The organism is Pseudarthrobacter sp. P1 (assembly GCF_050156935.1).
In the GTDB taxonomy this organism is placed as follows: domain Bacteria; phylum Actinomycetota; class Actinomycetes; order Actinomycetales; family Micrococcaceae; genus Specibacter.
On the sequence record NZ_CP189584.1, the window covers coordinates 3,004,465 to 3,060,581 of the forward strand.

52 protein-coding genes (1 of these 52 running past the window's edge) are annotated in these 56,117 nt (G+C 64.8%); 26 read left to right on the forward strand and 26 right to left on the reverse strand.

The genetic code is table 11. The annotated features are described in order from the left end of the window. Positions 1 to 140: the 3' end of a carbohydrate ABC transporter permease gene (locus ACQCSX_RS14180; RefSeq protein WP_427015930.1), read on the forward strand. 769 nt of this gene lie to the left of the window's left edge; only the last 140 of its 909 coding nucleotides appear in the window; its start codon lies off the left edge, out of view; it ends in the stop codon at positions 138 to 140. Beyond that, on the forward strand, positions 137 to 1,183 hold the full coding sequence (locus ACQCSX_RS14185; RefSeq protein WP_427015931.1) for a hydroxyacid dehydrogenase: 1,047 nt from the start codon (positions 137 to 139) through the stop codon (positions 1,181 to 1,183). The genes ACQCSX_RS14180 and ACQCSX_RS14185 overlap by 4 nt, the downstream gene beginning before the upstream one ends. Before the next feature lie 103 nt (positions 1,184 to 1,286). Here the strand turns inward: ACQCSX_RS14185 and ACQCSX_RS14190 are convergent, their stop codons facing one another. Together ACQCSX_RS14190 and ACQCSX_RS14195 are read right to left on the reverse strand one after the other, a co-directional pair. Next, the gene (locus tag ACQCSX_RS14190; RefSeq protein ID WP_427015932.1) at positions 1,287 to 2,669 is read right to left on the reverse strand and encodes an MFS transporter; all 1,383 of its coding nucleotides are present in this window, start codon (positions 2,667 to 2,669) and stop codon (positions 1,287 to 1,289) included. Next, positions 2,670 to 3,395 carry a carboxymuconolactone decarboxylase family protein gene (locus ACQCSX_RS14195; protein ID WP_427015933.1) on the reverse strand — a complete coding sequence of 242 codons (726 nt, stop codon included), beginning with the start codon at positions 3,393 to 3,395 and terminating at the stop codon, positions 2,670 to 2,672. 194 nt (positions 3,396 to 3,589) lie between these two features. On the opposite strand from ACQCSX_RS14195, the gene ACQCSX_RS14200 reads away from it, so the two are divergent. The 3 genes from ACQCSX_RS14200 to ACQCSX_RS14210 all read left to right on the forward strand — a co-directional run bounded on the left by ACQCSX_RS14200 (position 3,590) and on the right by ACQCSX_RS14210 (position 7,316). After that, the gene (locus ACQCSX_RS14200) at positions 3,590 to 4,417 is read left to right on the forward strand and encodes a helix-turn-helix transcriptional regulator (RefSeq protein WP_427015934.1); all 828 of its coding nucleotides are present in this window, start codon (positions 3,590 to 3,592) and stop codon (positions 4,415 to 4,417) included. Positions 4,418 to 4,471: 54 nt separating this feature from the next. Then, positions 4,472 to 5,665 carry a MalY/PatB family protein gene (locus ACQCSX_RS14205; RefSeq protein WP_427015935.1) on the forward strand — a complete coding sequence of 398 codons (1,194 nt, stop codon included), beginning with the start codon at positions 4,472 to 4,474 and terminating at the stop codon, positions 5,663 to 5,665. Between the two features lie 178 nt (positions 5,666 to 5,843). Then, positions 5,844 to 7,316 carry a TIGR01777 family oxidoreductase gene (locus ACQCSX_RS14210; protein WP_427015936.1) on the forward strand — a complete coding sequence of 491 codons (1,473 nt, stop codon included), beginning with the start codon at positions 5,844 to 5,846 and terminating at the stop codon, positions 7,314 to 7,316. A gap of 68 nt (positions 7,317 to 7,384) precedes the next feature. On the opposite strand, the gene ACQCSX_RS14215 is transcribed toward ACQCSX_RS14210, so the two are convergent. Continuing rightward, positions 7,385 to 8,539: a hypothetical protein gene (locus tag ACQCSX_RS14215; protein WP_427015937.1), complete on the reverse strand. Its 1,155-nt coding sequence runs from the start codon at positions 8,537 to 8,539 to the stop codon at positions 7,385 to 7,387. An 82-nt stretch (positions 8,540 to 8,621) separates the two neighbouring features. Next, a complete protein-coding gene (locus ACQCSX_RS14220; protein ID WP_427015938.1) occupies positions 8,622 to 9,590 on the reverse strand; it encodes an MIP/aquaporin family protein in 969 nt (322 codons plus the stop codon). Positions 9,591 to 9,779: 189 nt separating this feature from the next. On the opposite strand from ACQCSX_RS14220, the gene ACQCSX_RS14225 reads away from it, so the two are divergent. Beyond that, the gene (locus tag ACQCSX_RS14225) at positions 9,780 to 10,043 is read left to right on the forward strand and encodes a hypothetical protein (RefSeq protein WP_427015939.1); all 264 of its coding nucleotides are present in this window, start codon (positions 9,780 to 9,782) and stop codon (positions 10,041 to 10,043) included. Positions 10,044 to 10,170: 127 nt separating this feature from the next. Here the strand turns inward: ACQCSX_RS14225 and ACQCSX_RS14230 are convergent, their stop codons facing one another. The 13 genes from ACQCSX_RS14230 to ACQCSX_RS14290 form a co-directional block, all read right to left on the reverse strand. After that, positions 10,171 to 10,476: a helix-turn-helix domain-containing protein gene (locus ACQCSX_RS14230; RefSeq protein WP_427015940.1), complete on the reverse strand. Its 306-nt coding sequence runs from the start codon at positions 10,474 to 10,476 to the stop codon at positions 10,171 to 10,173. Beyond that, positions 10,476 to 10,835, reverse strand: coding sequence for a type II toxin-antitoxin system RelE/ParE family toxin (locus tag ACQCSX_RS14235; RefSeq protein ID WP_427015941.1), 360 nt, complete (start codon positions 10,833 to 10,835; stop codon positions 10,476 to 10,478). Before ACQCSX_RS14235 ends, ACQCSX_RS14230 begins: the two co-directional genes overlap by 1 nt. Positions 10,836 to 11,057: 222 nt before the next feature. Next, the gene (locus ACQCSX_RS14240; protein WP_427015942.1) at positions 11,058 to 11,888 is read right to left on the reverse strand and encodes an HAD family hydrolase; all 831 of its coding nucleotides are present in this window, start codon (positions 11,886 to 11,888) and stop codon (positions 11,058 to 11,060) included. Next, on the reverse strand, positions 11,885 to 13,099 hold the full coding sequence (locus ACQCSX_RS14245) for a cysteine protease StiP family protein (protein ID WP_427015943.1): 1,215 nt from the start codon (positions 13,097 to 13,099) through the stop codon (positions 11,885 to 11,887). Before ACQCSX_RS14245 ends, ACQCSX_RS14240 begins: the two co-directional genes overlap by 4 nt. Continuing rightward, positions 13,096 to 14,562: a phosphoribosyltransferase domain-containing protein gene (locus ACQCSX_RS14250; protein WP_427015944.1), complete on the reverse strand. Its 1,467-nt coding sequence runs from the start codon at positions 14,560 to 14,562 to the stop codon at positions 13,096 to 13,098. Before ACQCSX_RS14250 ends, ACQCSX_RS14245 begins: the two co-directional genes overlap by 4 nt. A gap of 2 nt (positions 14,563 to 14,564) precedes the next feature. Beyond that, positions 14,565 to 15,767: an HpcH/HpaI aldolase/citrate lyase family protein gene (locus ACQCSX_RS14255; protein ID WP_427015945.1), complete on the reverse strand. Its 1,203-nt coding sequence runs from the start codon at positions 15,765 to 15,767 to the stop codon at positions 14,565 to 14,567. Between the two features lie 8 nt (positions 15,768 to 15,775). Beyond that, complete coding sequence (locus tag ACQCSX_RS14260; protein ID WP_427015946.1) at positions 15,776 to 16,624, reverse strand: hypothetical protein; 849 nt, start codon at positions 16,622 to 16,624, stop codon at positions 15,776 to 15,778. A gap of 2 nt (positions 16,625 to 16,626) precedes the next feature. After that, positions 16,627 to 17,178 (reverse strand): TerD family protein, encoded by a 552-nt coding sequence (locus tag ACQCSX_RS14265; protein ID WP_427015947.1) that lies wholly within the window; start codon positions 17,176 to 17,178, stop codon positions 16,627 to 16,629. Further along, a complete protein-coding gene (locus ACQCSX_RS14270; RefSeq protein ID WP_427015948.1) occupies positions 17,178 to 17,705 on the reverse strand; it encodes a hypothetical protein in 528 nt (175 codons plus the stop codon). The genes ACQCSX_RS14265 and ACQCSX_RS14270 overlap by 1 nt, the downstream gene beginning before the upstream one ends. Before the next feature lie 42 nt (positions 17,706 to 17,747). Continuing rightward, positions 17,748 to 18,941, reverse strand: coding sequence for a toxic anion resistance protein (locus tag ACQCSX_RS14275; RefSeq protein WP_427015949.1), 1,194 nt, complete (start codon positions 18,939 to 18,941; stop codon positions 17,748 to 17,750). 48 nt (positions 18,942 to 18,989) lie between these two features. Beyond that, complete coding sequence (locus ACQCSX_RS14280) at positions 18,990 to 19,571, reverse strand: TerD family protein (protein ID WP_427015950.1); 582 nt, start codon at positions 19,569 to 19,571, stop codon at positions 18,990 to 18,992. Positions 19,572 to 19,681: 110 nt separating this feature from the next. Then, positions 19,682 to 20,263, reverse strand: a complete 582-nt coding sequence (locus ACQCSX_RS14285; RefSeq protein WP_427015951.1) for a TerD family protein — start codon at positions 20,261 to 20,263, stop codon at positions 19,682 to 19,684. Positions 20,264 to 20,319: 56 nt separating this feature from the next. Next, positions 20,320 to 20,913, reverse strand: a complete 594-nt coding sequence (locus ACQCSX_RS14290; RefSeq protein ID WP_427015952.1) for a TerD family protein — start codon at positions 20,911 to 20,913, stop codon at positions 20,320 to 20,322. Between the two features lie 307 nt (positions 20,914 to 21,220). Here ACQCSX_RS14290 and ACQCSX_RS14295 point away from each other — a divergent pair, with 307 nt between their 5' ends. From ACQCSX_RS14295 to ACQCSX_RS14320, 6 genes are all read left to right on the forward strand, one after another. Next, a complete protein-coding gene (locus ACQCSX_RS14295; protein WP_427015953.1) occupies positions 21,221 to 21,493 on the forward strand; it encodes a hypothetical protein in 273 nt (90 codons plus the stop codon). Then, entirely contained in the window at positions 21,438 to 22,286 is an 849-nt protein-coding gene (locus ACQCSX_RS14300) for a type I restriction enzyme HsdR N-terminal domain-containing protein (RefSeq protein WP_427015954.1), read from the forward strand. The genes ACQCSX_RS14295 and ACQCSX_RS14300 overlap by 56 nt, the downstream gene beginning before the upstream one ends. 37 nt (positions 22,287 to 22,323) lie before the next feature. Further along, a complete protein-coding gene (locus ACQCSX_RS14305; RefSeq protein WP_427015955.1) occupies positions 22,324 to 22,887 on the forward strand; it encodes an HAD family hydrolase in 564 nt (187 codons plus the stop codon). 105 nt (positions 22,888 to 22,992) lie between these two features. Then, the gene (locus ACQCSX_RS14310; RefSeq protein ID WP_427015956.1) at positions 22,993 to 24,087 is read left to right on the forward strand and encodes a GmrSD restriction endonuclease domain-containing protein; all 1,095 of its coding nucleotides are present in this window, start codon (positions 22,993 to 22,995) and stop codon (positions 24,085 to 24,087) included. A gap of 204 nt (positions 24,088 to 24,291) precedes the next feature. Further along, entirely contained in the window at positions 24,292 to 25,182 is an 891-nt protein-coding gene (locus ACQCSX_RS14315; protein ID WP_427015957.1) for a hypothetical protein, read from the forward strand. Between the two features lie 131 nt (positions 25,183 to 25,313). After that, positions 25,314 to 25,688 (forward strand): PH domain-containing protein, encoded by a 375-nt coding sequence (locus ACQCSX_RS14320; RefSeq protein ID WP_427015958.1) that lies wholly within the window; start codon positions 25,314 to 25,316, stop codon positions 25,686 to 25,688. Positions 25,689 to 25,703: 15 nt separating this feature from the next. Here ACQCSX_RS14320 and ACQCSX_RS14325 read toward each other — a convergent pair whose 3' ends face one another. After that, positions 25,704 to 27,398 (reverse strand): NERD domain-containing protein, encoded by a 1,695-nt coding sequence (locus tag ACQCSX_RS14325; RefSeq protein WP_427015959.1) that lies wholly within the window; start codon positions 27,396 to 27,398, stop codon positions 25,704 to 25,706. Positions 27,399 to 27,581: 183 nt separating this feature from the next. Here ACQCSX_RS14325 and ACQCSX_RS14330 point away from each other — a divergent pair, with 183 nt between their 5' ends. The 5 genes from ACQCSX_RS14330 to ACQCSX_RS14350 all read left to right on the forward strand — a co-directional run bounded on the left by ACQCSX_RS14330 (position 27,582) and on the right by ACQCSX_RS14350 (position 35,204). Further along, positions 27,582 to 29,120: a PD-(D/E)XK nuclease family protein gene (locus ACQCSX_RS14330; RefSeq protein ID WP_427015960.1), complete on the forward strand. Its 1,539-nt coding sequence runs from the start codon at positions 27,582 to 27,584 to the stop codon at positions 29,118 to 29,120. Positions 29,121 to 29,398: 278 nt separating this feature from the next. After that, positions 29,399 to 30,859, forward strand: coding sequence for an ATP-binding protein (locus ACQCSX_RS14335; RefSeq protein WP_427015961.1), 1,461 nt, complete (start codon positions 29,399 to 29,401; stop codon positions 30,857 to 30,859). Between the two features lie 47 nt (positions 30,860 to 30,906). Further along, on the forward strand, positions 30,907 to 32,166 hold the full coding sequence (locus ACQCSX_RS14340; RefSeq protein ID WP_427015962.1) for a hypothetical protein: 1,260 nt from the start codon (positions 30,907 to 30,909) through the stop codon (positions 32,164 to 32,166). 92 nt (positions 32,167 to 32,258) lie between these two features. Then, on the forward strand, positions 32,259 to 33,701 hold the full coding sequence (locus ACQCSX_RS14345) for an IS1380 family transposase (RefSeq protein WP_427015697.1): 1,443 nt from the start codon (positions 32,259 to 32,261) through the stop codon (positions 33,699 to 33,701). 171 nt (positions 33,702 to 33,872) lie between these two features. Continuing rightward, complete coding sequence (locus ACQCSX_RS14350; protein WP_427019057.1) at positions 33,873 to 35,204, forward strand: Z1 domain-containing protein; 1,332 nt, start codon at positions 33,873 to 33,875, stop codon at positions 35,202 to 35,204. Between the two features lie 113 nt (positions 35,205 to 35,317). Here ACQCSX_RS14350 and ACQCSX_RS14355 read toward each other — a convergent pair whose 3' ends face one another. Continuing rightward, entirely contained in the window at positions 35,318 to 36,760 is a 1,443-nt protein-coding gene (locus tag ACQCSX_RS14355; protein WP_427015697.1) for an IS1380 family transposase, read from the reverse strand. A gap of 222 nt (positions 36,761 to 36,982) precedes the next feature. Between ACQCSX_RS14355 and ACQCSX_RS14360 the strand changes: the two genes are divergently transcribed. Genes ACQCSX_RS14360 through ACQCSX_RS14370 form a run of 3 tightly spaced genes read left to right on the forward strand, consistent with a single transcriptional unit; the run spans position 36,983 to position 40,303 of the window. Continuing rightward, entirely contained in the window at positions 36,983 to 37,249 is a 267-nt protein-coding gene (locus ACQCSX_RS14360; protein ID WP_427015963.1) for a hypothetical protein, read from the forward strand. Next, positions 37,246 to 38,229, forward strand: coding sequence for a PD-(D/E)XK motif protein (locus ACQCSX_RS14365; protein WP_427015964.1), 984 nt, complete (start codon positions 37,246 to 37,248; stop codon positions 38,227 to 38,229). The genes ACQCSX_RS14360 and ACQCSX_RS14365 overlap by 4 nt, the downstream gene beginning before the upstream one ends. Further along, positions 38,222 to 40,303, forward strand: coding sequence for an AIPR family protein (locus ACQCSX_RS14370; protein ID WP_427015965.1), 2,082 nt, complete (start codon positions 38,222 to 38,224; stop codon positions 40,301 to 40,303). Before ACQCSX_RS14365 ends, ACQCSX_RS14370 begins: the two co-directional genes overlap by 8 nt. Here ACQCSX_RS14370 and ACQCSX_RS14375 read toward each other — a convergent pair. Continuing rightward, positions 40,293 to 41,747: a DNA cytosine methyltransferase gene (locus tag ACQCSX_RS14375; protein ID WP_427015966.1), complete on the reverse strand. Its 1,455-nt coding sequence runs from the start codon at positions 41,745 to 41,747 to the stop codon at positions 40,293 to 40,295. The genes ACQCSX_RS14370 and ACQCSX_RS14375 overlap by 11 nt on opposite strands. Positions 41,748 to 42,242: 495 nt before the next feature. On the opposite strand from ACQCSX_RS14375, the gene istA reads away from it, so the two are divergent. Together istA and istB are read left to right on the forward strand one after the other, a co-directional pair. After that, positions 42,243 to 43,664, forward strand: coding sequence for an IS21 family transposase (gene istA, locus ACQCSX_RS14380; protein ID WP_427015967.1), 1,422 nt, complete (start codon positions 42,243 to 42,245; stop codon positions 43,662 to 43,664). Positions 43,665 to 43,703: 39 nt separating this feature from the next. Continuing rightward, entirely contained in the window at positions 43,704 to 44,435 is a 732-nt protein-coding gene (istB, locus tag ACQCSX_RS14385; RefSeq protein ID WP_427015968.1) for an IS21-like element helper ATPase IstB, read from the forward strand. A gap of 61 nt (positions 44,436 to 44,496) precedes the next feature. Here the strand turns inward: istB and ACQCSX_RS14390 are convergent, their stop codons facing one another. The 3 genes from ACQCSX_RS14390 to ACQCSX_RS14400 all read right to left on the reverse strand — a co-directional run bounded on the left by ACQCSX_RS14390 (position 44,497) and on the right by ACQCSX_RS14400 (position 48,894). After that, entirely contained in the window at positions 44,497 to 46,128 is a 1,632-nt protein-coding gene (locus ACQCSX_RS14390; RefSeq protein ID WP_427015969.1) for a putative transposase, read from the reverse strand. 909 nt (positions 46,129 to 47,037) lie between these two features. Continuing rightward, positions 47,038 to 47,187, reverse strand: coding sequence for a hypothetical protein (locus tag ACQCSX_RS14395; protein ID WP_427015970.1), 150 nt, complete (start codon positions 47,185 to 47,187; stop codon positions 47,038 to 47,040). 816 nt (positions 47,188 to 48,003) lie between these two features. Further along, positions 48,004 to 48,894: a LysR family transcriptional regulator ArgP gene (locus ACQCSX_RS14400; RefSeq protein WP_427015971.1), complete on the reverse strand. Its 891-nt coding sequence runs from the start codon at positions 48,892 to 48,894 to the stop codon at positions 48,004 to 48,006. Between the two features lie 70 nt (positions 48,895 to 48,964). Here ACQCSX_RS14400 and ACQCSX_RS14405 point away from each other — a divergent pair, with 70 nt between their 5' ends. Beyond that, positions 48,965 to 49,606 carry a LysE/ArgO family amino acid transporter gene (locus tag ACQCSX_RS14405; protein ID WP_427015972.1) on the forward strand — a complete coding sequence of 214 codons (642 nt, stop codon included), beginning with the start codon at positions 48,965 to 48,967 and terminating at the stop codon, positions 49,604 to 49,606. Between the two features lie 89 nt (positions 49,607 to 49,695). Beyond that, the gene (locus ACQCSX_RS14410; RefSeq protein WP_427015973.1) at positions 49,696 to 49,830 is read left to right on the forward strand and encodes a hypothetical protein; all 135 of its coding nucleotides are present in this window, start codon (positions 49,696 to 49,698) and stop codon (positions 49,828 to 49,830) included. 513 nt (positions 49,831 to 50,343) lie between these two features. On the opposite strand, the gene ACQCSX_RS14415 is transcribed toward ACQCSX_RS14410, so the two are convergent. From ACQCSX_RS14415 to ACQCSX_RS14425, 3 genes are read right to left on the reverse strand one after another with little or no spacing between them, the layout of a single operon-like run. Then, on the reverse strand, positions 50,344 to 51,906 hold the full coding sequence (locus ACQCSX_RS14415; RefSeq protein ID WP_427015974.1) for an amino acid ABC transporter permease/ATP-binding protein: 1,563 nt from the start codon (positions 51,904 to 51,906) through the stop codon (positions 50,344 to 50,346). 2 nt (positions 51,907 to 51,908) lie between these two features. Further along, complete coding sequence (locus ACQCSX_RS14420; RefSeq protein ID WP_427015975.1) at positions 51,909 to 52,784, reverse strand: ABC transporter substrate-binding protein; 876 nt, start codon at positions 52,782 to 52,784, stop codon at positions 51,909 to 51,911. A 34-nt stretch (positions 52,785 to 52,818) separates the two neighbouring features. Continuing rightward, positions 52,819 to 53,964: a M20 family metallopeptidase gene (locus ACQCSX_RS14425; protein ID WP_427015976.1), complete on the reverse strand. Its 1,146-nt coding sequence runs from the start codon at positions 53,962 to 53,964 to the stop codon at positions 52,819 to 52,821. A gap of 107 nt (positions 53,965 to 54,071) precedes the next feature. Between ACQCSX_RS14425 and ACQCSX_RS14430 the strand changes: the two genes are divergently transcribed. Next, on the forward strand, positions 54,072 to 54,989 hold the full coding sequence (locus ACQCSX_RS14430; protein ID WP_427015977.1) for a LysR family transcriptional regulator: 918 nt from the start codon (positions 54,072 to 54,074) through the stop codon (positions 54,987 to 54,989). A 210-nt stretch (positions 54,990 to 55,199) separates the two neighbouring features. Beyond that, positions 55,200 to 56,043, forward strand: a protein-coding gene (locus ACQCSX_RS14435; protein ID WP_427018933.1) for an IS5 family transposase whose coding sequence is annotated in 2 segments (ribosomal slippage) — positions 55,200 to 55,505 and positions 55,507 to 56,043 — 843 coding nt in all. Because the reading frame shifts where the segments join, the coding sequence is not laid out codon by codon here. The last annotated feature ends 74 nt before the right edge of the window (positions 56,044 to 56,117 follow it).

Below are 56,117 nucleotides of genomic sequence, written 5' to 3' on the forward strand. Positions count from 1 at the left end.
GCAGCCAGGCCTACGCGTTCCCGCACTTCTACCCGATGGTCATCACGGGCTCCATGCTCTCCATCCTTCCGCTGCTGGCGGCGTTCATTCTGCTGCAGCGCTTCTGGAAGTCCGGACTGACCGCGGGGAGCGTGAAATGAGCCTGGCCGATGGCCCGCTGTCCGCCCCGGCGCCCGCCGCCCCATTGAAGGTGGCGCTGGCCATGGCCCCGGATGTGGCGGCGCGGATCTTCCCGCCGTCGCGCCTGGCTGCCCTGGGCGAGGGCCTGGAACTGCTCTCGCCCGAGCCGCTGTCCAGCTTTGACACACCCTTGGCCCAGGCCCTGCTGCCGCAGGTCGAGGTGCTGCTGACCGGCTGGGGCGCACCCCTGTTGACGGAGGAGGTGCTGGCGCGGGCACCGAAGCTGCGGTTTGCGCTCCATGCCGCCGGTTCCGTCAAGGAACACATCACCGACGCCGTCTGGGACCGTGGCATCCAGGTCAGCACCGCTGCCGAGGCCAACTCGATCCCGGTGGCGGAATACACCCTGGCCATGATCCTGCTGGCCAACAAGTGCGTGCTGCAATTGGCCAGCCAGCTGCAGGACGGGCGCGCGGCGATGGACCCGGAGGCGTTGTTCCCGGGCATGGGCAACTTCGGCAAGACGGTGGGGCTGGTGGGCGCATCCAGGATCGGCCGGCGGGTCATCGAGCTGCTGCGCCCGTTCGACGTCACGGTGCTGGTGGCGGATCCCTTCCTCTCCCCGGCGGGGGCCGCTGGGCTGGGCGTGGAGCTGGTGGAGCTGGACGAGCTGGTGGCCGCCGCCGACGTGGTCTCGGTCCACGCGCCGGACCTGCCCGAGACGCACCACCTGCTCAACGAGGCCCGGATCGAGGCCATGCGGCCCGGCGCCACGTTCATCAACACCGCCCGCGGTGCACTGGTGGACCAGGCGGCGCTGGCGCGGCGGATCGGGAGGGGGGACCTGTATGCCGTGCTGGACGTGACCACGCCCTGGGTGCTGGACGCCGGCGATCCGCTGTACGGCCACCCCAACGTGGTGCTGACGCCGCACATCGCCGGATCGCTGGGCGTGGAATTGGGCCGGCTGGCTTCCTACGCACTTCAGGAGGCGCGCCGCGCGGCCGCCGGCCTGCCGCTGCGCTATCCGGTCACGGCCCGGGAGCTCGCCCGCAGCGCCTGAGCAGCACTTAACCGCCGTCGGCGGTGCACTTGTGCCGCGCACCGTCGTGCGCACAGCTGGCGTGCACCCGTGGGCAGGAGCAGCACCTGCGCACGGGTGTGAGTCAGCGCTGCGCGGAACGGTCCGGCTCGAGGGCAACCGGGGTGGCCGTGAACCGCGCCGACCGTGCCCGCAGGCCCAGCAGCACCACGGGGAAGAGCACCAGCAGCGCCATCATGTTCACCCAGAAGAACCCGCCCGCGGCCAGGATGGGACCGGCCAGCGCCGCCATGCCCGCCGCGCCGAAGTTCATCATCATGTCGTTGGCGCCCTGCAGCGGCACGCGGATCTCCGCCGGGGCGGACTGGCTCAGCAGCGACGAGCCCCCGATCAGACAGGCGGACCAGCCCAGGCCCAGGATGACCAGTGCGAACGAGAGCTGCACCGGCCCGGCGGTGTCGGAGCCTAGCGCGCCCAACACGATGGCCACCAGCAGGATGCCGCAGCCCAGCAGCACCACGCGCGCGGCGCCGATCTTGTCCACCAGGAAGCCGAAGACGGGGCTGGCGGCGTACATGCCCAGGATGTGCAGGCTGATCACAATGCCAATGATCTGCAGCGAATGCCCGTGGTGGTTCATGTGCACGGGGGTCATCACCATGACGCCCACCATGATCATGTGCCCGCCCGTGACGCCGGCCAGTGCAAAGAGGGAGCGCGGATTGCGCGCGGCAATCCGCAGGGCCGCCCAGGTGCCGTGCCGCGCAGGAGGCGCGACGGCGGCACTCCCGGCCGCTGGGCCGGCCGAGGCGCCCGCCGAGGGGCCCGCGGCACCCCCGGCCGTGCCACCACCGGCCGTGCCACTCCCGGCCGTGCCACTCCCGGCCGTGCCACCCCCGGCCGCGCCACTCCCGCCCGGCTGCGGCCGCGGGGCGCCCAGGAAGAACACCGCCATCACCAGGGCCGCCGTGGCGAAGGCCGCCAGCGAAAACAGGAACGGCCCGGCGAGGGGCACCATGCCCAGCAGAGCCCCCAGCCGGCGCCCGGGTTCGGAGAGGTTGGGGCCGGCCACCGAGCCCACAGTGGTGGCCCAGATGACGATGGACATCGCCCGTCCGGCCTTGGCCGTGGGCACGCCGTCCACCGCCGCATAGCGGGCCTGGAGCCCCGCCGCCGTCGCCGATCCGAAGAACAGCATGCCGGCGGCCATCAGCCAAAACTGGCCCAGGGCGGCGGCCAGCAGCACCAGGGTGGCACCCACCGCGCCGAGGGCAAAGCCGGTGCTCAGCGCCGCACGCCGGCCCGAGCGCACGGCCAGCTTGGCCAGCGGCACGGCCACCAGCCCGGCCCCCAGCGTGGAGGCGGTCTGGACAAAGCCCGACGCCGCGGCGGTGCCGGTCAGCTCCTCGGCCAGCATGCCGCCCACGGCGACCCCGGAGGCCACCCCCACGCCGGAGAGCAGCTGGCCCGCCACCAGCACCAGCTGTTTCCGTTTGGCCGGCATCATTTAGGCGCTCGTCCTCTCCTTCTCGTTTTCGGCCTGCGCGGATGCCTCGTCCAGGTGGAACTTGAGGGCCATCATTCCGTGGGCCACGCCGGCCCCGGCGCGCAGGGCCGTTGCTACAAAGATAGTCTCTGCCAGCTCGGCCGTCGTGGCGCCCTCGGTCTGGGCGGCGGCCGTGTGCGCCGCGATGCAGTCCATGCACTGGGTGGTCAGGGCCACGGCGACGGCAATGAGCTCGGTGTATTTGCGGCTGATGGTGTTGTTTTCCCCGTGCAGGGCGGCCTTGTTGAACTGGACAAAGCCGTTGAAGGCCGACGGCGCACCGCGGCGCAGCGCAGCCATGCCGCGGGCCTTGTGGTCCTCGGCCTGGTCCCCGGCGCCCTCGGCCGGAGCGGTGGCCAGGGCCAGGGCGTGGCGGCCATGGACCAGTCCGCCGCCGGCGCGCAGGGCGGCGGTGATCATCACCGTCTCGGCGACTTCCGCGGTGCTGGCCCCCTCCTGGGTGGCGGCCCGGACGTGGCCCTCGATGCAATACACACACTGGGTGGTCAGGCCGACGGCGGTTGCCATCAGTTCGAGGTACTTGCGCGGAATGGTGTTGGATTCCGCGTGCAGGGCCGCGGCGTCGAAGGCGCCAAAGGCGCGGAAGGACTCCGGCGTATGGCGGCGCAGCGTGGCCAGGTTCTTCATGTCGGAGGGGTGGTGGTAGTGCGCTTCGATGCTGGACATGGCATTTCTCCTCAACTGGTTGTGCGTTGTCCACGCCACGGTAGCCACCCGCGCCCCCATTGGGTCAATGAAAATTTGAAAGTTGCAACAGTTCGTTGACAATGTCGACGTACTGGCTAACACTGTGGAGACGGCCGCGGTGATGGGAGGCACAATGGACTAAACAAGCCACCAGAATTCAAGGGAGTGACGGCATGGCCAGCAACAAGGTGAGGAATATTTCCGACGGCGGGAGCAAGGGGTCCGATATGGGCCTGGAGCGGCCGCCCCGGCAGACCGTCGACGGGGAACGCCTCCTGGCGGTTTTTTCACAGCTCGTTGAACCCATTGGGCGTTCGCTGCCCGCCTCCAGTGAGGTGGTGCTGCACGATCTGAGCCTGCTGCCCAACTCGATCGTGGCCGTCTACGGCGACGTGACGGGCCGGCGGGTGGGGGATCCGGCCACGGACCTGCTGCTGCGCGGACTTTCCTCGGGGCACTTCGAAACCACCGTGGGCTACGAGACCAAGCTGCCTGACGGCCGCCGGCTCAAGTCCTCCACCATGATCATCCGCGACGTCTCCGGCAATGCCGTGGCGGCCTTCTGCATCAATTCCGACATCTCGGTGTGGCAGTCGGTGGCCCACATTGCCTCGTTGATGGTGGGCGCCAACCCGCCGGTGGCAGGGGCCGTGGCCCCGCCGGCCGCCGTCGTCCTTGAAACGGAAACGCACGGCGGAGCCGACCTGGGCGAGGTGTTCGTCAAGGATGTGGACGAGCTCGCGGCGTTGCTGATGTGCCAGGCCATTGCAGAGACGGGCGTCCCCGTGGAACTGATGCACAAGACGCACAAGGTGGAGGTGGTCAGGAACCTCAAGGCGCGCGGGATGTTCCTGCTCCGCGACGCCGTGGAAATGATCGCATCCTCGCTGAACTGCACCCGCTTCACCATCTACAACTATTTGAACGAAATCAACGCCGCCGATGAGGCCGCCGAGCATGGCGGCGACGACGGCGAACCGGTGGCGGCAAGCGGCAAGTAGGCCGCGCCGCCGGGCCGCACACGCGGCCGCGACACGCTTCCTGGAGGGAACAACATGAGCGCTACCCACGATTTTGATGCCATCACCGTCGATGCCCTGCGTGGGATCGGGGGGCTGAAATGGTCCATGTTCCCGGAGCACGTCGGTGCCTTTGTGGCCGAGATGGATTTCGGCATCGCCGGCCCCATCACCGCCGCCATCAGCGCGGGCACCGCCAGCGGATTCTTTGGCTACCTCCCGCCCAGTGTTGGCGCGGCCATGGGCCAGGCCTGCAGCGAGTACTATCGCAGCAACTACGGCTGGGAGGTCCCCGCGGGGAACATCCGTCCGCTGGCCGATGTGCTGGCGGGGCTGCAGGCGGCCATGGAGCACTTCTCGCCCGCCGGGTCCAAGATCGTGCTGCCCACCCCTGCCTACATGCCCTTCTTCAAGCTGCCGGGCCTGGCCGGGCGCGAGATCATCGAGGTCCCGATGGTCCGCACCGGGGAATCGTGGGAGATGGACTACGCCGCCCTGGAGCAGGCGTTCGTCGACGGCGGCGGCCTGCTCATCATGTGCAACCCGCACAACCCGATCGGCAAGGTCTACACCGTGGAGGAGATGGTGCGCATTGCCGACATCGTCGCCCGCCACGGCGGCCGGGTGTTCTCGGACGAGATCCATGGACCGCTGGTGTTCCCCGGGGCGGTCCACGTGCCGTACGCCTCCGTCTCCGAGGCGGCGGCACGCCACACCATCACCGCGACCTCCGCGTCCAAGGCCTGGAACATCCCCGGCCTGAAGACGGCCCAGCTGATCCTCAGCAACGCCGCCGACGTCGAGGTCTGGGACAAGGTGGGCCTGATCCCGGAGCACGGCGCCAGCAACCCCGGCGTTGCCGCCAACATCGCCGCCTACACCGGCGGTGCGCCCTGGCTCGACGGCGTCGTGGAGTACCTGGATGGCAACCGGCGCCTGCTGGGCGAGCTGGTGGCCGAGCACCTGCCCGGCGTCGGGTACCTCATGCCGCAGGGCACATACCTGGCGCTGCTGGACTGCCGGGGGCTGGGGCTGGGCGACCACCCATCCGAGTTCTTCTTTGAGCATGCCGGCATCGCGTTCACCGACGGCGCCGACTGCGCGGCCAGCGGACAGGTGCGGATCAACTTCGCCACCCCGCGGCCCATCCTGGAGGACATCATCCTGCGCATGAAGGCTGCCCTGGCCGAGCACGGCTCCACCGCACGCGAGCTGGTGGAGAGCCGCTAGGCCCGCCCCGCTGGTCGAGCCTGTCACCCCACTGCACCGGCGACGCCCAACCCCCTCCAGGACGGCGCCACTTCGGCGTCCTGGAGGGGATGGACCGTCGGCCCCGCTGGTCGAGCTGGTCGAGCTGGTCGAGCCCGCCGAGACCCCCGCGCTGCGCCCGTCGGTGGGACGATGGAGCATGGGCACTTTTCGGTACACCACTGAGCTTCCCCACCCCCGCGCGGACGTCTTCGCCTGGTTCGCCCGGCCCGGCGCGCTGGTCCGGCTCAACCCGCCGTTTGCGGGCAGCACCCGCCGGGAACCCTCCAACGGACTGGCCGTCGGCTCGACGGCGGCGCTGGGCATCGGCGCCCCGGGCGCGCTGGGCATGTGGCTGGGGTCCACGGCGTCCCTCGCGGCCAAGGTGCTGGGCGTGCCGGCCACCCTCCGCCCCGAATTGGTCTGGCATGCGCGCCACACCAGGCTGGCGCCCGGGGAGGGCTTCACCGATGTGATGGAGTCCGGTCCGCTGGCCCGGTGGGAGCATACGCATACCTTCCGCGACAACGGATCCGGCGGCACCGTGATGGAGGACAGCGTCGAGTACCGGCTGCTGCCGTCCTCGCCGCTGCTCAATGTCCCGGAGGGCATCGCCGAGCGGGCGCTGGAGCGCGAACTGGAGCGGATCTTTGCCTACCGGGAGCGCCAGCTGCTCGACGATCTCCAGTTCCATGCCGCCCACACCGGCCCGGCCAAGACCATTGCCGTGTCCGGGGCCTCCGGGCTGATCGGCCGCCAGCTCTGCGCCCTGCTCGCCGGTGGCGGACACCGTGTCCTCCGCCTGGTCCGGCGCCAGGTGCGCGGCGTGGGCGAGATCTTCTGGGACCCGTCCGCGGGCGCCCTGGACCCGGAGGACCTGCGCGGCTGCGATGCCGTCGTGAACCTGGCGGGCCACACCATTGGCGGGCGGTTCACGGACAAGACAAAGGAGCTGATCCGCTCGAGCCGGCTCGCCGGCACCTCCCTGCTGGCCGGGGCGCTGGCCGGGCTGGCGTCCGACGGCGTCCCGCGGACCCTGGTGTCCGCCTCCGGCGTGGGCTACTACGGGGCCTCGCCGCACCCGGGCGACCCCAATCCGCGGCCGCTCACCGAGGATTCCCGGGCGGGCCATGATTTTCTGGCACAGGTGTGCCATGACTGGGAAAATGCCTGCATCCCGGCGCGCAGCGCGGGCGTCCGGGTGGCGAACGTGCGCACCGGCCTCGTACTCACACCCGCCGGAGGAATGCTCCAACAGCTGCTGCCGCTCTACCTGGCCGGCGTGGGCGGGCGCCTGGGCAAGAGCGAGTGGCAGAGCTGGATCAGTGCCGACGACATCGCGGGCATCTACGCCCACGCGGTGCTCGACGACGGCGTCGCCGGCCCGGTCAACGGCGTCGGGCCCGCGCCCGTGACGGCCGCGGACTTCGCCCGGACGCTGGGCACGGTGCTGCACCGGCCCGCCGCCGTGCCCGTCCCGGCGTTCGGCCCCCGGCTGCTCCTGGGCACCGAGGGCGCCCGCGAGCTCGCGCGCGCAAGCCAGCGGGCGTCCTCGGCGAAGATCGAGGCGGCCGGCTACAGCTTCCGCCACCGGGCCCTGGAACAGGCCCTCCGCCACGTCCTCGGGCGGTAACCAGCCGGGTGCACGTCCTCGGCGGCCTGGCGATGATGCCGCTAGCGGCCCATGCCGGAGTCCATCGGCTACTGCCCGCGCTGGAGGTATTCGTCCATCAGAAGGGCAGGCACTTGGGTGATGCCCGGAAGGTCTGTGTCCCGGAAACCGTCCGGCTTGTGCCGGCGGAGCAGGTCCTCGCCGTCGCGCTTCCAGGAGAATTCCGGCAGGGAGAGGGCCGTCCGGTACACGGCATCGACTGTGTCCGGATACCGGGCCGCGAGATCCCCCAGGACATACGGCGGGATGGTGGAGTCCTCCACAAACTCTCGGACCAGAACCGCGATTGGGTCGTCAGCGTCTGTCGGCGGGGTGCGATGGGCGTCCTCGACCTGTCCATAGGCGACGAGGAAGGATACGGATTTCACCGGGTGGTGGTAGAGCGCCACGTCCTCGGAGCGTGCGAGCTCCGGTGGGAACGATTCGTCCGGTGCCAGCTGCTCGCCGGAACGAACCAGCCCTGCTGCGGCGGGATCCCCTGGGGCGAGCTCTGCGCTGCAGGCATCCAAGAAGCCGCGGTAGGCCGCGATGGCCTCGGCGCCGGTCCCGCGGACCACGTGCGAACCGAAACGCTTCACGAAGATAGCATGGTGCTTCCGGACCAAGGTCCGTGCGCTTTCGGCCCTCGCCGGGTTCCGGTACACCAGCGACGGGAAGTGCTCCAGCAGGGAAACCGCGAGGGCCCGGACGGCGGGAAGGTCCTTCGGACCGAAGATCCTGATGTTTCCGCTGATGGTCCAAATGTCACCCATCGGCACCAGGCGCGTCACGATGTACCCACCGCGTGGGACCGCGCCCATCGCCTCCGCCCCCACGGTGGCGTAAGTGGGGTAGTCCATCTCGTCAATGAGGTTGTACAGGGCAAGTCCGGCGCCGCGGCGCTTGTCGACGCGGAATGCCCCGTACACGTTGCGGTCCCGCCAGCCCTCATAGACGAGCCGGTCTTCCGGGGCAATGTTCCTGTTGGTGCGCAGGTACCTGTCGAGCAGCGGTTCACGCCCTGTGCCGGGCTCATAAAGCAGCGCCTCGACGGCCTCGGCCCAGTGACCCTGTTGCCCCGATTCGAGCCGGGAAGTCGATGCCATGGCCTGTGACAGGAGCCGGGCGAACCCTGGCGAGGTCGCGTATTCGACCAAAGTTTCCTTGAGCTTTGTCGCCTGCTCCATGAGTGCTTCGATTTCCATGCGTCCATTCTTGCCCATCAGTGGCCGCACCGTCCTGCACGCTGCGGAGGGGCCAGGGAACCGGTGGTTCCGGAAATGGATCCTACTCCTCGGAGGCCGCCCCTTCGTCTGGAGCATGGGCGACCCGGCGCCCGGTCTCTGCCTGCTCGCCGATCGCCGCCCGCGCATGCAGGATGTCGCCGATGAACCAGTCGTACAGCACTACACCGATTATGCCGCCAATCAGGGGGCCGATGATCGGCACCCAGAAGTACCAGCTGAATCCACCGGCCACGGTGCCGGGCATGGCGATGTCGCCCCAGCCAGCGATCCACGCGAACAGCCTCGGCCCAAAGTCACGGGCCGGGTTGATGGCGTACCCCGCGTTGGCGCCGAACGACATGCCGATTGCGGCCACGGCCAAACCGATGATGAACGGGGCAAGGTTGGCCTTGGCCGCGGTATTGCGCAGGTCGATGATAGCGACAACAAACATGACCAGGAATGCCGTGCCGACAATTTGGTCAATGAGTGGCCCAGTGGGATTGCCATTGAAATACGGGGCCGGGAACGTGGCGAAAATGGAGTATGTGACGACGCCTTTGGGTCCGGTCCTGGTGGTGCCGAGCGCATTGTTCAGCGCATCGATGGCGTTGAAGTACACCAGGTACACCAATGCTGCACCGGCGAACGCACCTACAACCTGCGCCACCATGTACGGGACGACCTTGTTCCAGGCGAACTTCCGGCGGACCGCAAAGGCGAGGGTCACCGCGGGGTTGATGTGCGCCCCGCTGACGCCTCCGGCCACGTAGATGGCCAGTGTCACGGCCAGCGCCCATCCCCAGGTGATGAGCAGCCAGTCGCCGGCGGCATCGAAGATGGTTGTGGAGGAGGAGGTGCGTCCGCTGCCCGGCAGCGCCGCAACGGCCATCGCGACCACACCGTCACCAAATGCGATTAGTACAAATGTGCCGAGGAACTCGGCCAGCAGTTCGCCCCAAATGCCGCCGGCTCGCTTGAGCCCGCTGCCATTGCGCACTGCGTTTCTGAGGGGGGTTATTGAACTCATGATGATCCCTTTAAGTCGTCGACAACGGCGACGTCTCTTGATCTATGAGACCGCCTTAATTATAGGCAGTGTTTGACCTAGGCAATTAGTCTGATTAATCACAAGAACGCGCGCCGGTGGCTGCTCAAGGACCGGGGCGGGTCCTATGCCAGCTCCATCAGGGGGGTGCGTAGTGTTCCAGCTGGCCGGGTGGACAACAGTGTGCCGTCCAGGGAGCTGGCCTCCGCGCTGGACCACGACGGCGTCAGCGTGGCCCCGGCGTCGCCGTCGGCGCCCTTTCTGGCGGGCGCGCTGGCCGGACTGCCGCATGGGCATGCCGACATTGTGGCCAAGGCCGTGTCCCATGTCCGCGTGCTCTATGCCGAGGTGCCGGACGCGGGCCGGCTGCTGGTGGAACCGTTCACGCTCAGGGACCTTCGCGAACTGCACGGGGCCGTTGCGGGGAGCCTCTGATGCGGGATACCTACTGCCGGTCCATGGAGCCGGGGTTGGTGGACACCGGCGAGATTTCCGACGGCGCGCGCGGCGCCCGTCGCGGCGCGAATAGTTCAGTGAGGCTTTTGTCTTCAGGCTGGGAAATTTAGGCGATCTGAATGCGTTCGTCGCCGAGTTCAACCTCGATGCGCAAGCGGCCACCAATTGCTTCCACGTATTTCCGGAGCGTATCGACCTGGGCCCGGTCAATGTCACCGTGCTCGATCCGTGAGACCCGGTTCTGGGTGACATGCAGTCGCCCGGCCAGCTGAACTTGGGTCAAGTCGGATGCTTCACGGAGTTCACGCAGGCGGTAGGCGCGGAGCTCGTTGAGCATGCGCTTCTTGTGGCCATCCACGACGGCCCGGTCCACGGGACGCTTCGCCAGCATCTCCTCAATAGTCTTAGCCATTACTGCTCTCCCTTCAGAGTCTTCAAGTGATCGTTGAACAGGTCATCGGCAAGCGGAATGTTGGTCCTGTACCACTTGGCCCAGTTCCCTGCCTTGTCGCCGGCAACCAGCAAAATCGCGTGCCGCCGCGGATCAAAGGCAAACAACACCCTGAGTTCCGACCGCCCGCTGGATCCCGGCCGCAATAATTCCTTCATGTTCTTGTGCCTCGACCGCACTACCGTGTCCACCACCGGCCGACCAAGCTGCGGTCCGCGCTCAGCCAACAACTCGAGCGCGGCAATCACCTGCGCATAGGAGTCGTCAGCCAGATCAGATAACCACGCCTCAACCAGACCTACGTCGACTTTCCACATCATCTACAGAATACAACACAAGAGTTGTACAACTCAAGGGTTGTAACAAGTCCGCGGAGCCTTCCAGAATGCCGACTCCTGGATGGCGCCGGGCCCGCTTCGTTGGTCGAGCGGAGCCGAGACCTCCCGCGCGCGGTGGTGGAGGACGTTGTCGCCTCGACGGATTTCGGCTCCGCGGGCTCCGCTCAATCAGCGATGGCGGGATTTCGGCTCCGCGGGCTCCGCTCAATCAGTGGGGGCGGCGGCCAGCAGCTGGCTGATGCCCCGCAGGATTTCCTCGCCGGCCAGGGCACCGGCGTGCTTGGTGACGCGAAGATGCGGGGCGCCGTAGCCGGTCACGTGGAGCTCCCCGTGGCGCGGGCGGAAGGCTGCCGTGGCGTCCTGGAGCATGTCCTGGTCCAGCAGGGAGTCCCCCGCGGCGATGACATAGCCGGCGTTGGTGCGGCGGCGGACCTCGGCCAGGGCGGTGGCCTTGTTGATCGGCACGGGAATGCAGTACAGCTTCCGCCCCTGGAGGGACACCGTCCAACCGGCTGCGGCGCAGAACGCCACCAGCCCGGCGACGAATTCCTCCGGCATGGCCAGGCGGTCAATGATGGCGTAGACAAAGAGCTCCTCGGCCCGGCGCATCCTGGGCACCCAGGGTGAGAATTCGGGCCGGCCCAAATACGCTTCAATCTCGCGCAGCGGGGCGGATTCACGCTCCACCCGGGAGCGGACGTGGTCCTGCCACTGCGCGTCCGGCTCGCCGTGGTGCAGGAGGACGCCGCCATTGGTGGTGATGGCGTACTCGGACGCCGGCCCGGGCAGCTGGACCCGGGAGTACTGGGCCACCGTGCGAGTGGTGGCCGGGACGAACGTTGCCGATGCCTTGATCTGCGCAATCAGCGATTCCGACTCCCGTGTCATATAGGACAGGGGTGCGCCCTCGTAGATTTCGGCCACGACCAGGGCCGGCGTCTGGTGGTCGGGGCCGGCTAGGGCCAGCGCCTTGCCGGAGAAGATCAGCGTCCGGTCCAGGTCGCAGGCCACCAGTGGCGGCGGTGTCGGCGTCACGTGGCGACCCCTCCGGTTGCGGGCACGCCGCCGTCAGCTGCCTGTAGCGCGGGCGGCTCTGCGTCGTCGTCGGCGCCGCCCAGGGGGCGGATCAGCCCCACGCAGCTGTATGGCAGCCCCGGAACCTCTTCCACGGGCACCCCGCGCTGTTCGGCCAGCAGCAGGATATGCCCCAGCTCAGCCAGGGCGCCAGGATTGACCAGCACCTTCCAGGGGATACGGCGCAGCAGCACCCGGGTGGTCTCGCCCACGCCGGGCTTGACCAAGTTGACGTTGTTGATGCCGTAGTGGCGGCTCAGCCGTTCCACGGCCTCCAAGCCGGACCAGGTGGGGGCGTCCTCCGTGGTCCGTGGGCGCGCCAGAGCCTTGGCCACGTTGTCGCGGACCGCGCCGAAGTGGGTCTGGACGGCGGCCAGGAACTCTGCGGAGACATCGCTGCCGGCCAGCTCGGCGTAGAACTTGGCCCCGTGGAAATCGCCCGGTGCAATGTGGTGGGCATTGAAGACCGTACGGGAAACCAGCCCCGACACGGTCGAGTTCAGGCAAGCGGAGGGGATGAGGAAGTCGTCGCGGGTGCCGTAGATGTCCACGCAATGTCCCGGATCTGCCAGGACCGCCAGCTTGGCGCTGAAACTGATGCCGTCCGTCTGCTCAAAGCGGTCCAGGGCAGCCGCCAGCTCGCGGGTGATGGCGCCCTTGCCCGTCCAGCCGTCCACAAAGATGATCTGCTCAGGACCGTGGTGCACGGCCAGGTACCGCAGCGCCGTCTCATCCACCCCCACGCCGCGCACGATGCTCATGGTGTAGTGCGGAATGTCCAGGCCGTGGACCTCCTGCGCCCACCGCCGCATCAGGATGCCGACCGGCGTTCCGGCACGGGCCAGCGAGACGAACACCGGCCGGTTGCCGCGTGCGCGTAGGACCTGTCCGGTGACCACGCCGACCGCCGTGGCGATGCGCCGGGCGGAGCGTTCGAGCGCCGCACTGTAGAGCTGTTGGTATTCGGCGCTGGGGGTGTACTCCACCGGCAGGGACTCGGCGTAGTTGGCCGCGCCGGATTGGATGGCCCGTTCCCGCTCGGCGGCGGGGGCCTCCAGTACGAGGCCACTCAGGTCCTTCAGCAGCCAGCGGACGTCCGCTGCCGGGTAGGAGCCAAAGTGCGGCCCGGTCAGCGGGGTGGGGAATCCGGCGGGTGTGGTGGTGGTCGTCATGGGGTGGGGGTGTTCCGTTCAGCAGTGGCTGGGAGGGACGCCGGCAGATGGACGACGACGACGTGGCGGCAGTGCGCGGCCAGGGCCTCGGTGAGGCTGCCTTCGCCTTCCAGGGCGGCCGGGTCCGTGCCCGGCTCCGGCAGGACAACGATGGTGGAGAAGCGCCGGCCGGCGCCGGAGATGTTGTAGGCAAACCGGACGCCCGGACCGTCTTCCGTCACATCGTGGCTGGCGAAGGTGGCGGCCGCGGCAATGGCATAGTCCGCCCGGTCCAGCGCCACGATGGGGGAGCGGGTGGTGGTGGAGAAGCGGACGGATTCCGTCCCCGCCAACCCGTCCAGCACGTGGGCCACGGCCAGCGGCAGATGGATGAACTCCTCGGTACCCAGCACCAGCGTCCCGCCGGATTCCGGCAGGTGCTGTTCCAGTGCCGCCGCGATGCGGTCCGCGGCGCCGCTCTGGGGCGTCCCGCCGAGAGCCTGCGCGGGCTCGTTGCCGAACCTGTCGCTGCGCTGTGCGGGGACGGCATGTTCGTCCAGGACGACGGCGCTGATGCGCGCCGGCTCCCGGCTGGACTCCGGCGCGGAGGTTGGCCCCGTGAGGCCATCGATCAGCTCCTGCGCCCGTGCCAGGATGTCCGGGGCGAGGTCGATGGTGCCGCAGCCCAGGGCCACCACGGTGATGGCGGTGCCCAGCTCGGCGGCCAGTTCCTCGAATCGGCGCCGGTCCGCGGCGGTGCGCAGGTCAATGAGCGAGGCGACGATATAGGCCCCGTGCGGGGCCAGGGCGTGCAGGGCACGGATGGTGTTGATGATGGTGGAGCCGGTGCTCAGCTCGTCGTCGACCAGCACCACGGGGCCGGGTTTCGCCAGCCAGGCGGGGTCGGTGGGGAGCAGCCGGTGCGAGGTGGCATGCGAATGGCCCTCCTCGAACGCGGCCGAGGCGGTGGCGCCGGGCGGCGCATGCCGGGTGGAGTGGATGTAGTAGGAGCCGATGGCCTCCGCCACCAGGCGTCCCAGCCCCGTGGCGGTCTCCGCATAGCCAATGGTCACCGCGCCGGGGTGGCCGGTGGCGAGGGCGTCCAGAGCCGCCAGCAGCGCCCGGGCGCGGGAGCCGTCGTCGTCGTCGTTCTCCAGCAGAAGGCCAAGCTCGACGGCGGCGGCCCGGGTGGCGGGCCGCTCCTGGCCGGAGATGGCATCTGCCACGAGGACGCCGAGCAGCCGCCCCGCCGCGATGGCCAGCGCCGGCCGGGTGGGCACGTGCTTGGCCAGCACCCGGGAGACCAGCAGATGGGCGCGCTTGGGGTTGCGGCGCAGGGCAAGGCCGACCAGGTCCTGCACCGGCACTAGGCTCCGGGCGGCATCGGTGGAGATGGCCACGCCCAACGCCTGCTGGACAAAGGCACCCGTCCAGACCGGCCCGTTCCCGGGCACGGGGGCCTCGCTCAGGGCCTCGGCCGGCATCCTCACGCCATGCTCGCTTCCAGCAGATCCACGAATCCCACTCCCTGGGCCGCGACACCGAACGCCTGGGCGCGCAGCAATGTCTGCGCCGCCCACGCCTGGTGGGGCTTCATCTCGTTCATTTTGTTGCCGTAGGGCGACGCCGCCGCGCCGCCACCGGTCTTGCCATGGATTTCCGTGGCATCCAGGTACTCCTCATGGGTCACCACGGACATGGCGTGCACCAGCGGAATATGCGTCGGATGGATGATGGTCTTGCCCAGCAGGCCGTTGGCATGGTCCAGGCCAATCTCGCGCATCAGCCCATCCAGGTTGGCCAGCAGGATCCGGCCTCGCAGCTCCTCCTCGTCCGCCTCGGCAAACGGAGTGGCCCGCAGCTGCGGGCGGAGCAGGCGCTCGCCGTTGGAGAAGTGCTCCCAGACCGGGCCGGAGATGACGTAGCCATCCTCGGGGCGGCCCAGCACGTTGACGATGTCGGCGATGACCGCCGCAACCACCTTGACGTCGTAGATGGTCAGATCCCGCGAGCGGCGCAGTCCAAAGGCGCTGGACATGTCCGTGGCGCCGATCCGCACGGCCAGGATGTCCTCGCGGTTGGCGTGCAGCACGCGCGCGATGTTGGTCAGCGCCCGGGCCCGGGACTCGGTGTGGATGACGGCGGGGGATTCCAGGATGGGCATGATCCGCAGCCGGCGCCGCCCGTCCTCGCCGCCCTGGCCGCATTCGCGGTGGATCCGGTGCAGCGCATCCAGGAAGCGCTGGGCCGCGCCGGATTCGTCGTCGAACTTGGGAAGAACAAAACCGGCCAGCACGTCCAGGGAGGAGCCGGCGCGCCGGGCCAGGTCGACCATCTGCTCCGGCGTCCGCACACGGATGAACAGCAGCGGCCGCCCGCTGGCGGTGGCGGCGTCCGGACCGGTGTCGGCGCGGTGCAGCTCGGCCAGCGCGCCCACCACATTCTCCTCGGCGGCGGCCACCTCGTTGTCGGCAATGGAATCCTCCAGGCACAGCACCATGGAGGTGCAGCCCCTGGCACCCTGCTTCTCGATGTCGCGCACCAGAGACGGCCGGTTGCCCGGCATGTACAGGGTGGCGCCGAGGGCCACGGCCAGCAGTCCGGGGTCGGAGGTAAGGCCGAGTTCCTCGGGCTCGCGGTGGAAGAGCCGGCCGGACCGCTCCGGGCTGAGGTAGCTGAAGTGGCGCATGGCGGCCGTCAGCCTCGTTCCCTCTGTGCTGCGACATGGTGGGTCATGGTGAAGCCGAATTCGGCCCAGATGTCCTGGTCAGCCATCCGCTCCGGCAGGGGTTCGGCACGCAGTTCCAGCAGTCCGCCGATCTGCAACAGCGACAGGACAAACATCCGCCCATCGGCCGGCGCGGGCACGGTGAGCGTGCCGCCGTCGAAGATCCGCACACCCAGCGGGGCCGGGCCGCGGCCCATGAACAGGGCACGGCGCAGGGTGCGGACATGCCGCAGCGACACCAATGCATCGTGCTCCTGGTAGCCCACCAGCGGGCGGTTTCCCGAGGTCCGGACGGGCGTACCGGCAGCGTCGCCGCGCACCGTGGCAGCGCCGGTGGTCATGTCCGTGGTTTCCCACGCGATGGCGCCGGCGCCGGTGACCAGCAGGGTTCCGATGGCGGACTGGCGGGCATTGAGCCGGACCAGAGGGGTCTGCTCGTCCAGCTGGCGGACGTCCTCGATCCCGGGGGCGGGGAAGAGCCGGCGGCCGGCCGGCGGGGACGTCGGCGGTTTGGATGCGGGCGTGGGTGCGGAGGAGGGCGACGCCGGTGGGCGCCCGCCCAGCGTGAGTCCGGCTCCCAGCGTGAGTCCGGCTCCCGGCGTGAGTCCGGCTCCCGGCGTGAGTCCGCCCGGCGTGTGCACGGCTGACGGTGGCACGGCAGGCGCCGCCGTCGTCCTGCCGAGGCTGAGGGATGCGGGGGCAGGCGCGGCCAGCGGTGCCGGTTCTGAAGCAACAGGCGCAGCAGCGGCCGCCCCGGGCTTGATCCGCCGCCGCAGGTACGGCAGGTCCGTCCGCGGCCGGGATGCGTTGGGACCCACGGCTACGTGTCGATCCGGAAGTCTTTGGCCACGCCGGCCAGGCCCGTGGTGTACCCCTGGCCCAGGGCGCGGAACTTCCAACCGTCCCGGTGGCGGTAGAGCTCGCCGAACATCATGGCCGTGATGTTGTCCGCGGAGCTGATCGGCACCTCGAAGCGCACCAGCTCGCGGTTCTCCGCCGTCGCCACGCGGATGTGGGCGCGGCGTACGGAGGAGAACGTCGCGGTGCCGCGGACGTCGGGGTCCACATAGACGATGAAGGCAATCTTGGCGACGTTGGCCGGGACCAGGGCGAGGTCGACGTCGATCTGCTCGGCATCCTCGCTGCCGGCAAATGCCACCGACCCATCCGCGCTGGCAATCTGGTTGAAGAAGACCATGTGCTCGCTGGACAGCGCCGCCCCGGAGTCATCGCACAGCACCGCGAAGGGCACCAGCTCGGCCGCCGGGCCAAGGCTGGGGATGGTCTCCCAGCCGAGCCCGACCAGCACCTTGGCCAGGTCCGGGTTTTCGGCGGTGAGCGCCGCGTTGGCGCCGGGTACAAGGTTTCCCATTAGAGAGAGTCCAATCGAGGGGGAGAGCCCAGGGTCAGGCCCGGATCGGGCGCCGCAAACTTGTCGGCCAGGAAGCGGCCGTGGGTGGAGAGCTCGGCGATGGCGCCGATGCGGATCTGGTTCAGCAGGTCCGCGATGGTGGCCTCCAGCGTTTCCACCTGCTCCACCAAGAGGCCCGTGGCCCGGGAGTCCGGGGAGCGGTCGGCGGGCGGAATGGCCAGGAACGACCGCAGCGGAGACGGGATGTAGTCCGAAATGATGGCGCCCAGCAGCACGCGCTGCTCGGTGGAGGCGCCCTGCGCGGCGACGGCGGCCAGCACCGTCCGCAGCAGGTCGTCGATCTGCCGCAGCTGGGAGGACACCAGCGGCGGCAACTCGGCGCCCGCGCGCCGGATTGCCGCCCGCAGGTTGTCCAGGGACGCGGCGGTCTGCGCGTCCTCGGACTCAACACCCTCTTGGTAGCTCGGCTCGACAAGCCCCGCCGCCGGGGCGGCCTTGAACAGGGAGCCAACAAACTTGCGGATCACTATGCTGCCGCCACTACTTTCGCCTCGATGGTGCAAGAACCCCTAGTTCTGCTGCCCCTGGCGGGACCGCTCCAGGTATGGCTTGGCCTTCTCCAGCCCGGCCTCCAGCGCGTGGACGGTGCCTTCCATGTTCTTCGCCGCGGTGGCGCGGAAGGTATCGATGGCATCCATGGTCGCAAAGACGTTGTCGAAGGCCTTCTGCAGCGTTTCCACACTGACGCCGGAGTTGGACGCCTGCTCGTGGATGCGCACCGTCTGGTCCTTGAGCATTTCGGAGGTCTTGAGGATCATGTTGTTCGTCGTGGTGTTGATGGCATCGATCTGGTCCAGCACCATCTTTTGGTTCGCCAGCGCCTGGGCCACAATCACAGCGGTCCGCAGGGCGGCAATGGTGGTGGTCCGGGCCCGGTCCACACCCTTGATCAGTTCCAGGTTGTTCTTCCGGATCAGATCCATGGCCAGGTAGCCCTGCACCGACACGGCCAGCTGGGTCAGGATGTCCTGGTGGCGCTGGCGGATCGGGAAGAGGACGTCCGCCTCAAGCTTCTGCGCCTCCTCGATCTGGCCGGAGGCGCGCTTGGCGTCGATCTTCTCCACGCACGAGGCATCCAAGGCCTTGGCGAAGACGGCGTACTCGCTGAGGGTCTGCATTGTTTCCCACAGCTGGACCTTCTCGCCCGCCAAGGTTGCGTTGTCCTTGAGCAGCTCGTCCTGTCCGGCCATCAGGGACTTGATGATCTTGTCCAGCTGGACCTGGGCCGACTCGTACTTCTGGAAATACTTGGCCAGCTTGTTCCCGCCCGGGATGAAGCCCAGGATCTTCCGTCCCACGCCCAGATCGGCACTGTTCGGGGTCAGATCCTCCACCGTGGAGCGCAGATCGCCCAACGTGGTGGCCACGGCCGCCTGCGCACTGTTGCCACTGCGCTTGGCTCCGGCCACCGACGTTGACGAGCGCTCCAGCATGCGGGTGGAGAACCCGCTGGAGGAGGTGATCTCCGCGCCGGCCAGCGCGGAGATGCCCTCCACCTTGGTGGTGAACTCGGGACTGCGGGGGTCGATCGAGGCGATCTCCGAGACAAACTCCCGTGCCTGGCGGCTGATCTCCACCTGGCGCTCGGCCGGAACCGGCACCATGCCGGGGGCGTTGTCCGGCTCGACGATGGCGGGCGCGTCGGGCGCGCGCAGCACCAGGGCCGCTTCGGTGGTGTCAGGCGGGGTCAGGGGCATGTTCATCGGGGGCCAATCTCTCGGTGCGGGTCAGCTGATGGTGGGGTGCGGGGGTTAGCCGAAGACGACGCCGAAGTCGCCGGCAATGCCGCCCAGACCCGTGGCGTAGCCCTGGCCGACGGCCTTGAACTTCCAGTCGGCGCCGTTGCGGTAGACCTCGGCGAAGACCATGGAGGTCTCCGGGGCGGCGTCCTCGCTCAGGTCGAAGCGCACGATCTCCGAGTCCGTGGCCTGGTTGACCACGCGGCAGTAGGCCGAGCGGACCTGGCCAAAGTTCTGGCGGCGCTCGTCGGCCTTGTCGATCGAGACGGCGATGACCACGCGCTCGACGTCGGCGGCCACCTGGGTGAGGTCGATCAGGATCTGCTCGTCGTCGCCGGCACCCTCGCCGGAGCGGTTGTCGCCCAGGTGGGAGACGGAGCCGTCGGCCGCGGCGGGCTGGTTGTAGAAGATGAAGTCCGCGGAGGAGCGGACCTTGCCGTTGGCGCCGATCAGCAGGGCCGAGGCGTCAAGGTCGAAGGGCTCGCCGCTGGTGGTGCGCGGGTCCCAGCCCAGTCCGACCAGTGCCTTCTGAAGTCCGGGATCGGTCTTCGTCAGGGAGAGGTTGTTGCCTTTTTCAAGCGTCAGTCCAGCCATGGAGGAGTTCCTTTGTGCTTCTGGGCTGCCGGGCAGCCGGAGTGGGGTGGGGGTGGTGGCCGCCGCCGCGTTGCGCGGCGGCGGCCACCGGTGGTGCTTGGGGTTTTTACCTAGTCCAGGGTGATGCCATAGTCCGTGACCAGCCCGTACAGGCCGGCAGCGTAGCCCTGGCCAACGGCCCGGAACTTCCACTCGCCGTTGTGGCGGTAGATCTCGCAGAAGATCATCGTAGTCTCGGCCGCAGCGTCCTCACTGAGGTCGTAGCGGACCACTTCGGTCTCGGTGTCCTGGTTGATCACACGGCAATAGGCGTCGCGGACCTGGCCGAAATTCTGCCGGCGGGTGTCCCCCTGGTCGATGGAGACCACAATGACCATGCGCTCGACGTCGTCGGCCACCGCGTCCAGATCAACCAGGATCTGCTCGTCGTCGCCGTCGCCCAGACCGGTGCGGTTGTCGCCTTGGTGGACCACGGAGCCGTCCTTGGCCGCGAGCTGGTTGTAGAAAATGAAGTCGTCCTGCGAACGGACTTTGCCATTGGCGCCAATCAGCAAGGCGGAGGCATCCAGATCGAAGGCGTCCCCGCTGGTGGAACGGGGATCCCACCCGAGGCCCACCAGAGCGCGGCGCAGACCCGGGTCTGCCTTGGTCAACGAGAGGTTGCTGCCCTTGCTGAGGGTCAAAGAAGCCATTTGACTACCTTTCCTTTGCTGCTACTGCTGCTACTGCCGAAATGTTGGATCGAGGCTTAGAGTGCCGCGGCCGCGTGCGGCACGAGGTCCCCGGCGGTGCGGCCCGTGGCGCGGTCGCCGATGGCCTTAAAGGACCAGCCGGTGCCCGTGCGGGACACCTTGGCCATGATCATGGCCGTGTGGGTGCCGGCGTCGGTGAGCTGGTAGCGGGCCACCTCGGGGGTGCCGGCCGCCGATTCGTCCACCAAACGGCAGAAGGCGTTCTGCACCAGGTTGAACGACTGGCCCGTGTAGCTGCTGATGATGAAGACGACCTGTGCCACCGCCGGTGAGACCCGGCTGAGGTCCACCAGGATGGACTCGTCGTCGCCGTCGCCGGCCCCGGTGCGGTTGTCGCCGGTGTGCTGCGTGGAGCCATCCTTGCTGGCCAGCTGGTTGAAGAAGACAACGTCCACGGCCTGGCCCGAGGCATCAAAGAAGATCGCCGACGCGTCCAGATCGACCTCGGCAGCCTTCTTGAGGCCGCCAAAGAGGCCGCGCTTGGCGGGTGCGGCCGAGTCCCAGCCCAGTCCCAACCGGACCCGGGTGAGGGGCGTGCCGTCGGTCTTGGCCAGCGAAAGTGCCTGGCCCTTCTGCAGGGTCAATCCCATGGAATTACCGTCCTTGCTTTAAATAGGGGGTTTCAGTTGGAACGAGTGGAGGCTTCTGATGGTTCCTTGCCGGCGGCGCGGCGCTTGCTTCTGGAGCGACGGCGCTGGCAAGACACGGCGGAAATTGCACCTGTCCCAAGACGAATCCCCCCAAGAACTCACTAAGTTATCTGTGTGTAGCCGTAATGCCATCCTAATCATCACAGGGAGCCTGCGGGGCAGGGGCGTGCCGGATCGATACGCTGGCCGCAGGCCGTTTGGGGGCCGTTGACATGAGTGGGGGAACGCAGTGACTGAAAACGCTTCAATGGATGCCAAGACACAGCTTCGGGCGGAGGCGCTCCATGCCTGGGCGGCCGATGCGGCAGGCCGGGGGCACGCGGTGCCGGAGCCTGGCGATCTGCTGGCCATTGCCGTGGCACGCACGCTTGACGTCTCCGGGCTGGACCGGTCGATTGTTGATGCCTGGGCGGCGACCCTGAAGTGGATCTTGTCGCAGGCCGCATTCGGCGTGGTGGATCCGCATGTGCACCTCCCCGAGGAGCTGTCGGCCCCCCGCCGGCGCCGCTGTTCAGGTTGAGCCCGCCGCCGCGCCCGCTCCCGCCGTCGTCGTGGCCGCGCCGGCCGTCGTGGATCCTGTCGTTGTTCCCCAGGCGGAACAGGCCCCGGCGAAGCCGAAGGGAACCAAATGGGAGGCCGAGGCCCGGGAGCAGGTCGAGGCGGCCGTGCGGCGTTTTTCCAAACCGCTGGCGGAGCTGCTGGCCCGGGACGCCAATGAGGGCGACACCCGGTTGTTGATCACGGACATGCTCTGCGAGGGCCTGGGCTATGACAAATTCCGCGATCTGACCACCGAGTACATGGTCAGGCAGGACTTTGCGGACTACGGCGTGCGGATCGACAAACAGCTGGTGGCCTTCATCGAGGTCAAGCGGGTCAGTCAGAAACTCAACGAACGCCACCTGCGCCAGGTGCAGATGTACGCCGTCAACGAGCGCGTCGAGTGGATGATCCTGACCAATGGCGTGGTCTGGCAGGCGTACCACCTCACCGGCGGCCTGCCGGTGGTGATGAACCTTGCCTTCGAAATCAACCTGCTCGGCCCGGACTCCGTCAAGGCGAAGGCCGATGCGCTGTTCTACCTGCACCGCGAGGCACTCAAGCGCCGGCGGATCGACGAGCTGTGGAAGCACCGTGCGGCCACCGAACCCGCGGCGCTGTTGGACGTCATCCTCTCCGAGCCCCTTTTGGACGAAATGCGGCGTGAGATCAAACGCCGGACCGGGACCACCACCACCGTTGAGGCCATTGAGGAAGTGATCCGGACCGAAATTGTGGATCCCAAGCTAATGGCAAGGCTGTACAAGTCCTAGCGCCGCCGTTTGGACCGACACCCCAGGAAATGACTTTATGACTGCCAGCACCGACCGCGCCCGCCCGGTGAGCGGTCAAACCTTTGACGCCATCCTCTTCGACCTGGACGGTACGCTCATCGATTCCACCGGCCCCACCGAGCGCGTTGAAGCCGCCTTGCCCCGCGCCGCCGTCCTCGAACTTGCCGAAACTGACGGCATTGTCATCAAGGCCGGCGTGCGGGAGCTCCTGGGGCTGCTGCCCGCCGGTTCCTGGGCCATCGTCACCTCCTGCACACGGGAGCTGGCCGCGGTCAGGATGGCGGCAGCGGGCCTGTCCGCCCCGGGCGTCGTGGTCACTGTGGATGACGTAGCCGTGGGCAAGCCGGATCCGGAGGGCTTCCGACAGGCGGCCGTGCGGTTGGGCGTGGACCCGGCCAAATGCCTGGTGGTGGAGGATGCCCCCGCGGGCCTCGAGGCCGCACACCGGGCCGGTTGCGCCACGCTGGCCGTGGCGGGAACGCTCCCGGCGGCGCAGCTGGTGGCGGACACAGTGGTTGGCTCCCTGGCGGACGTTGGCATGGTGGTGACGCAGGCCGGGCTCACTGTCTCGATCGGCTGATCCGGTCCCGGTAGTTGAGCCTGCTTCGGTGGTTGAGCCTGTCGAAACCCCGAAACCCCACCCCGTAGGCTGGAGGCCTTTGCAACTGCTGCCATGGGGGCCTCCTTGCTCAATCTTTCTGTACCGCCGCGCCGTTCTCTGGGTGTGGCCGATTTCGTCTTCGGTGGCGTCCTCGCCTCGGTGTTGTTCCTGGCGACGGGGTGTGGCGGCACTGGCAACGCGGCGGTGCTGGCAGCTGTCTCCACGAGCCCAGCCTCGGCGTCGGCCACCGCCACCGCGTCGGCCACTCCCACCAACGGCGCCGACACCACCCCTCTGGACCCCGACGTCGTGCCCGTCGTGGCGGCGGGTGCGGCCGCGGCGGCCAATCCGCAGCCCGCCTACGCCACCAAGGCCCTGGACCTGCTGGCCACCCTGCCCGTCAAGGGCCGCGCGCCCAAGACCGGATACAGCCGCGACCAGTTCGGTGCGGCCTGGTCGGATGTGGACCACAACGGCTGCGACACGCGCAACGACATCCTGGCCAGGGACCTCACCGCCACCACCTTCAAGGCGGGCACCCACAATTGTGTGGTCCTCACCGGCGCTCTGGATGACCCCTACACGGCCAAGGCAATCGCCTTCACCCGCGGCGCCACCACCAGTTCCGCGGTGCAGATCGACCACGTGGTGGCCCTCAGCGACGCCTGGCAGAAGGGTGCCCAGCAGCTGACGGCGGCGCAGCGGATGTCGCTGGCCAACGATCCGCTGAACCTCCTCGCCGTCGACGGTCCGGCCAACCAGCAGAAGTCCGACGGCGACGCCGCCACCTGGCTGCCCGCGAACAAGGGATACCGCTGCCCGTATGTGGCCCGGCAGATCTCCGTGAAGGCCACCTACAACCTGTGGGTCACGCAGGCCGAGCACGATGCCATGGCCACAGTCCTGGCTACCTGTGCCGATGCGCTGGCGCCCACCTCGGCGGTTGCGCCTGTGGTCGAGCCTGTCGAGACCCCCGCCCCGGTGGTTGCGCCTGCGCCCGCGCCGGCGTACGTCGAACCCGCACCCGTGTATATCCCTCCGGCTCCCGCGGCTCCGGCAGCTGTCTCCTACGCCAACTGCACCGCCGCCCGCGCCGCGGGCGCAGCCCCGATCTATGCCGGCCAGCCCGGCTACAGCTCCAAACTGGACCGCGACGGCGACGGAGTCGCCTGCGAATAGGCGCCCGCCCCCACCAAGTCCACCGTTGCCGAACCGTGGAGTTCACATTTGCCGCCTGTATGACACCGCCGCGCATTGCTGGTAGACAGTGCTAATAGGCTGCATTTCGCGTGGGAAAATGACAGAGTACCGCCCGCGGAGAAAACGGGCGCGGCGGTAAGAATACGATGGGGGAATCCAATGCTCGGCGAGGGCCATTCCGGCATGCAGAAAAGCATTGAAGTGATTCTTCCGCCAGCGGTGGCTGGCTCGGCCACCACGTTCTGCGCCCGCGCCGGCGTCGATGAGACGGCACTGTTCCTGGCCGTATTGCGCCTCTACGCCGCCGACAGCCGGATCGGCGACGATTTTGCCCACGGCTCCGGCCCCTTCGCCGACGCCGTGGACGAGCTGGTCCTGTGCATGCCGCGCACGGTCGAGGAACCGCCCGTCTTCAGGTCCCTGCCGCAGACCGCGGCCGCCATCACGCAGGACGCCGTCTGGGCCTACACCGTGAGCCTGTACAACCGCGGCCTGGCCGAGTACCCCGCGCCGGGCCCGCTCGATGCCGTCGCCCTGTCCCTGCTGCTCGAGGCCGGCCTGGTGTTCCTGCGGCGCAGCGACGGCTACACCCGCACCGTGGTCCAGTCCCTGCGGGCGGGCGCCTCGCTCATCGAAGACAAAGAGGAAGCCTGGCGGCAGCTGCTGCCCTCTATGGCCGACTTCCCTCCGCCGGTGCTCAAGAAGTACGCGCGCTCGCAGTATGCGGAGAAGCTGGCCCTGGACCAATCGTTGTTGGACGGCTGGCTGGTGCGGTTGACCTTCGTGAACAACGAGCTGGCGGCCAAGCTCGCCGAATGCAGCGACGTCATGGCCCTGCTGGAACGCGACAGCGAATTCCTGCACCTGCAGCTGGCCGAGTCCAAGGTGGGCCGCGCCCGCCTGACCGGCCGCGAGCTGAAGGACTTCGCCGCGGATCTCGACGCCCGCACGGAGTCCATGAACCAGCTCCGCGCTTCGATCGACGCGTTGATCAAGGAACGGACCTTCCGCGGCGGCATCATCGACGAGGCCTACGGGATCACCGAGGGCGACTCGGAGGAAGCGCGGGCGTAGCCGCTGATCGGACCGGGCCGCGATGGTGCTTGCCGAGACCCAGACCGCCCGGAGGTCGAGGACGAGTCCTCATGCCAGCATTGCTTAGAGACCTCCGGATTCATGGCGGTGGCAGCCGTTAGCGTTGAGACATGATTGATTTCAACGATGCATCCTTAGCCAAGCTTGGACCCTGCGATCCTGCCGAAGTAGGCCCCGACGTCGGCCAGCTGCTGATTCAGGGCGAGGGACTTCTGGCCGCATTCAAGGGGATCCGTGACTACGTCGTGTTCACCGACAAGCGGCTGATCGCGGTCAATGTGCAGGGCATGACGGGCAAGAAGCGCGACTACACATCGATGCCCTATTCAAAGATCCAGTCATTCTCCGTGGAAACTGCCGGCACCTTTGATCTGGATGCGGAGCTTGACCTGTGGTTCAGCGGCCTTGGTAAAGTCCGTCTTGAGTTCAAGAGCGGTGTCGACATCCGTGGCCTGTCCCGGCTGATCGCCACTTACGTTCTGTAGCCAAGACCCTGGCCCTCAGCTGACCTGCGGAACCCAAGCTTCCGCCCGGTTGAGGGCCAGCTCGAATTGGTTGCCGCCGGCCTCCCTCAGCAGGTCCGTCGATCCCACCACCACCAGCAGGCTGCGGGCCCGCGAGAGCCCCACGTAGAGCTGTTCGGCCGCTCGTTCAAGATCCTTGAACCCGTTCACGCACAGGATGACCACGGAGCGTTCCAGTCCCTTGAAGCCGAGGACGTGGCCGTAGAACTCGGCCTCGTTCGCATGGAACTCGCGCCAGTATTCCTCTACGGTGTCGTTGTCGAAGTGCTCCTGGTGGATGGGGTGGCGGCTTTTGGTGGTCAGCAGCGCCATCTGGTTGTTGGCCCAGCCCTCCTCGATGAGTGCATCCACGCAGTCCGCCGCCACATCCAGCGCATCGTCCGTGGCACAGTCCACCAGGCGCACGGGCAGCCCCGTGCCACCCCGCGGAGTGAAGAACTCGCTGGCAAACGGCCGGAAGGACTCCGCGATCTTTCGCGTATTGCGCAGGTTCTCGTCAATGTGGATGGGCACAAGATCCGCCAGCTGGCTGGGTGCCGCGCCCGGGCCGCCCCACCGCCGGTACACGTCCTGCCGATCGTCCATGAAGGCGTACACCTCGCCGCGTGCAGGGTCCTTCATGCAGGCCAGCAGGGCGTCCCACCAGGAGGGCGCGAAGTCCTGCGCCTCGTCGATGACAACGGCGTCGAACTTTTCAATGTCGGGAAGTCCGGCAGCCAGCTTGGCCAGCAACCGCGGCATCTCGTTCTCAAAGTAGTCCTGGCCGGTGCCGTTGGGCACGCCGAGTTTGGTGACAAAGGCGTGGAACTCACCGGTGAACGCCGGCTTGGCATGCCGCCAGGTGTCGACCCGGTTCTGCAGGTACTGGCCCAGACCCTTGTTGTAGCAAAACAGTCCAACGCGCCTGCCGTACTTGCTCAACGTCGCGGCCTTGTCCACGGCCAACCACGTCTTGCCACTGCCCGCGCCGCCGGTGAATTTGATGCGGGGGAGGGAGCGCGTTGCGGCGAGGAGAATCTGTTGGCGCTGGGTCAGGTGGTCCTGGAGGTCCTCGGTGATCGCGCCGGTCGACGGCCCAAGGTCACCGGCCGCCGTCGGCGAACCAAGGTTGCCCGACAGCTGATGGACGATGCGTTCCAAATAGGCCGGCGCCAATGGCGAGGCTCCCCCGCCCTCCTGCTCTATCGCTGCACGGATATTCTCCGCGGGGGAGGCCACGTCCATCTGGTCCAGGACGAGGCTGCGCGGGCAGCCGGCCATCGCCCAGTCTGTCGGGACCGGCGTGTACGGCAGGGCGACCAGATAGGCGAAGCGGCTGCTCAGCGGAGTGCCGAGCTGGCCGCCGATCCACTCCTTGAACGCGTGCATTGAGTTTTGCGACTGCGCCACCGGGCTCTGGATCTTGCGCCAGCCACCTTTGTCGGATTGCTGCCACTGTCCGTCCTTGGTGGCGACCAGGCCGCCCTTGACCTCAATGGCGGCCAGACCAACCCCGGGCCAGAGGATGAGCAGGTCGATCTCGTGTTCCGCGCGTCCGTGCCGCACCTGCACCGAATGGGCGACGACGGCGTCCTCCGGCAGGCTGTCGCGGAGGCTTTCCCACACCGCCTTCTCGGCCAACTGGCCCTCGCCAAATTCCGGTTCTGCAGGAATGCACCGCACCATATTCATCGGTCCTTGCCGCGCCCCCAAGACGCACGTGATCCATAGTTACGGCAAAGATACCGCAAATGCCGGGGCGACGACGGCACGAGTTGTTGCTTGGACCTCGTAATGTAGCGGTGCTGACCAGCAATGTCGGCGCCGCCGACCATAATCATTCACAACGCATTGACTACAGCCATGGGGAGCCACATGAAATCGGAAGCGCCGTCCTTTGCCGATTCTGTTGAGCAGTTTGAAGGCCTTGACCGGCCGGTCGTGATGTTTGTTATCAGCAGGACCTATTCACTGGAGTCATCCGCCGAGGAACTGTACGATGCGACCCGGGGGAATTGGCGGATTAGCGCAGCAGCTCGAGATGCCGCAAAGTTTGCATTTGGTATTGCCGACGGCCTCATCCGCACGGCATATGTCATTGATTCCTGGGGCCAGAGCACGGAAGTTGATGCACCCCATGGCGTCGTCTATGAAAAGCCCCGCGCATTCTTCCAAGGCCACGAAACTGACGAAACCCGATCATGGCTGGGGAAGTCCGTGCGTCATCTGGCCCCGGCCCAAGGAGCGGCCAACCCCGTGCGGTTGTTCTTGGATGGAATTCCCTCCACCGAGCCAGAGGGTGTGGGGGCCTACGCAGCCGTGATGGCGAACGAGCCGCTTGCTCGCATCATGTACGGCGACAAGGAGCTCTTCCATAGCAATCTGATCGCGTGGATCTTCGAGACCTTTCCCCAGGAAGCTGACCAGGTCTTCGGCCGTTTCGTGGGTGCTGGTCTTGGCGCCGAGCGCATGGTTGAGCGCGAGCGGCAGAACATGGACCTTGTTATGCACTGGCCTGGCAAGGCACCCCTGGTCATCGAAAACAAAGTCTTTGCGGTGCCGGGGCGGGCTCAGCTGGAAGGCTATGCGGAAAAGGCCAGTGCTTGGGCTGAGAAGCCGGGTGCCATGCTCCTGCTCAGCCCCACTCGCTCGTCGTTTCTGCGGGATGGGTTTGTCACCACCTCTGCGGGCGCCGATGGAGAGCAGTTGGTATGGCAGCATCTGAGCTTTGAGACTTTGGCCGAGTCCTTGGAACTGGCCTTTGACGGCAAGGCGCCCAGCTATGAGGTTGAGACGGTGCTGCGCTACGCCACGGTTCTCAAAGCGCTGGCCGCGCTGGTTGACTCGACACGGGTATCTCGGACCGATGAAGCGGTCTTTGCTCTGGACGAGTCGCTTGGCGAGCTTCTGTCCAAGCAAACGCTCAACAACCTCAAGAAGGCCCGGGCTGAGCGCGTTGCCGAAGCTGTAGACCAGGCGCTGCAGGGTGCTGGATTCGTCACCGGAGATACCTGCAGCGTCTTCTCACGGACCTTTCCGGCTGTTAGTTCCTTCGTCGTCGTTGCGGTCAGCGGCGAGAAGTTCCGCGCCGGATGGCAGTACCAGGAGGGAGCCTTCCGCTTGGCGCTCATTCTGGACAATCTAACTGGCAAGGGTGCTGCGGCCAAGGCCCGCCGCGCAGAATTTGCTGCATCTCTACCAGGTCTTTTTGACTTCACGGTGCTTGATGAGGTCCTGGACTCAGCCGGCACCTCAAGCGCTCCGAAAGACAAGGGTCAACCCGGGGGAGCATTCAATCATTTTGACCCCGCATTTGTGTACCGATACAAGAAGCTCCCCGACCTGACGGTCCAGCAGCTGATCGATGCGGCCATACTGTCTTATCGCCAAATCGGGCGTTCGGCTTGGGGCTGACCTAGGGGTCTCGTGCTGTCGGCACGGGAGTCCGACGACTCGTGAAGTGTGGACACCTCTATGTTGATCGGTCGTTGCCTTCCTAAGTCTGCTGGGAGAGAACGGGCCGCTCACGTATCCGTTCGGCAGTTTGATTGACGGTCTTCCTGAATCGTTTTTGTTCCTTTCTCACGCAATGGTGAGGGCCGCGATCGCAGCGCCAAGATGTGTCCGTTCCAGCGGCTATGGTTGTCTCAAGATTGCGCGACTACAGCCGGTCTATTGAACTATGGGGAAGCTTGACTGAAACGATAACCATGGTGCCTGACCCGCACCTGATGGAATCGATGAGGGCCGTTGGTTACACCTTGGAGACGGCCATAGCCGACTTGATTGATAACTCGGTAACAGCCAATGCCACTCGAGTTGATCTTCTCTTCTCTGGCTCGGGAGAGAGCTACGTCGCCATTATCGACAATGGCGATGGCATGACTGCCACGGACGCACAGAACGCGATGCGGCTCGCAGGTAAGAGCTCGCGGTCTGGCAGAGCGGCTAATGACCTGGGTCGGTTCGGCCTCGGGCTGAAGACAGCGTCCATTTCGCAGTGCCGCGATTTGACGGTCGTCTCCAAGAAGGATGGGGAAATCCACGGCTACCGCTGGGATTTGGATTACCTAATTGAGGCGGGCACATGGAGTTTGCTCCAGCTGTCTGAAGACGAATGTCGTGCGCTGCCAGAGTTCGTCGAACTCGACAAGTGGCCTGCCGGGACCCTCGTCCTGTGGCGAAAGCTCGACCAGCTCGAAGCGGCAGCAGGAGATATGGCAAGTGGCCTCGACGAGAGCATGGTGCGCGTTCGCAAGCATCTCGGACTTGTGTTCCACCGATATTTAGCCAAAGAACATGGTCGCAGTTTCGACATTGCTATAAACAAGCGGCCAATCGAAGGGGCAGACCCTCTGCTTCAGTCTCACAGGGCTACTCAGCCGGGGCCCATTGAAAAGATTCACGTCGAAGGGGAAGTGATCGAACTTCGGCCCTTTACGCTGCCACACCTGAACAAACTCAGCACCGCAGACAGGCAGAGAGCTCAAGTGGATGGGTCCCTTCGGGATAGTCAAGGGTTCTACATTTATCGAGAGAAGCGTCTCGTAATCTGGGGAACATGGTTCCGGATCGCTCCGAAACAGGAGCTTGGGAAGCTGGCACGTGTCCGCGTGGATATTCCTAATACGCTGGATCATCTCTGGGCGCTAGATATCAAGAAAGCACAGGCCGTGCCGCCCCCAGCAATTAGGAACCGACTTCGCCAGGTGGCAGACAACATCGTCGGCCCCAGCCGGCGCGTGCACGAGTACAGAGGACGACGCGCGGCGGTTGGGCCCATCAGCCATCTTTGGGATGTGGTGGACGACCGTACTTCCTTCCGGTACGAAATCAACCGAAACCATCCAGCGGTCCTGGCTCTCGATGGGAGCATGGGAGCCGAGGGGTCATCCATTCTGGAGTCACTATTCAGCTTGCTGGAGCAGTCATTTCCGGTTGAAGACGTGTACAACCGGCTAGGGCAAGATGGTGTCCATCAACCGGCTCTCGTCGACGACGATGAGCTCGCGGTCCTAGCGGCTTCCTTGTGGGAATCAATAGGAGGAAGCCTTGGTGCGTTGGTCTTCGTCGAGTCGATGCTCAATTCCGAACCCTTCAACAATCACCCCCGCGCACGCGGAATACTAGAGAGTGCGGCCAACTGCTCATGAATAGTCTAAATGGGACTCTACCTCTATCAGTCCTAGAGGGCGCCGTAATGGGGCTGCTCCAGGATCCAGCCACAGGCGAAACTCGCATAGGGATCACAGAGGATGACGTTCGAAAGGCCTTTGATACGTTCACACCGGTCTTGCAAACTGGTGCCAGTGATGACGAATTGGAACAGCTCACTAGGCATGTTCTTGCGGCAGTGAGTGCGGACATCCCAGGGCCCGGCGCAGGCGCGGTAACAAAAGACGACCATGAGCCGTGGCTAAGAGAAATCAAGTCGGAGATTAACTGGCGACGGTGGCGTGCGTACCGCAAGATGCTATCTAAGCAGGGACGCTCAGGGCGGGTGCTGGAGAGGCTCGATAAGTTCACCGACGACGTTTTGGACCTCGCTGGAAACCCCGAAAGGCCGGGTCGTTGGAACCGCCGAGGACTGATTATTGGTGACGTTCAGTCCGGCAAAACGCAAAATTACTTGGCACTGATCAACAAGGCTGCCGACGCTGGCTATCGACTTGTCATCATTCTGTCCGGCAATACTGAGTACTTGCGACGCCAGACGCACGAACGTGTGGACGAGGGCTTCATCGGCAGGGACACTCGCCGTGTCGGTATGCCGAAAGGTGCCGTTCTTTCCAAGGACGTACACATTGGTGTCGGGAAGATTGACCAAGACGTTGCGAATGCGACGAGCCTAACTACCGTGCTCATGGACTATCTTCAGGCGACGAAGAACGGAATCAACGTTCCGCTTCCTTCTAGTTCCTCCGGGCCTCTCGTATTCGTGCTCAAGAAGAATAAGTTCGTCTTGGATGCTGTCAACGGTTGGGCGCGGGGCCAGTCCAATAGCCAGGGAAGCATCGACCTTCCAGTGCTTCTCCTTGATGATGAATCGGACTACGCATCAGTCAATACCAACGAGGCGGAAGAGCCGACCGCGATCAACGGAGCCATCCGCAAGATCTTGTCGACTTTCACCCGCTCGTCCTATGTGGCTATTACAGCCACACCGTTTGCCAATATTTTCATTGACTACGAGGCGTCCGGAATTGTTGAAACCGATGGTGAAGAAGTGGAAGATCTATTCCCAGAGGACTACATCTACCCTTTGGAGGCACCCAGCAACTATGTCGGCATACGAGCGACGTTTGGCACCGAGGAAGAAGACCAGCCTGTATCCGTGCAGTACCTCACCGATGCCCAGCAGTGGATCCCGGTTAAGCACAAGAAGACGCAGCCAGTTGGTTCCCTTCCGGAGAGCCTAAAGGAAGCCGTTAGCCCGGGGTTTTCATCAGGGTTGGGCTGAGGGGTGTGTTTAAGACACGAAAAGGTGCTCTGACAAGGGAAAATAGGGGTGTCTACGCCGTTATTTCCGTGTCTTGAAGGAGCACCTTTTCGATGCATCAGCCTACCAAGGTCTTCCCGTCCCTCCCGGTCACTTTCACCGGCCAGTCGCTGGTCTCCCATGCCGGGGGACGGATCCTGACCTCATTCATCGACGCCCTCGGGTTCCGGGACCTGTGCGAGGACCGGCTCGGGCAGTTCGTCCCCGCGATGGCCTCACACCGGCCCGGGAGGCTGCTCGGGTCGCTGGCGGTGATGCTCGCCGCCGGCGGCGAGCACGCCTCGGACCTGGACATCCTGCGCGCCCAGCCCGGCGTGTTCGGCAACGTGCCCTCGAACGCAACAGTCTCCCGGTTCTTCGAACGCACCGTGAAGAACCCGGACGTCTTCGATTACGGCTTTTCGACCCTGGCCAAGGAACTGCGGACCCGGGCATGGGAAGCCGCAGGAGACCGCAGCCCGGCGGTGAAGGCGACGGCCGCGGACCCGCTGCTCATCGACCTCGACGCCACCTTGGTGACCTCGCACTCGGACAAGGAACAGGCCACCGGAAACTACAAGGGCGGGTTCGGATTCGCCCCGTTCACCGCCAGCCTCGATTACGGTGCCGGCAGCGGCACCGGGGAGGAACTCGCGGTACTGTTGCGTCACGGCGGGGCCACGGCGAACAACGCCGAGGACCACATCCGCATCTTCGAGGCCGCCATCGCCGTCCTGCCCGACTCCCTCTACGGTGGGACCGGGGAACTGGACGGGGAGAAGATCCTGGTCCGCACCGACAGCGCCGGCGCGTCCCGGAAGTTCCTCTGGTACCTGCATTCGCGGGGCGTGCAGTTCTCCGCCTCGTACCCGGTGCCGGTCGGCAAGGCCCACATGATCGACTGGATCAACGACAAGAAATACTGGCAACCGGCCCTGGACCAGGACGGGGTCGAACGCGATGACGCCTGGGTCATCAACGCCACGCAGGTGATCCCGCTCGATGACTACCCGCCGGGGACGAAGATCTTCCTGCGCGCCGAACCGCTGCACCCCGGCGCGACACCGACCCTGCTCGACATCGACGGTCACCGTGTGACAGCGTTTCTGACGAACTCCCCGCGCTGGCACGGACCTTTTCTGGATGCCCGGCACCGGGCCCGCGGCCGGGCCGAGAACCGCATCAAAACCCTAAAGAACACCGGGCTCGGAAAGCTCCCCTTCTTCGATTTCGCTGCCAACCAGGCCTGGGCCAACCTCGCGGTCCTGGCCGCGAACCTGGTCTCCTGGCTCCAGCTCACCGCCCTGCCCGACGGCCACAAAGCACGGGGCTGGGACATCAAACGCTGGCGCTACCGGCTCTTCGCCACCGCCGGGAAAATCATCACCCGCGCCCGCCGGAACCACCTGCTGCTGCCCGCCGCCGCGCCGGAGCAACCCCTGATCAGCGCCCTGCTCGAAGCCATTGAACGGATCGCCGCAGCCGCGAACCGCCCCGCGGTCCTCCTGCGGGCCTGACACCGCAACCCCCCGTCAACCAACGAGCAGGAAAGAAGAACACCAACGGGAACAGTGGAAGCCCGCGCACAGCCCGGCGCCCCCGGGTCCATCAGCCACACCCGAAATCCGATTCAGCCCGCCGGGACGGCAAAACCCGCACCCAACGCCCCGACCGCCGTCCGATGAAAAATCCGGGTTAGGGCGTTTCTCTTGGTCAACGCAATCTTGGACAGCAGAGTTAAAGCGCCAACCAAGCGTTCAATGCTAGTTAATGTTTCTCGCTTCACAAATGTTCAGGACAAAGTCGGTGAGTTATTGACTCGCGAGCTCTTTGACAATAAGTCGGCAATTGAAATGCACGCTCTCACCTATTCATCGGAGAAGGCCAACCCGTTCCTTGACAAGTTGAGGGAAACCTATGAGGCGCAGTTCGGGTCAGTGGGCCGATCTTGGGACCTGATTGTCGCTGACCTCCACAAGTCTGTCGCCGACATTCGAGTAAAGGTATATAACTCCAGTGTTGACAAGGCAGAAGACGAAGATTATCAAGAGGACATCCCGACGAGGCAAATCGCTGTTGGCGGGGATTTGCTTAGTCGAGGTCTTACCCTTGATGGATTAGTCGTTAGCTACTTCCATCGGAGTGTGGGCACTGCGGACACGATGATGCAGATGGCGCGTTGGTTTGGGTACAGAGACGGGTTTCAAGATCTCTGTCGATTGTGGATCAGTGAAAAGACTGCGTCGGACTACCGATTCGTCGGTGCGGCTATCCAAGAACTCCGGGATGACCTTGCACATATGCATCGAACCAACATGACTCCCCGCGACTTTGGCTTGGCCGTTCAACAGCACCCAGAATCGTTGCTTATTACAGCGCGTAACAAGATGAAGAACACTCTGAAATACGAGAAGGAAGTCAACCTGCTCGGCCGAAATTTGGAGACCCGGAAGCTATCGGCGGACCCGGAGGTCCAAGCGGGAAACTTCCGGGCCGCTCAGGACTTGGCGACAGCAATAGCTGCCGCGGGGTGTACGGCAGACGAAACAGCCCGAGGGTACACACAGTACCAAAGCGTGCCCAAGGACCTGGTCGCAGACCTGCTCCACACCTACAAGGCTGCTGATGATGACATCTTCTTCACCGGCAGCGGGCTAGAGAGGATGGTCAGGGCGAGTCCGGGTGAGCGGTTCCAAACATGGGATGTGACATTCATGAACGGCCCCAAGAAGAAGGACGAAAAGGTCCTGCCCGGACTGGCCCACCTTGTGCCGGGGAAGCGGGTGTACAAAGCGAGTCGTGCATTAATGCTTCGACATTTGACCGCGAAGGATGGCACATTTACCGGTTCGTCGCTCTGGGTGAGTGGCAAAAAGACGAGACTCGCTGGGAGCGACGATTTGCGAAAAGTCTTGGACCCCAAAGTAGTGGCAGAAGCCCTGGCTGAGCACCTAGCCCGGATTTTTCATCGGACGGCGGTCGGGGCGTTGGGTGCGGGTTTTGCCGTCCCGGCGGGCTGAATCGGATTTCGGGTGTGGCTGATGGACCCGGGGGCGCCGGGCTGTGCGCGGGCTTCCACTGTTCCCGTTGGTGTTCTTCTTTCCTGCTCGTTGGTTGACGGGGGGTTGCGGTGTCAGGCCCGCAGGAGGACCGCGGGGCGGTTCGCGGCTGCGGCGATCCGTTCAATGGCTTCGAGCAGGGCGCTGATCAGGGGTTGCTCCGGCGCGGCGGCGGGCAGCAGCAGGTGGTTCCGGCGGGCGCGGGTGATGATTTTCCCGGCGGTGGCGAAGAGCCGGTAGCGCCAGCGTTTGATGTCCCAGCCCCGTGCTTTGTGGCCGTCGGGCAGGGCGGTGAGCTGGAGCCAGGAGACCAGGTTCGCGGCCAGGACCGCGAGGTTGGCCCAGGCCTGGTTGGCAGCGAAATCGAAGAAGGGGAGCTTTCCGAGCCCGGTGTTCTTTAGGGTTTTGATGCGGTTCTCGGCCCGGCCGCGGGCCCGGTGCCGGGCATCCAGAAAAGGTCCGTGCCAGCGCGGGGAGTTCGTCAGAAACGCTGTCACACGGTGACCGTCGATGTCGAGCAGGGTCGGTGTCGCGCCGGGGTGCAGCGGTTCGGCGCGCAGGAAGATCTTCGTCCCCGGCGGGTAGTCATCGAGCGGGATCACCTGCGTGGCGTTGATGACCCAGGCGTCATCGCGTTCGACCCCGTCCTGGTCCAGGGCCGGTTGCCAGTATTTCTTGTCGTTGATCCAGTCGATCATGTGGGCCTTGCCGACCGGCACCGGGTACGAGGCGGAGAACTGCACGCCCCGCGAATGCAGGTACCAGAGGAACTTCCGGGACGCGCCGGCGCTGTCGGTGCGGACCAGGATCTTCTCCCCGTCCAGTTCCCCGGTCCCACCGTAGAGGGAGTCGGGCAGGACGGCGATGGCGGCCTCGAAGATGCGGATGTGGTCCTCGGCGTTGTTCGCCGTGGCCCCGCCGTGACGCAACAGTACCGCGAGTTCCTCCCCGGTGCCGCTGCCGGCACCGTAATCGAGGCTGGCGGTGAACGGGGCGAATCCGAACCCGCCCTTGTAGTTTCCGGTGGCCTGTTCCTTGTCCGAGTGCGAGGTCACCAAGGTGGCGTCGAGGTCGATGAGCAGCGGGTCCGCGGCCGTCGCCTTCACCGCCGGGCTGCGGTCTCCTGCGGCTTCCCATGCCCGGGTCCGCAGTTCCTTGGCCAGGGTCGAAAAGCCGTAATCGAAGACGTCCGGGTTCTTCACGGTGCGTTCGAAGAACCGGGAGACTGTTGCGTTCGAGGGCACGTTGCCGAACACGCCGGGCTGGGCGCGCAGGATGTCCAGGTCCGAGGCGTGCTCGCCGCCGGCGGCGAGCATCACCGCCAGCGACCCGAGCAGCCTCCCGGGCCGGTGTGAGGCCATCGCGGGGACGAACTGCCCGAGCCGGTCCTCGCACAGGTCCCGGAACCCGAGGGCGTCGATGAATGAGGTCAGGATCCGTCCCCCGGCATGGGAGACCAGCGACTGGCCGGTGAAAGTGACCGGGAGGGACGGGAAGACCTTGGTAGGCTGATGCATCGAAAAGGTGCTCCTTCAAGACACGGAAATAACGGCGTAGACACCCCTATTTTCCCTTGTCAGAGCACCTTTTCGTGTCTTAAACACACCCCTCAGCCCAACCCTGATGAAAACCCCGGGCTAGGAAACGGAAACATCAAAACGGCCGAAGGGCTTGATTCTTCGACTGTTGGCACTGTTCCAGAGCGCGGGTTGTACGGGCATCTACCCCGCCCACAGCTGATGATTTATGCTGTCGAGCCGAGCGCCGCCGAGGGCGTCGAGCTAGAGGAAGATTCGAGTTTTCCTGTGGCGCCGGAAGTTTCTAGTCTCCGGAATCAACTTAATGAGGCGGCGAGGGACCCGGAGGCTGCGTTCATCGCACTCAAGATCGCACTGCCGACCTCGCACTCAGACTACACCAGCACCAGCACGAACGGGCGTGTGAAATACGTCCTCAACAAGGTTGCACAAAAGTACTGGATGTCTGACTATGAGGAACTGTCGTGACCGTCGTGGCCTGGACTCCGGGGCGGTGGCAAGACGAGGTCCGCCAAGGCCTCGTGACGCTCCGGGAGCTGGATCCGACATTGGCAACGCGCATGGTCTACGGAGCAGATGAGGCTGGACGGTTGAGCTTCGGCTTCATCACCCGTCGACCTCCTGGAATGCCGCAGCTTTCGGACGCCGTGACAATCGTGATGGCAGAGCGGGAGCAGAGTGGGACATGGATACTGCTGCTCACTTTGGAAGATACCAAATTCAGCGAAGTCTTCATGCAGCTATGTGACCATGTGCAGTCACAGGTTTCTGAAACCGCGACTGAATCCGCAGGAATCGCTATTGCCATGCAATGCTTCGCCGAGTGGCGTCAGCTCTTTCAAGCATCCAAAAAGCGATTGCTAAGTGTTGAACAGTGCAGAGGCCTGTTCGCTGAATTGGACTTTGGGTTCAACATCCTAGGCAAAGTCGTTGGTTCCTCCGCCGTAGTCGAGGGGTGGCAGGGGCCGTATGGATCCGACCAAGACTTCCAGTTCGTGGATGTTCACTACGAAGTCAAGAGCCGGCACGCCACAACCCACGTTTTGAGGATCGCGTCGGAGTACCAACTCGACGGAGACAATATCATCCTCGTTTCCATTGAAGTCGCAGACAGTTCAAAGGAACTCCCTGGTTTCGTTACGCTCTCCCACGTGGTCAATTGCGCGAGAGACTCCGTGGCGCTTGATGGTGGTGATCTTGATGCTTTCGACAGCGCACTTGATGAGCTCGGGTTCGATCCGAGCGAAGAAATATACGGTCAAATGTATTTCCGTGGTAGCGGCTATGACTTCTACAGCGTGTCGGACGGTTTCCCGCGCATTACAACGTCGGATGTGACAGTAGGAGTTTCGAGTGTTCAGTATCAAATTGAGCTCAAGCAACTCAAAGAATTCGAGATAGATTCCGGGGCGGCCTTGGGCCGAATGAAGAGTTATGAGGGTGCTTGAATTGAAGGTTCAAAGTTTTCATGAGAATCTGCTCGCATCTGTCGGATCTCTGGCCGACGCCGATGGCGAGTTTGCGGTCACTGCCTTCACCCGTCATTGCTCAGAGCTGCTCTCCGAAGCCGGGGAGTTCGATGACGCAGTTGTGCTGGACTTCGAGGGAACAGGGAATCGGCGGCGCAAGCTTAAGGTAAATGGCTACGATCTCGACAATGCTGACAATAGTGTGGCGTTGGTTGTTACGATTTACAGTGGCTCGCCTGAAATTCAAGTCGTTTCCTCGGCTGATGCTAAAGCTGCGCTGAAGGCCCTCCAGTATTTTCTCTCGGAGGCAATTGACGGTTCATTCTTCGATGGTCGAGAGGAAAGCTCTCCTGCATATCAGCTCGCCTACGACCTACGCAATCGAGGGATGAACGTCGCACGTTACCGTCTATATCTATTGACGGACGGACAGCTGAGCAACAGGTTGCGCGACCTTCCGAGCAAAACACTGAACGGCATCCCGGTCGACTTTCAACTGTGGGACGTAGACCGCCTTCACCAACTTCATGATTCACAAAGCGGCAGAGAAGCCCTGCAGATCGACCTTCGCGAGTGGAAAGCTGAAGGCATCCCTGCACTAAAGGTGGAGTCGACCCCGGAATTTGCCACCTACCTTGCTTCTGTGCCAGGCGGAGTGTTGGCTGGTCTGTACAGTCGGTACGGCAGCCGGCTCCTGGAGAGCAACGTGCGTTCCTATTTGACTAATCGAGGAAAGGTCAATAAGGGCATTCGAGAAACAATCTACTCTGCACCACAGAATTTTATGGCATTCAATAACGGTGTTACTGCAACTGCCACTTCGGTGAAAACAAATTCGGACTCGTCGACGATCGTCGCCATCGAGGATCTGCAGATAGTCAACGGAGGGCAAACGACAGCGTCTCTCTTCTTTGTTGACAAGGAGGCCAAGGGAAAGGACGTTCTACGAAATGTCTTTGTTCCCATGAAGTTGGTTGTCGTTGAGTCAACCGTGGCGAGTGAACTCGTGCCGAGTATTTCGAGATTCGCAAATAGCCAGAACGCCGTAAGCGCGGCGGACTTCTTCTCGAACAGTCCTTATCATGTCCGAATCGAGGAGCTGTCAAGAAGGGTGCTTGCACCGCCTGTTTCTGGCGCCACTTACAACACCAAGTGGTATTACGAACGGACCCGCGGCCAGTACGAGAATGAGAGGAACAAGCTTCCTCAGACTGAAGCGAATCGCTTCGAGAGGCTTTACCCGAAAAATCACAAGTTTGATAAGCCTGCTTTGGCGAAGCACATTATGGCTTGGGATCAGCGCCCTCACATTGTGAGTGCGGGCGCGCAAAAGAATTTTGTTTCATTTGCCGATTTAGTCCAGAAGGCATGGGAGAAGGACGAATCTGCCTTCAATGAGGTCTACTTCAAGGAATCGGTTGCCAAGGGAATACTGTTCTCGGCTATCCACACTGCTGTAAGAACGTCAACTTGGTATGAGAAGGCTTATCTTGCCAATATCGTTGCCTACACTGTGGCGAAAATTGCAAACCTTGTGGAGACCCAGGGCCGTGGTCGCCTAATGGACTTTGACTCGATATGGCGTTACCAAGCAGTCTCTCAAGGCATTATCGACTTGGCTCTTGAGATCGGCGAGGCAGTGCAATCTGCTCTAACTACCAAGCACCGGGCGACGACAAACGTTACTGAGTGGGCCAAGAAGCCAGACTTATGGAACATAGTGCGAGCTATGCCCATGAGTATTCCGGCGCCGTTCCTGGCGGGCCTTGTGGATCCTGTTGTCATCGCGCAAGCGCGTCGTAGTGCCAAGGACACTCAGAAAGTTGACAATGGAATCAATCAGCAGAGGCGGGTATTTGAAATAACCATGGATCAGTGGCTGGAACTGCGTGAGTTCTCGATTGGGAACGGAGTCGGAAGTCCCACGGACTTGAGTATTCTTGACTTGGTTACGGGCCGGAAGACTGGTTTTCCCACGGAACGTCAGTCCGCGCGATTGCTGAGCTTGGCGGCGTCAGCCAATGCGAGAGGATTCCATGCTTTCAGTCCGTAAGAGATGCCAACATACTGGCAACGATTTCGCCGATCTGTTTGGATAGCAAAGGCGGAACTGCGTTGCCCACTTGGTGGAATTGTTGGGTTCTAGGGCCTTCGAAGAAGTAGTTATCCGGGAATGACTGCAGGCGCGCGGCTTCGCGAACAGTGAAGCTGCGCGTTTGCTCCGGGTCTGGATGGATGTAGTAGTGCCCATCCTTGGAGATGTGTGAAACTACCGTTGTTGCCGGGGCATCCCAAATCTGCACCCTGAATCGATCTGTAAAGGGTGTCCCTACTTTTCCAATGTTTTGGTGTTCCGGGTGAAGGGAAGCTGGCAGATCCGAGTACTTCGGGCTCTTGCCGACGCGCTCGGCTAGCTCCGCCATTACACGATAGCGGGCCAGATCCGAAACCATGTGCGCGCGTGGTTCGTGCTGCACCGTCGTCGAAGGGCAATCTTCGCGGATCCAGGACTCGTAGTCTCCGATGGCACGAGGCCCGGTCTTTGCGGGTTCCGGCTTCGCTACCATTTTAGATGTCCGGATGTCTCGCAGCGCCGCAGCCTGGACTGCCGGCCAGTCCTGATGCACCTTTGGCTTCCGGTTAGAAGTCTTTGCTCTAACGTTCGGCATCGTTTCGATGGCTGCCCGCACTGTGACCGCGCCGTCAGCCTTTGTAAGAACTCGTCGCGGAACGATTGATGCTACATCGCTACGAACACCAAGCAGGATCACGCGGTGCCGCTTCTGAGGAACTCCATAGTCCTCCGCCCGGATTATGAAGTCGGCCGGATCGAGTTTGTGCGGCTCGGCGTCCACCACCAGCGAACGGATTTCGTAGCTAGCGCCACCGTCGAGCTGCTTGAGGTCCTCCAATATGGTTTGGAACATGCTGTCGTCACCATTCTTCGACGAAAGAAGTCCCTTAACGTTCTCCATAACAAAGATTGTCGGCTTGAACTTGCCAAGGATGTGCAGGTACTCGCGGTACAGGAAGTGCTTGTGGTCCGATGCGAACGTATCGTCGCCAGTCCTGCGTGACCGTCCGGCCAGCGAGTAAGCTTGGGAGGGTGGGCCTCCAATCAGCGCCCAGTGACCCCGCTGTTCCTCGGGGCCAAGCTGCGCGCCAATGAAGGCGTCCACTTCAGGACGGTTGTCCTCACCGAGTTCTACCTGGTAGACATGTGCTTTCGCCTTGCGGTAGGCCTCTTTGAAGTTTCCTAAGAGTGCTGCCTGCCAGGGCCTCTTGCCCTCGATGTATTCGAAGTATGGTCGGAGGTCGCCTCCAGAGCGCACCAACTCTCGGTATGTTGCGCGCAGCCTAAGGGTCTGGCAGGCCATGCTGTCCATTTCAAATGACGCCAGAGTCTTAAAGACGTAGGAGTCATCCGAGTTCTTGACGCTGGAGAATCCTTCGTTCAAGCCTCCAGGCCCGGCAAAGAGATCGATAATTGGAAACACATGCACCCCTAGGTATACGACACTCCAGGATACCAGGTAAGGCAGACATTCTGGCTATAGAGTGTTCGTGTGCTCAGGACTCCCGACATGGCGATTTAATGGTTTTAGGGTTGGGTCGTGTTTTTGAGGGCGTAGCGCAGGATGAGCCCGGTGCCGGGGTAGCGGGTCTTGGTGGCGCTGAGGTGGTCGCAGAGTTCGGCGATGGCGTTGGTGGCCCGCTTCTGTGTGTGATCGACTATCTGTAGGCCGTTTCAGCCGAGAATATGGGCCACGTTGGTGGCTCGTTTCAGGCCAAAAGAGCGGTAAGAATCAGGCCAGTCATTTCATCCCGGAATCAGGTTTCGGGGGCTGGTTTGGAGATAGAGATCACCCGGTGGTTCGGGCCCCGCCTTGAGTGTCAGGGACATGGGCCCGCCACCCCCAGATAGGTTCCTTACGGCGCTGCCATTGCGAAGCGTATGCGCCGGAAGGGCTGGAAAGCAGATGACGGTACCCATGTCCGTACAAGAAAATATCAGACGACTCGACTCCCAGGGAGTCCCCGTGCGGGAGATCGCCCGCAGGCTGGGAGTCAGCCGGACCTCGGCGGCCAAGTACGCCGAGCAGCAGGACTTCTCCCCGGCGCCGCCGGCACCGCTGGCCAGGCCGGGTGCCTCGGTCCTGGCCGGGTTCGAGCACATCATTGAGCGGTGGCTCATCGAGGATGCGCGCCGGAACCGCAAGCAGCGGCACACGGTCAAGCGGATCTTTGACAGGCTCGTGGAAGAGCATGGGTTCACCGGCACCTATTCACCGGTCCAGCGGCACGTGAAGAAATGGTTGGCCGCCAACCGGCAGCCCGGCGAGGGGTTCACCGAACTGGTCTGGCCTGCCGGCACCGTGCAGGTCGACTTCGGTCAGGCCGAGGCCATCATTGCCGGGATCCGGCAGGTCCTGCACATCCTCGTGGTGACCTTCCCGTTCTCGAACATGCGCTTCGTCCAGGCATACCGCGGCGAGACCGCTGAATGCGTTGCCCACGGGCTGCGGACCGTGTTCGAGCACATTCGGGCTGCGCCGCGGCACATGGTCTTTGACAACGCGACGGGCATCGGAAACCGGGTGGGAACCAGGGTGACCGAGACGAAGCTGTTTGGCGCCTTCAAACTCCATTACCGGTCCCAGTCCCGCTATTGCAATCCATACTCGGGCCACGAGAAGGGCAACGTGGAGAACGCGGTGGGGTTCCTGCGCCGGAACTTCATGGTCCCCGAGCCGGAGGCCGCCACCTTGGAGGGGCTCAACAAGGTCCTCATGGCGCGCTGCGATGCGTTGGCCACCACAGTGCACTACCGCAAGGGCCTGCCCCTGGGTGAGCTGTTCGCCCAGGACGTGGCCGCCTCCATGGAACTGCCGGGGATCGGTTTCGATGCCGTGCGCTACGAATCGCGCAAGGCCGACAAGACCGGGAACCTGCTCATTGACGGGAACACGTACGCCGCCGGGCCCGTCTTCCACGGGCGGATGCTCACGGTGGGGTTGGGACACGACGTGGTGCAGATCCTTGACGAGCATTCCGAACCCGTCCGCACGTTCCCACGCGTCTTCGGGAAGCAGGCCGAGACGGTCTTCGACCCGGCTTCCCTGGTGCCGCTGCTCGTGACGAAGCCCGGGGCGTGGTCCCATTCCCCGCTGCGGGCCCTGGTCACCGACCCCGTGCGTGACTGGCTGGACAAAGCCACCGCCACCGGGCGGCGCCGCCTGTTCAACGCCGTGGACGCCGCCTCGTCGGCGGCGGGATTCGATGCCGCGGTGGCCGCTGCCGACACCCTGATCCAGCGCGGGGATGCACCGGACATGGCCATGCTGGGCATGCTGGCCCGCCGTCTGGCTGACGGCACCGAACCGCCGGCAGCCAACGTGGATCTGTGTCTATGACACCTTCACCACCCTGAACACCACCACCGGAGAAGTCGCATGAACCCGATCACCGTCCAAGACATCCTCGAAGCGGGCAAGCATGCCTCGCTGACCGGCAGCGTGTTGACCGAATGGGCCGAGAAGGGCACCCCGAAACAACGCGAATACCTCCACGAGGTCCTGCTGGCCGAGCACGAATCCCGGCAGGAGTCACGCCGCCAACGATTGCTGAAGGCAGCGAGGCTGCCGGCCATGAAAACACTCACCGGGTTCGACTACGGCAGTGTCCGGTTCCCGGAGGACTACGGCCGCGAACCCCTCGAATCCCTGGATTTCATCAACCGGGCCCAGGACCTGGTCCTCTACGGGGACGTCGGCACGGGCAAGACCCACATGGCCACCGCCCTGGTGGCCGCAGCCTGCCGGCAGGGCATCCAGGCCAGGTTCTTCACGACCTCCGCCCTGGTCATGATGCTGCGCCGCGCCAAGGACGAAGACCGCCTCGACAAGGAACTGGCCGCCCTGGCCAAGAACCAGCTCCTGGCGATTGACGAACTGGGCTACCTGCCGATCGATACCGAAGGGGCCAGGCTTCTCTTCCAGGTGATCGCTGACGGGTATGAAAAACGCAGCCTGATCATCACCACAAATTTGGAGTTTTCCCGCTGGGGAACAGTGTTCGGGGACGACAACATGGCCGCCGCCGTCATCGACCGGCTGGTCCACCACGGACGGCTTCTGCAATTCCGCGGCGAGTCCTACCGGGTCAAAAATGCCCTCATGAAATAGCCAACCGCTGAAATGGACCAGAAACGGGCCGAGGTGGCCTAATTCTTAGCGCTGAAACGGCCTACTTAGACTTGACGAAACACAGCTTCGTTGGCAGCGGGTCCAGGCGAATCGTCAGGTGGCCGGGAACGGTCGGGTCGATGTCCCCGGACTGGTGGAAGGCCTGGCGGATGAGCGCGTGGGCTTCGTTGGTGGCTTTGGCGTAGCCGGTGTTGGTGCGTATTTCCCTCGCGAGGGTCATCGCGGCATTGTAGGCGGCCATTCGGATGGCGTGGGTGATGAGTTTGGTTTCGGTGTCCGCCACTTGCTGGCCGGGGGCCAGGTCCCCGAGCCGGACCCTTTGCGGGAGGCGCTGGTGGGCTGCCTCCGCGGTGGTCAGGGCAGTTTCGGCCCCCCAGAGGGGTGCCTTGGCCTGGTTGATCATGGCATTGGTGACCGTGACCTCGTTCGTCCCTGCCGGCGGGTTTTTCAGGGCCAGCAGAGCAGCGTCGGCCTCGGCTGCTGCCTCGGCATGGTGCTTTCTGGCGGCGAGGACTTTTTGGTAGGCCCGGGCCCTGGCGGGGTTGGGGACCATCCGCTCCGGGTCATCGTCCGTGCCGGCGTAGGAGTCGTGGGAGTCAAGGTCGAAGTGCATGCGGGCGTAGCGGAACTGGTTTTCCTGCCGCCACCTGGCCCCGAGCCGGTGGATCGCCTCCCCGGCGTTCAGGTTCAGGTCGGTGGTCAGGAGGTGGATTTGCCGGGTCCCGCCACCTTTGGTGGGCACGATCCGGCTGATCTGACGCATTTGGAAGACCTCCCCGGTCGTCTTCGTGGCGGCCAGGGGCAGGTCCACGAGCGTGTCCGCCGCGAACCAGGTCCTCGTTTCCCCGTGTTCGTCGGTGTGGGCGACCCCGGTGAACAGGGCCTCCCCAAGGTCGGGTGTCGCGCCCTTGCGCCAGGTCAGCACGTCGAAGCCGGCCCCGGCCATGTGCGCGAAGAGGGCCGGTGACCAGCCGCCCTGGTCAAAACCCACCAGCACCCGCCGCCCGTCGCCGACGGCGGTGCGCAGTTCGGGCAGGAGGGCTCGGAGTTCCCCGGCCAGGGACGCGCCGGGTTCGGCCATGACCACGAACACGGGTGAGCCGTGGGCGTCGGCGACCCAGGTTTCCTCGGTCGCCGGGACCGGGAACTTCAACCGGGTCGAGTACAGCTTCCCGATCTTCTTCGTGCCCTGGTAGGCGCGCACGTGCCCGTCAACGTAGAGGACCGCGGCGAGGTTTTCCCCGCCCGGGCCGGTGGATGTGAGGTGGTGGGCAGCCAGGGCGGCGATCAGCTCCTGTGCCTTGCCGGTCTCGGCGAGCTGGCCGAGGCGCCGGCGGATGGTCTTCACTTCCGGGGCGCGGTCCAGGCCCAGAACCCGTCCCAGGTCCGCCGGGTTGAAGCGGGTTGCGCCCTCGGCCCGCGCTTCCCCGGCCAGGGCGCGGAGCACCGCATCCACCAGGATGCTCTCCAGGCCGTAGAAGCCGTTGGGCAACGACCCGTAGACGGCTTTCGCACCTTCGAGCAGGCCGCTTGCTTCCAGGGCGGGGAAGGCCAGGAACAACCCGGCATGGGGAACCCGGGCGGCCGCGGCAAACACCGGGGACGCGGCCTCCAGCTCTCCGGCGGCGGCGCGTTCGGCGGCGCGGGCCACAGGTGCCGGCAGGATCGGCAATTCCGGCTGTCGGGCATCCGGCGCCGGCGCGGCTGGTTCCGCAGCCGCTGGTGCCCCGGTCCGCGGCGAGTTTCAGGGCGCGGCGGACACTGAATTCCGAGACCCCCACCTCCGCGCCGATGGCACGCAGCGACCGATGCTGCGCACGCAGGGCCACTATCCGGCCGACCACCTCCCGGCCGAGCCGGGACGGGCCCTTCGGTCCCTTCTTCCCCTGGGCCAGGGCCGCCACGCCGCCGCCGGCGACGAGCTGGCCCCACTGCCACACCGACACTGGCGAAACACCAAAAGCCGCGGCAATTTCCGCCAGGGAGGCGGCACGGAGGCGCACGAGTTTCACGGCGGCCCAGCGGCGCGCTGCCGCATCGCCGCCATCCCAGACGTCGCTCAGCTGCCCACGAATGTAGACTTCCCCGCCCCGGGCGTCCTCCACCAGGGACACCGCCAATCCCACCGGTACGGCAGCCGGGACCATCACCGTGGGCAGGGGCGGCTGGGCAGTCATGAAAGCCATCATTCCATCCTTCAACACACGACAAGTTACTAACCTTATTTTATCGCAAAATGGACATGATTAACATCCCTTCATCCGTCGAAAACCCCGAAAAATCAACGAACGCCCCAAAACCCCACACAGCCATGTCCGGAGCCCTGGTGCTGCATGCGCAACCCTCGGTATGCGCCAGCTGAATGAGCAAAGGACCCGCACCCGCATAGGCGCTGGACATGAGCATTGTGGTCCAACAGTCCTTCAGACAGACGAGGGTTCAGCTCCTTGTTGGCTTGGGTAGCAAGTTGGGAATGTTTGTGACGACCGTGAAAGCGTCATTCTTCATGATGACTGTTTGCACATGTGCCAGCTCCCAACAACCGTCTCTGAGTTCGCCAAAGTGCCCCTAGGCATCAACGCTAGAGTTCTTCAGCAGCGCCCTCGAGGAGGCGGGAAGGGACTTTGACGGCGTGGATGTTGAAGAGCTTCCAAGCCGTACCGAGCTGCGTCCTATCGACCTCGCGCGCGATTTCCTGGATGGATCCGCCTTGGGCGAGGACGTGGAGCATGGCTCAGATTCATTCTTTGTATCGCATGCCGTGTCGCGCGGCTGAGGCCCCGTCATCAATATTTCCTTCGGGGATGAATAACAACCGAAGCAGTTTGATAGCAACTTGGCGCTGGTCGATTCGCATCGACTCGGCGATTTCGCGGATGTTTAGTCCGTGTTGGTATTCCCTGACGAGCCGGAACTGCTCGGCCTTGGTCCATGATCGTTCCATGTTTTCAAACGGATCGAAGATGTGTTGCCTAGAGGGATTCTCTGACGTCCTAGTGACAATATTCGGGGGAGCAACGGACGACATCCCACTTTGACGCCCAGGAGCTGGTGGACTGGACGGTCCCGGAATTGGCCGGATGGGCGGTGTCGGCGATGCGCCCGCTGCTACTGGGCTCGAGCTGGGCGTTGGCGCCTGAGTAGTGGTGGGCGGAAGCGGTGGAGGTGGCTGGAAGTAGGTGGGAACGGCCCTTGTTGTCGAAGGCTGGTATTGCGGGGAAACTGGATGTCGTGGCGCCACATCGAAAGGCGTCGGACGGTTGTTGGCATTTTCCTTGATGTTGACATGCACTGCAATAGCAACGAGGACTACAAGGATTATGGCGACAACAACTATTGCTACGACCAATAGTGCCGTCGGTTCCGGCCCAAGGATCATGCCGAAATTCTAGACCGGGGCAAAGCTCTCATGCTTGTTTCACATGACTTCTAAGAATCTGGCGAGGAATTTGGATGCCGTACCCGAGTTCAAGTGCGGCCGGGTCTCGACAGTCTCGACCAGCGAGGGTTTCGGCTTCGGGATCTCGACAAGCTCGATCGCCGGGCGTCAGCGCAGCGCCTTCGCGGCCGCGGCGCGGACGGCGTCGGTGAGCTGGTCGAGGGCGGGGGAGTGGAGCTTCCAGCGCTGCCAATAGAGGGCGACGTCGGTGGGTGTGCCGGGAAACAGTTCCACAAGGGTCCCGTCGGCCAGGTTTTCGAGGCAGTGTTGTTCGGGCAGCAGGGCCCAGCCCAGGCCGAGCAGGGTGGCGTGGGCAAACTCGGCCGGGTCTGGAATGTAGTGCTGCGGCGCGGTGATCTTCCCGCCGGTGCGCTCACGGAAGAAGCGGTCTTGCAAGGAGTCCGAGCGGTCGAACTGGACCACGGGCGCCAGGTCAAACGCTTCGGAGGTGGCGCCGTCGGGCAGCCAGCGGTCCATGAACCCTGGACTGGCCACGGCGCGGTACCGCAGCGCGCCCAATGGCACCACGCTGCAGCCCTGGACGGCGTCCGGGGTGGACGTCACCGCCGCCATGACGGCGCCCGAGCGCAGCAATGCGGTGGAATGCGCCTCGTCCTCGCGCAGGATCTCAAAGGTGTAGCCGGCCTCCGGCGACAGCGCAGCCAAGGCCTCAAGGAACCAGGTGGCCAGTGAATCGGCATTGACCACCAACGGAATGGGTGCGGAGCTGCCGAGGCCGTTCATCCCCAGCTCGGCGGCTGTGTCCTGCTCGAGTAGGCGCAGCTGCCGGGCCAAGCGCAGCACCGTTTCCCCGGCGGCCGTGGGCTGGACGGGCGTGGTGCGCCGCAGCAGAACTTGCCCCGCCGTCTGCTCCATGGCCTTGATGCGCTGCGACACGGCGGAGGCCGTGACGTGCAGGGCACCCGCGGCGGCGTCGAAGGTGCCGGCCTCGACGACGGAGGCAAAGGTGCGCAGGTGTTCCGACTGGAAGTGGACCATAAGTTTTCCTTAGCTATCCCAAGAATCATTAGCTGTACTCATCATGGTGCACGCCGTAGCGTCGATTGTTGTGAATCCTTCTGAACTTCTCTCCGCGGCGGGCTTGGGGCTTGGCACCGGACTGGCTCTGATCATTGCCATCGGCGCCCAAAACGCCTTTGTGCTGCGCCAGGGCATCCGCGGCGAACACGTGCTCCCGGTGGTGCTGGTCTGCGCGATTTCGGATGCGCTGCTGATCGCGGCCGGCATTGCGGGCATCGGCGTCGTGATCACGGCGGTTCCCGCCGTCGTCGTGGTGATCCGGCTGCTGGGGGCGGCGTTCCTGGTGGCTTACGGGGTGCTGGCGGCCAAGCGGGCGGTGCATCCGGGGGCACTCACCGCTTCCGGGTCTCGACAGGCTCGACCACCGGGCGCTCACCCACCGCTGGGTCCGGTGCTGGCAACGGTACTGGCATTGACGTGGCTGAACCCGCACGTGTATCTGGACACCGTGCTACTGCTGGGGTCGGTGGCGAACCAGCAGGGGCCGGAGCTGCGCTGGTGGTTTGGCGCGGGGGCGGCGCTGGGGAGCGTGCTCTGGTTCAGTGCGCTGGGATTTGGCGCACGGTTCCTGCGGCCGGTGTTCGCGAAGCCGCGGGCCTGGCGGGTGCTGGACGGGATCATCGCGGTGGTGATGGTGGCCCTGGGCGTGAAGATGGCGCTGGGGGTGTAGCGGGGAGGGACCTTGGCGACTGGATTTATATTTATTAACGGGTATGGTCTTTTAGACGGAATCAATTTCTGGTTGGAAAAGGAGCTGTCATGTCCGGAAAGTCACCCCAGGTCTCGAACGTCAAAAAACAGGGAAAGTCCATTAAGGAAAAGCGTGCCGACAAGCGGGAGCGGTCGGCCGCTGAGGGCGAGCTGATGCCCAAGCGGCGCAAGGGCGCGCGGTAGTTTTTCTGCTCTGAATTCGTAGCGCAATTTAATTGCGGCGATTTATGTTCTTTTAGTGATAAAAGGCGGCCGGCCTCAATCTGAGGCCGGCCGCCTTTTGCTTGGGGTTTCTTGGCCCCAGGCTCGCCCACCGATTGTGTCGGTGGGCGGGGATAGCTTAGGGCGATGACTTCATCAGCGAAGAAGAGCAGGACCAGGACGTGCCCGGTCTGCGGGTATGAGGCGTGGCCGATTGTGTACGGGATGGTGGGGTCGGGTGCTTGGGCGGAGAATCCGACGACGGAATTTGCCGGGTGCGTGGTTCCGATGGAAGAGCGGGTGAATCCGCGGACCGGGGAGCGGGAATCGGGCGCGGCGAAGTGGGCCTGCCAGAATGCGGAGTGCGGGCATCGGTGGTGGTGACGGGGGGGGCGGGGTTGCGGGGATCTCCGCGCGCTCGTTCCTCGCTCGGTCGAACACCGGCATAGCAGAGCGTCCGGTGCCCCCTGATGGGGGCGCCGGACGCTTGCTTGCCTAAGGCGTAAGTGCCGCCACCACGGGGACGGCGTCGATGGGGACGTCGGAGACGGTCTGGACAAACCGCTTGATGCGGGGATCGGCGTTGGGGCCGAAGACCGATTCCGGCGGGCCCTGCTGGCCCACGGAGCCCTCCTCCATGAAGACCACCCAGTCCGCCACGTCGCGGGCCAGCTTCATTTCGTGCGTGACGATCACCATGGTGATGCCCTCCTGCGCCAGGTCGGCGATGACGGAGAGCACCTCCTGGACCAGCTCCGGGTCAAGCGCCGAGGTGGGCTCGTCGAAGAGCATCACGGACGGCTTCATGGCCAGGGCCCGGGCGATGGCAACACGCTGCTGCTGGCCGCCGGAGAGCTGGTGCGGGTACTTCTTGGCGTGGGCGGACATGCCCACCTTGCCCAGCAGTTCCATGCCGAAGGCCTCGGCCTCGGCGCTGGACATCTGCCGCAGCTGGACGGGCGCCAGGGTCACGTTTTCCAGAACTGTCTTGTGCGGGAAGAGGTTGAACCGCTGGAATACCATGCCCACGTTGCGCCGCTGGAGCGAGATGTCCTTGTCGGACAGCGCCACGATCCGCCCCTGGGCACCGTGCTTGTTGCCCAGCAGCTGGCCGTTGACCTCGATCACGCCGCCGTCGGCCGGCTCCAGGTGGTTCAGCGTGCGCACCAGCGTGGTCTTGCCGGAACCGGACGGGCCGATCACCACCACCACCTCGCCGGCGTGGACATCGACGTCGACGCCCTTGAGCACCTGGTTGCCGTGGAAGGACTTGGTCACGCCCTGGGCGTGGACCAACTTCTCGCCGTCGTGCGGCCGGCGCTCGCGGCCCCGGACCACCCGAAGGTCCTCGGCGCACTCCGGTTCAGTCTGCAGTGCGGGCCGGCGCCGGTTGACGTCGAGCTTGCGCTCCAGCAGGGCCCGGAGCTGGTCGAAGACCGTCACCAGCAGGACGTAGAAGACGGCGACGGCCAGCAGGGTTTCCAGCACCAGGAAGTTCTGCGTGTACAGGCGCTGGCCCACCAGCAGGATCTCCTGGAGGGAGATCACGCTGGCCAGCGAGGTCAGCTTCAGGATGGAGACAAACTCGTTGCCCAGCGCGGGGAGCGCGATCCGGAAGGCCTGCGGAATCACCACGTGCCGCTGGACGTGCCCGTACGGCAGGCCCAGGGCGCGCGCCGCCTCGCGCTGGTCGATGGAGACGGCCAGCAGACCGCCGCGGTGGATCTCGGCCATGTACGCCGCCTCGCTCAGGACCAGCGCAATGAGCGCCGCGTTGAACGAGGAGCCCAGGATGACCTGGGTGGCCGGGAAGACCTGCGGGATGTTGTAGGCGAAGACCAGCAGGACCAGCAGCGGGAGCGAGCGGAACAGCCAGACGTAGAGGCCGGCAACCCTGGAGAGCAGTTTCGACCGCGATTCCTTCATCAACGCCAGGAGGATGCCCGCGATGTTCGCAATGAACCAGGCGAGAACGCTCAGGACGACGACGACGCCGGCGGCCTTCCAGAGTTCTGGATCGCCAAAGAGGGAGAAGGTGTAGGCCCAGTCGAAGGTCATGGCTAGCCCTGCTTCAGGGATTCGGCCAGCACCGCGGGGTCGACGGGCTCAAGGTTGTACTGCTTCAGGATGGCGGCGTAGGTGCCGGCGGTCTTCAGGTTCTCCAGGCTCTTGGTCAGGGCCGTCTGCAGTTCCGTGTTGCCCTTCTGGACGGCGAGGCCGACGGCGACGGGGTAGATGAGGGCGTCGGAGCTGATCTTCACGCGGCCGTTGGACTTGCTGACCACCGTCGTCGCCACGGCGGCGTCGGTCATCTGGGCGTCAACCTGGTTCGACAGCAGGGCCTGGGTGGCCTCCGGGTCCGTGGGGAACTCCTGGACGGTGATGGCGTCCTTGCCGTTGGTCTTGCACTTATCGCTCTCGGTGGTGGTCATGAGCTTGGCGATCACCGTCGCCGTGACAACCGAAACCTTCTTGCCGCACAGCGACTGGGCATCGGTCAGCGGCGCGGCGTCCTTGCCGACCACAATCGAGTTGCCGGTCTGGAAGTAGGGGACAAAGTCCACTTCCTTGCTGCGGGCGGAGGAGACATACAGGGTGGAGGCAATGACGTCGTAGCGGTCGGCCTTGATGCCCGCAACGATCTGGGCAAACCGGGTGTCGGAATACTGCGGCTTGAGGCCCAGGTCGGCGGCGACGGCGTTCATCACGTCAACGTCGAAGCCGGCGGGCTTGCCGTCGGTCAGCATGTCGTACGGCGGGTAGGTCAGGTCGATGCCGACGTTCAGGACGCCGGAGGTGTTGGTGGCCACCGAGGGGGCCTTGCTGGCCTCCTTGCTGGCGTCGGCGGCCGGGGCGGACCCGCCGCAGGCGGAGAGGGTGAGAGCCGCGGCCAGGGCTGCGCCGGTGAGAACGGAGATGCGGGTGAGGTTTTTCATGGGAGCAAACTTCCTTTTCGCTTAGGGGGAGCGCTTACTTGCACCAGAGGTTGACGGCGTTGGCGTAGACGTCGATGATTTGCCGGTATTTGGCCAGCTCGACCCATTCATCGGCCCAGCTGTAGGGCGGGGTGCCGGGGCCAACGTTGACGGCGGGGATGCCGAACTGCTTCAGCGGCACCATGTCTGTCCAGAACTGGATGCCCTGGTACACGGGTTCTGTGCCCGTGGCGGCGACGGCGGCCGCGACGGTGGTGGAGATGTCGGAGGAACGGTCGATCTCGTAGGGCAGCCGCGGGCCGCTGAGCCAGTGGTCGCTGAATTCCACGGTGGCCTGGATGCGGGGATCGGTGGCCTTGAGGTTGCTGATCATTTGCTCGACCTGCAGCTTGACGTCATAGGGGTCCTGGGACGGCAGCAGGCGGATGTCGCAGGTCATTTCGCAGCGGTCGGGCACCTGGTTGTGCTTGGTGCCGCCGCGGATGGTGCCGATGTTCAGGTTGGGGCCGCCCGGGAGGTCCGGGTGCGGGGTGTAGGGCATGGCGCCCTCCAGCTCCCGCATCGCCACGAGGATGGGTTCCATGGTTTCGATGGCGTTTAGGCCCATCTCCTTGGCGGAGGTGTGCGCCTGCTTTCCAAAGGTGGTGATCTTCAGGTACGCGGCGCCGCGGTGCACGGTGCCAATGGTGTTGTCGGTGGGCTCGCCGCAGATGGCGGCATCGGCGGTGAAACCGGCCTCCAGCAGCGAGCGGGTGCCCACGCCGCCCTCAAAATGGCACGAAACTCCCTGGAATATTACGTCGCCGCGCGGGCGCTCGCCGGAGGTGGCGATGCGCCGCATGACGGCCAGGGCCGCCGTCGTCGCCGCCTTCATGTCGGCAATTCCGGCCCCGTACACCCGGCCGTCTTCGACCTCGGGTCCGAAGGGGTCCTTGGTCCAATCCGGCGAGGTTTCGTAGATGTCCAGGTGCCCGTTGAGGATCAGTGATTTTCCACCGCCTGTACCGCGGATCCGCCCGCCAACACTGGGCCGGCCGGGCATGGACTCGACCAATTCGACGTCGTCCACGCCCCATGAGCGCATCTGCTCGGCCATGAACTCGGCCAGCTCCCGCTCAAGCCCCCACGTCGAATCGATGGCGAGGGTGTCGAACAAAAGCTGAAGATCGGGATCGATCATGGTCTTCTCCTTGGGTCTGGCGACTGCGATGGCGCTGAGATCGACTATGCAGTGGATCACACACCGTGTAAAACAGATGTATTCGAAGAAGGGTTTCGGTTTAATCGATGTCTAACGTCAGTTTGCGCCAACTTGAGTACCTGATCGCGGCCGCGGAAACGGGAAGTGTAACGGCCGCCGCGGCACGCGTCTACCTTTCCCAGTCGGCCGTTTCGACGGCGTTGACGGACCTGGAGGAGGCCCTCGGTGTGCAGATTTTCATCCGGCATCCGCGCGGCCTGTCGCTGACCAATGTGGGCCAGCAGGTGCTGACGGATGCCCGCAGGCTGCTGTCCGGCATGGAGGATCTGCGCAATTCGGCCCGGGAATCCAGCGAATCGCTCTCCGGCAAGCTGGTGGTGGGCTGCTACAGCACGCTGGCGCCCATCCTGCTGCCGCGCGTCATTGCGGACTTCACCAAGAACCATCCGGCTGTGGACCTGAGCTTCATCGAGGGATCGCACGCCCAGATGGAGGAGCAGCTGCGCGACGGCTCGCTGGATTTGGCCATCCTGTATGAATACGACTTCGGCAAGGGCCACCTGGCCAAGGACCTGGCGGTCACCGTGGTGGTCTCCACGCCGCCCTACGTCATCCTGCCGGAACGCCATGAGCTGGCCAGCCGCGAGACGCTCTCGCTCAAGGAGCTGGCCCCGCAGCCGCTGATCCTCTTCGACCTGCCGCCGGGCGGGGACTACTTCCTGTCCTTCTTCGCGGCGGAGAACCTGGCGCCGAACATCCGCTACCGCACCACCAGCTTCGAGATGGTCAGGGCCCTGGTGGCCCGCGGCCTGGGCTATTCCATCCTGAGCCAGCGGACCAACATCAACATGAGCTACGAGGGCCTGGGCTTTGTCACCCGGCCGCTGACCGGCGCGCTGCCCGGGCTCAACGTGGGCGCCGTGCACCTGAACGGCGTGCGGCTGACCCGCCGGGCCGTGGCCTTCATCGACCAATGCCGGACGTCGCTGGGCGCCAGGGCGTAGCCAGGCTTTCTCCCGGGTTCCCCGCCTCCGGGCCGTCCAGCGCTCCTCCGCCCCTCGGCGTGCCCGGCCCCCATCCGCAGCACGGCCGGCGGGACCATCCGCCCTAGGGTGTGTCTCCTAATCAGTGGTTTTGCGGTTTGGCATGATTGATGGGTGCCTTCTCGCTATTCCGTGTTGTCCGATGCCCAGTGGGAGTCCATTGCCCCGTTGATGCCCGATTCGTCGGGGAAACCGGGCCGACCCTTCAACGACCACCGGCTGATGACCGAGGGCATCATCTACCGCTACCGGGCAGGGATCCCATGGCGTGATCTCCCTGCCTATTTCGGGTCGTGGAAGACCGTGTGGAAGCACCACCGCCGCAACGCCGCCAACGGGACCTGGGACAAGGTCCTGGCGGCGTTGCTGACCCGCGCGGACACGGCCGGGCTGATCAACTGGGAGGTCTCGATCGACTCCACGGTCAACCGTGCCCACCAGCACGGCACGAACCTGCCCCGCCACACAGGGGGACCTGTCGAATTACAGGAATCTGCTCGACGAGCCTGAGGACCATGCCATCGGCCGGTCCCGCGGCGGGCTGACCACCAAGATCCACGCCCTGGTGGATGGCAACATGCGTCCCCTGGTCCTGCTGCTGGGGCCGGGCCAGGGCGGGGACTCGCCGATGTTTGAGAACCTCATGGAGGCCCTGAAGGTAGAAAGGCCCGGTCCCGGCCGGGCCCGCACCCGCCCGGACCGGGCCATGGCCGACAAGGCCTATTCCTCCAAAGCAATCCGGGCGTACCTGCGCGGGCGGGGCATCGAGTGCGTTATCCCGGAAAAGGACGACCAGAAGGCCAACCGGAAACGCAAGGGCTCCGCCGGGGGACGCCCCGTCAGATACGACAGGGACGCCTACAAACGGCGCAATGTGGTCGAGCGCAGCTTCAACACCCTCAAGCAATGGCGGTCCCTGGCCACCCGCTACGACAAACTGGCCCTCACCTACCGCTCAGCGGCCGTCCTGCACGCCGTCGTCATCTGGAGCGCCGCATTGGGAGACACGCCCTAGGCGAGATATCTAAAAAACCGAAGGCAATGCTCTGAAAGTTATGTTGGACACATATCCAGCCCGCTCCCAATACT

Excerpts from the sequence above, each read along its gene's own strand:
- ACQCSX_RS14415 (WP_427015974.1), bottom strand. The coding sequence starts at position 51,906 with ATGACCTTCGACTGGGCCTACACCTTCTCCCTCTTTGGCGATCCAGAA.
- ACQCSX_RS14410 (WP_427015973.1), top strand. The coding sequence starts at position 49,696 with ATGTCCGGAAAGTCACCCCAGGTCTCGAACGTCAAAAAACAGGGAAAG.
- ACQCSX_RS14275 (WP_427015949.1), bottom strand. The coding sequence starts at position 18,941 with ATGAACATGCCCCTGACCCCGCCTGACACCACCGAAGCGGCCCTGGTG.
- ACQCSX_RS14245 (WP_427015943.1), bottom strand. The coding sequence starts at position 13,099 with ATGACGACCACCACCACACCCGCCGGATTCCCCACCCCGCTGACCGGG.
- istB (WP_427015968.1), top strand. The coding sequence starts at position 43,704 with ATGAACCCGATCACCGTCCAAGACATCCTCGAAGCGGGCAAGCATGCC.
- ACQCSX_RS14185 (WP_427015931.1), top strand. The coding sequence starts at position 137 with ATGAGCCTGGCCGATGGCCCGCTGTCCGCCCCGGCGCCCGCCGCCCCA.
- ACQCSX_RS14420 (WP_427015975.1), bottom strand. The coding sequence starts at position 52,784 with ATGAAAAACCTCACCCGCATCTCCGTTCTCACCGGCGCAGCCCTGGCC.
- ACQCSX_RS14355 (WP_427015697.1), bottom strand. The coding sequence starts at position 36,760 with ATGCATCAGCCTACCAAGGTCTTCCCGTCCCTCCCGGTCACTTTCACC.
- ACQCSX_RS14395 (WP_427015970.1), bottom strand. The coding sequence starts at position 47,187 with ATGCTCCACGTCCTCGCCCAAGGCGGATCCATCCAGGAAATCGCGCGC.
- ACQCSX_RS14330 (WP_427015960.1), top strand. The coding sequence starts at position 27,582 with ATGAAATCGGAAGCGCCGTCCTTTGCCGATTCTGTTGAGCAGTTTGAA.
- ACQCSX_RS14295 (WP_427015953.1), top strand. The coding sequence starts at position 21,221 with ATGGATGCCAAGACACAGCTTCGGGCGGAGGCGCTCCATGCCTGGGCG.
- ACQCSX_RS14425 (WP_427015976.1), bottom strand. The coding sequence starts at position 53,964 with ATGATCGATCCCGATCTTCAGCTTTTGTTCGACACCCTCGCCATCGAT.
- ACQCSX_RS14305 (WP_427015955.1), top strand. The coding sequence starts at position 22,324 with ATGACTGCCAGCACCGACCGCGCCCGCCCGGTGAGCGGTCAAACCTTT.
- ACQCSX_RS14230 (WP_427015940.1), bottom strand. The coding sequence starts at position 10,476 with ATGGCTAAGACTATTGAGGAGATGCTGGCGAAGCGTCCCGTGGACCGG.
- ACQCSX_RS14340 (WP_427015962.1), top strand. The coding sequence starts at position 30,907 with ATGGGGCTGCTCCAGGATCCAGCCACAGGCGAAACTCGCATAGGGATC.
- ACQCSX_RS14210 (WP_427015936.1), top strand. The coding sequence starts at position 5,844 with ATGGGCACTTTTCGGTACACCACTGAGCTTCCCCACCCCCGCGCGGAC.
- ACQCSX_RS14325 (WP_427015959.1), bottom strand. The coding sequence starts at position 27,398 with ATGAATATGGTGCGGTGCATTCCTGCAGAACCGGAATTTGGCGAGGGC.
- ACQCSX_RS14265 (WP_427015947.1), bottom strand. The coding sequence starts at position 17,178 with ATGGGAAACCTTGTACCCGGCGCCAACGCGGCGCTCACCGCCGAAAAC.
- ACQCSX_RS14300 (WP_427015954.1), top strand. The coding sequence starts at position 21,438 with ATGTGCACCTCCCCGAGGAGCTGTCGGCCCCCCGCCGGCGCCGCTGTT.
- ACQCSX_RS14215 (WP_427015937.1), bottom strand. The coding sequence starts at position 8,539 with ATGGAAATCGAAGCACTCATGGAGCAGGCGACAAAGCTCAAGGAAACT.
- ACQCSX_RS14280 (WP_427015950.1), bottom strand. The coding sequence starts at position 19,571 with ATGGCTGGACTGACGCTTGAAAAAGGCAACAACCTCTCCCTGACGAAG.
- ACQCSX_RS14255 (WP_427015945.1), bottom strand. The coding sequence starts at position 15,767 with ATGCGCCACTTCAGCTACCTCAGCCCGGAGCGGTCCGGCCGGCTCTTC.
- ACQCSX_RS14345 (WP_427015697.1), top strand. The coding sequence starts at position 32,259 with ATGCATCAGCCTACCAAGGTCTTCCCGTCCCTCCCGGTCACTTTCACC.
- ACQCSX_RS14285 (WP_427015951.1), bottom strand. The coding sequence starts at position 20,263 with ATGGCTTCTTTGACCCTCAGCAAGGGCAGCAACCTCTCGTTGACCAAG.
- ACQCSX_RS14195 (WP_427015933.1), bottom strand. The coding sequence starts at position 3,395 with ATGTCCAGCATCGAAGCGCACTACCACCACCCCTCCGACATGAAGAAC.
- ACQCSX_RS14360 (WP_427015963.1), top strand. The coding sequence starts at position 36,983 with ATGATTTATGCTGTCGAGCCGAGCGCCGCCGAGGGCGTCGAGCTAGAG.
- ACQCSX_RS14190 (WP_427015932.1), bottom strand. The coding sequence starts at position 2,669 with ATGATGCCGGCCAAACGGAAACAGCTGGTGCTGGTGGCGGGCCAGCTG.
- ACQCSX_RS14200 (WP_427015934.1), top strand. The coding sequence starts at position 3,590 with ATGGCCAGCAACAAGGTGAGGAATATTTCCGACGGCGGGAGCAAGGGG.
- ACQCSX_RS14235 (WP_427015941.1), bottom strand. The coding sequence starts at position 10,835 with ATGATGTGGAAAGTCGACGTAGGTCTGGTTGAGGCGTGGTTATCTGAT.
- ACQCSX_RS14315 (WP_427015957.1), top strand. The coding sequence starts at position 24,292 with ATGCAGAAAAGCATTGAAGTGATTCTTCCGCCAGCGGTGGCTGGCTCG.
- istA (WP_427015967.1), top strand. The coding sequence starts at position 42,243 with ATGTCCGTACAAGAAAATATCAGACGACTCGACTCCCAGGGAGTCCCC.
- ACQCSX_RS14250 (WP_427015944.1), bottom strand. The coding sequence starts at position 14,562 with ATGCCGGCCGAGGCCCTGAGCGAGGCCCCCGTGCCCGGGAACGGGCCG.
- ACQCSX_RS14290 (WP_427015952.1), bottom strand. The coding sequence starts at position 20,913 with ATGGGATTGACCCTGCAGAAGGGCCAGGCACTTTCGCTGGCCAAGACC.
- ACQCSX_RS14320 (WP_427015958.1), top strand. The coding sequence starts at position 25,314 with ATGATTGATTTCAACGATGCATCCTTAGCCAAGCTTGGACCCTGCGAT.
- ACQCSX_RS14430 (WP_427015977.1), top strand. The coding sequence starts at position 54,072 with ATGTCTAACGTCAGTTTGCGCCAACTTGAGTACCTGATCGCGGCCGCG.
- ACQCSX_RS14400 (WP_427015971.1), bottom strand. The coding sequence starts at position 48,894 with ATGGTCCACTTCCAGTCGGAACACCTGCGCACCTTTGCCTCCGTCGTC.
- ACQCSX_RS14220 (WP_427015938.1), bottom strand. The coding sequence starts at position 9,590 with ATGAGTTCAATAACCCCCCTCAGAAACGCAGTGCGCAATGGCAGCGGG.
- ACQCSX_RS14205 (WP_427015935.1), top strand. The coding sequence starts at position 4,472 with ATGAGCGCTACCCACGATTTTGATGCCATCACCGTCGATGCCCTGCGT.